This window comes from Methylobacterium gossipiicola (assembly GCF_900113485.1).
Lineage (GTDB): Bacteria > Pseudomonadota > Alphaproteobacteria > Rhizobiales > Beijerinckiaceae > Methylobacterium > Methylobacterium gossipiicola.
The window spans coordinates 1-56249 of the sequence record NZ_FOPM01000013.1 but is presented as its reverse complement, the minus strand read 5'-3'; the positions used below and the strand labels follow the sequence as shown (position 1 = coordinate 56249).

The 56249-nt window shown below is 70.1% G+C and carries 54 protein-coding genes and 2 tRNA genes (1 of these 56 running past the window's edge); 44 read left to right on the top strand and 12 right to left on the bottom strand.

The features are described 5' to 3' along the window. The 11 genes from puhC to BM249_RS21715 form a co-directional block, all read left to right on the top strand. Nucleotides 1–374, top strand: partial view of a photosynthetic complex assembly protein PuhC gene (puhC, locus tag BM249_RS12705; RefSeq protein WP_091972350.1) — the 3' portion only. The gene continues 91 nt to the left of window position 1, outside the view; only the last 374 of its 465 coding nucleotides appear in the window; the start codon falls outside the window, past its left edge; the stop codon is at nt 372–374. After that, complete coding sequence (locus BM249_RS12700; protein ID WP_091972348.1) at nt 371–673, top strand: hypothetical protein; 303 nt, start codon at nt 371–373, stop codon at nt 671–673. The genes puhC and BM249_RS12700 overlap by 4 nt, the downstream gene beginning before the upstream one ends. 23 nt (nt 674–696) lie before the next feature. Then, the gene (acsF, locus tag BM249_RS12695) at nt 697–1752 is read left to right on the top strand and encodes a magnesium-protoporphyrin IX monomethyl ester (oxidative) cyclase (RefSeq protein WP_280142673.1); all 1056 of its coding nucleotides are present in this window, start codon (nt 697–699) and stop codon (nt 1750–1752) included. A gap of 1 nt (nt 1753) precedes the next feature. Further along, a complete protein-coding gene (puhE, locus tag BM249_RS12690) occupies nt 1754–2620 on the top strand; it encodes a putative photosynthetic complex assembly protein PuhE (protein ID WP_091972343.1) in 867 nt (288 codons plus the stop codon). Between the two features lie 65 nt (nt 2621–2685). After that, nucleotides 2686–3903 carry a 5-aminolevulinate synthase gene (hemA, locus tag BM249_RS12685; RefSeq protein ID WP_091972341.1) on the top strand — a complete coding sequence of 406 codons (1218 nt, stop codon included), beginning with the start codon at nt 2686–2688 and terminating at the stop codon, nt 3901–3903. 247 nt (nt 3904–4150) lie between these two features. Beyond that, nucleotides 4151–5125 (top strand): magnesium chelatase ATPase subunit I, encoded by a 975-nt coding sequence (gene bchI / locus BM249_RS12680; protein ID WP_244528736.1) that lies wholly within the window; start codon nt 4151–4153, stop codon nt 5123–5125. Then, nucleotides 5122–6828, top strand: coding sequence for a magnesium chelatase subunit D (locus BM249_RS12675; RefSeq protein WP_091972339.1), 1707 nt, complete (start codon nt 5122–5124; stop codon nt 6826–6828). The genes bchI and BM249_RS12675 overlap by 4 nt, the downstream gene beginning before the upstream one ends. A gap of 8 nt (nt 6829–6836) precedes the next feature. Next, the gene (bchO, locus tag BM249_RS12670; protein WP_091972337.1) at nt 6837–7730 is read left to right on the top strand and encodes an alpha/beta fold hydrolase BchO; all 894 of its coding nucleotides are present in this window, start codon (nt 6837–6839) and stop codon (nt 7728–7730) included. A 50-nt stretch (nt 7731–7780) separates the two neighbouring features. Next, nucleotides 7781–9307, top strand: coding sequence for a phytoene desaturase (locus BM249_RS12665; protein ID WP_091972335.1), 1527 nt, complete (start codon nt 7781–7783; stop codon nt 9305–9307). Between the two features lie 4 nt (nt 9308–9311). Then, the gene (locus BM249_RS12660; RefSeq protein ID WP_091972334.1) at nt 9312–10433 is read left to right on the top strand and encodes a phytoene/squalene synthase family protein; all 1122 of its coding nucleotides are present in this window, start codon (nt 9312–9314) and stop codon (nt 10431–10433) included. Beyond that, a complete protein-coding gene (locus BM249_RS21715; RefSeq protein WP_177232405.1) occupies nt 10430–10594 on the top strand; it encodes a hypothetical protein in 165 nt (54 codons plus the stop codon). Before BM249_RS12660 ends, BM249_RS21715 begins: the two co-directional genes overlap by 4 nt. Nucleotides 10595–10612: 18 nt before the next feature. Here BM249_RS21715 and BM249_RS12655 read toward each other — a convergent pair whose 3' ends face one another. After that, nucleotides 10613–11473 carry a carotenoid 1,2-hydratase gene (locus tag BM249_RS12655; protein ID WP_091972474.1) on the bottom strand — a complete coding sequence of 287 codons (861 nt, stop codon included), beginning with the start codon at nt 11471–11473 and terminating at the stop codon, nt 10613–10615. Beyond that, the gene (gene crtD, locus BM249_RS12650) at nt 11470–12984 is read right to left on the bottom strand and encodes a 1-hydroxycarotenoid 3,4-desaturase CrtD (RefSeq protein WP_091972472.1); all 1515 of its coding nucleotides are present in this window, start codon (nt 12982–12984) and stop codon (nt 11470–11472) included. Before crtD ends, BM249_RS12655 begins: the two co-directional genes overlap by 4 nt. A gap of 120 nt (nt 12985–13104) precedes the next feature. Between crtD and BM249_RS12645 the strand changes: the two genes are divergently transcribed. From BM249_RS12645 to BM249_RS12575, 15 genes are all read left to right on the top strand, one after another. Next, nucleotides 13105–13974, top strand: coding sequence for a polyprenyl synthetase family protein (locus BM249_RS12645; RefSeq protein ID WP_091972332.1), 870 nt, complete (start codon nt 13105–13107; stop codon nt 13972–13974). Between the two features lie 13 nt (nt 13975–13987). Beyond that, on the top strand, nt 13988–15187 hold the full coding sequence (locus BM249_RS12640) for a methyltransferase (protein ID WP_091972330.1): 1200 nt from the start codon (nt 13988–13990) through the stop codon (nt 15185–15187). 81 nt (nt 15188–15268) lie between these two features. Then, nucleotides 15269–16201, top strand: coding sequence for a chlorophyll synthesis pathway protein BchC (gene bchC / locus BM249_RS12635; protein ID WP_091972328.1), 933 nt, complete (start codon nt 15269–15271; stop codon nt 16199–16201). Further along, the gene (locus tag BM249_RS12630) at nt 16198–17199 is read left to right on the top strand and encodes a chlorophyllide a reductase iron protein subunit X (RefSeq protein ID WP_091972326.1); all 1002 of its coding nucleotides are present in this window, start codon (nt 16198–16200) and stop codon (nt 17197–17199) included. The genes bchC and BM249_RS12630 overlap by 4 nt, the downstream gene beginning before the upstream one ends. Nucleotides 17200–17203: 4 nt before the next feature. Continuing rightward, on the top strand, nt 17204–18775 hold the full coding sequence (bchY, locus tag BM249_RS12625) for a chlorophyllide a reductase subunit Y (protein ID WP_091972325.1): 1572 nt from the start codon (nt 17204–17206) through the stop codon (nt 18773–18775). Further along, nucleotides 18775–20241, top strand: coding sequence for a chlorophyllide a reductase subunit Z (gene bchZ, locus BM249_RS12620; RefSeq protein WP_091972324.1), 1467 nt, complete (start codon nt 18775–18777; stop codon nt 20239–20241). The genes bchY and bchZ overlap by 1 nt, the downstream gene beginning before the upstream one ends. A gap of 97 nt (nt 20242–20338) precedes the next feature. Beyond that, nucleotides 20339–20554, top strand: a complete 216-nt coding sequence (locus BM249_RS12615; protein WP_091972322.1) for a hypothetical protein — start codon at nt 20339–20341, stop codon at nt 20552–20554. A 160-nt stretch (nt 20555–20714) separates the two neighbouring features. Then, nucleotides 20715–20936 (top strand): light-harvesting antenna LH1, beta subunit, encoded by a 222-nt coding sequence (pufB, locus tag BM249_RS12610; RefSeq protein WP_091972321.1) that lies wholly within the window; start codon nt 20715–20717, stop codon nt 20934–20936. A gap of 12 nt (nt 20937–20948) precedes the next feature. Continuing rightward, nucleotides 20949–21137, top strand: coding sequence for a light-harvesting antenna LH1, alpha subunit (gene pufA, locus BM249_RS12605; RefSeq protein WP_091972319.1), 189 nt, complete (start codon nt 20949–20951; stop codon nt 21135–21137). Nucleotides 21138–21248: 111 nt separating this feature from the next. Then, nucleotides 21249–22073, top strand: coding sequence for a photosynthetic reaction center subunit L (gene pufL, locus BM249_RS12600; RefSeq protein ID WP_091972317.1), 825 nt, complete (start codon nt 21249–21251; stop codon nt 22071–22073). 16 nt (nt 22074–22089) lie between these two features. Beyond that, complete coding sequence (pufM, locus tag BM249_RS12595; protein WP_091972315.1) at nt 22090–23070, top strand: photosynthetic reaction center subunit M; 981 nt, start codon at nt 22090–22092, stop codon at nt 23068–23070. Further along, entirely contained in the window at nt 23067–24191 is a 1125-nt protein-coding gene (gene pufC / locus BM249_RS12590) for a photosynthetic reaction center cytochrome PufC (RefSeq protein WP_091972313.1), read from the top strand. Before pufM ends, pufC begins: the two co-directional genes overlap by 4 nt. A 345-nt stretch (nt 24192–24536) precedes the next feature. After that, nucleotides 24537–24662: a type B 50S ribosomal protein L36 gene (gene ykgO / locus BM249_RS12585; RefSeq protein ID WP_091972311.1), complete on the top strand. Its 126-nt coding sequence runs from the start codon at nt 24537–24539 to the stop codon at nt 24660–24662. A 110-nt stretch (nt 24663–24772) separates the two neighbouring features. Then, nucleotides 24773–25357: a tetratricopeptide repeat protein gene (locus tag BM249_RS12580; protein ID WP_091972309.1), complete on the top strand. Its 585-nt coding sequence runs from the start codon at nt 24773–24775 to the stop codon at nt 25355–25357. A 5-nt stretch (nt 25358–25362) separates the two neighbouring features. Continuing rightward, the gene (locus BM249_RS12575) at nt 25363–26361 is read left to right on the top strand and encodes an alpha/beta fold hydrolase (protein WP_091972308.1); all 999 of its coding nucleotides are present in this window, start codon (nt 25363–25365) and stop codon (nt 26359–26361) included. Nucleotides 26362–26482: 121 nt separating this feature from the next. Here the strand turns inward: BM249_RS12575 and pyk are convergent, their stop codons facing one another. Beyond that, nucleotides 26483–27919, bottom strand: a complete 1437-nt coding sequence (pyk, locus tag BM249_RS12570) for a pyruvate kinase (RefSeq protein WP_091972471.1) — start codon at nt 27917–27919, stop codon at nt 26483–26485. 349 nt (nt 27920–28268) lie between these two features. Here pyk and BM249_RS12565 point away from each other — a divergent pair, with 349 nt between their 5' ends. Both BM249_RS12565 and BM249_RS12560 read left to right on the top strand, forming a co-directional pair. Further along, a complete protein-coding gene (locus BM249_RS12565) occupies nt 28269–28643 on the top strand; it encodes a hypothetical protein (RefSeq protein ID WP_091972307.1) in 375 nt (124 codons plus the stop codon). A 14-nt stretch (nt 28644–28657) separates the two neighbouring features. After that, nucleotides 28658–29647 carry an Ldh family oxidoreductase gene (locus BM249_RS12560; RefSeq protein WP_091972469.1) on the top strand — a complete coding sequence of 330 codons (990 nt, stop codon included), beginning with the start codon at nt 28658–28660 and terminating at the stop codon, nt 29645–29647. 6 nt (nt 29648–29653) lie between these two features. Here the strand turns inward: BM249_RS12560 and BM249_RS12555 are convergent, their stop codons facing one another. Continuing rightward, nucleotides 29654–30091 carry a DUF1036 domain-containing protein gene (locus BM249_RS12555; protein WP_091972305.1) on the bottom strand — a complete coding sequence of 146 codons (438 nt, stop codon included), beginning with the start codon at nt 30089–30091 and terminating at the stop codon, nt 29654–29656. A 256-nt stretch (nt 30092–30347) separates the two neighbouring features. Beyond that, nucleotides 30348–31646 carry a glycerate kinase type-2 family protein gene (locus BM249_RS12550; RefSeq protein WP_091972303.1) on the bottom strand — a complete coding sequence of 433 codons (1299 nt, stop codon included), beginning with the start codon at nt 31644–31646 and terminating at the stop codon, nt 30348–30350. A gap of 236 nt (nt 31647–31882) precedes the next feature. Between BM249_RS12550 and BM249_RS12545 the strand changes: the two genes are divergently transcribed. Next, a complete protein-coding gene (locus tag BM249_RS12545) occupies nt 31883–32620 on the top strand; it encodes an N-formylglutamate amidohydrolase (RefSeq protein WP_091972301.1) in 738 nt (245 codons plus the stop codon). Nucleotides 32621–32661: 41 nt separating this feature from the next. On the opposite strand, the gene BM249_RS12540 is transcribed toward BM249_RS12545, so the two are convergent. Then, a complete protein-coding gene (locus BM249_RS12540) occupies nt 32662–33252 on the bottom strand; it encodes a PAS domain-containing protein (RefSeq protein WP_091972298.1) in 591 nt (196 codons plus the stop codon). A 479-nt stretch (nt 33253–33731) separates the two neighbouring features. Between BM249_RS12540 and BM249_RS12535 the strand changes: the two genes are divergently transcribed. Continuing rightward, complete coding sequence (locus tag BM249_RS12535) at nt 33732–34082, top strand: DUF1244 domain-containing protein (protein ID WP_091972296.1); 351 nt, start codon at nt 33732–33734, stop codon at nt 34080–34082. Between the two features lie 155 nt (nt 34083–34237). Then, nucleotides 34238–34504, top strand: coding sequence for a DUF2312 domain-containing protein (locus BM249_RS12530; RefSeq protein ID WP_091972294.1), 267 nt, complete (start codon nt 34238–34240; stop codon nt 34502–34504). Nucleotides 34505–34590: 86 nt separating this feature from the next. Here BM249_RS12530 and BM249_RS12525 read toward each other — a convergent pair whose 3' ends face one another. The 5 genes from BM249_RS12525 to BM249_RS12505 all read right to left on the bottom strand — a co-directional run bounded on the left by BM249_RS12525 (nt 34591) and on the right by BM249_RS12505 (nt 41213). Further along, nucleotides 34591–34965 carry a VOC family protein gene (locus tag BM249_RS12525; RefSeq protein ID WP_091972292.1) on the bottom strand — a complete coding sequence of 125 codons (375 nt, stop codon included), beginning with the start codon at nt 34963–34965 and terminating at the stop codon, nt 34591–34593. Between the two features lie 77 nt (nt 34966–35042). Further along, a complete protein-coding gene (locus BM249_RS12520) occupies nt 35043–35738 on the bottom strand; it encodes a helix-turn-helix transcriptional regulator (RefSeq protein WP_091972290.1) in 696 nt (231 codons plus the stop codon). A gap of 93 nt (nt 35739–35831) precedes the next feature. Beyond that, entirely contained in the window at nt 35832–37331 is a 1500-nt protein-coding gene (locus BM249_RS12515) for a peptidoglycan L,D-endopeptidase MepK (RefSeq protein ID WP_244528729.1), read from the bottom strand. 218 nt (nt 37332–37549) lie between these two features. Continuing rightward, complete coding sequence (locus tag BM249_RS12510) at nt 37550–39598, bottom strand: L,D-transpeptidase family protein (RefSeq protein ID WP_091972288.1); 2049 nt, start codon at nt 39596–39598, stop codon at nt 37550–37552. A gap of 124 nt (nt 39599–39722) precedes the next feature. Beyond that, nucleotides 39723–41213: a sigma-54-dependent transcriptional regulator gene (locus BM249_RS12505; RefSeq protein WP_091972286.1), complete on the bottom strand. Its 1491-nt coding sequence runs from the start codon at nt 41211–41213 to the stop codon at nt 39723–39725. A 301-nt stretch (nt 41214–41514) separates the two neighbouring features. On the opposite strand from BM249_RS12505, the gene BM249_RS12500 reads away from it, so the two are divergent. The 10 genes from BM249_RS12500 to BM249_RS12455 all read left to right on the top strand — a co-directional run bounded on the left by BM249_RS12500 (nt 41515) and on the right by BM249_RS12455 (nt 52969). Continuing rightward, complete coding sequence (locus BM249_RS12500) at nt 41515–43389, top strand: M3 family oligoendopeptidase (RefSeq protein ID WP_091972285.1); 1875 nt, start codon at nt 41515–41517, stop codon at nt 43387–43389. A 155-nt stretch (nt 43390–43544) separates the two neighbouring features. Then, complete coding sequence (locus BM249_RS12495; protein WP_091972283.1) at nt 43545–44909, top strand: ABC1 kinase family protein; 1365 nt, start codon at nt 43545–43547, stop codon at nt 44907–44909. 157 nt (nt 44910–45066) lie between these two features. Beyond that, on the top strand, nt 45067–45360 hold the full coding sequence (locus BM249_RS12490) for an aa3-type cytochrome c oxidase subunit IV (protein ID WP_091972281.1): 294 nt from the start codon (nt 45067–45069) through the stop codon (nt 45358–45360). 117 nt (nt 45361–45477) lie between these two features. Next, a complete protein-coding gene (locus BM249_RS12485) occupies nt 45478–46617 on the top strand; it encodes a Re/Si-specific NAD(P)(+) transhydrogenase subunit alpha (RefSeq protein WP_091972279.1) in 1140 nt (379 codons plus the stop codon). A 17-nt stretch (nt 46618–46634) separates the two neighbouring features. Then, a complete protein-coding gene (locus BM249_RS12480; protein ID WP_091972277.1) occupies nt 46635–47084 on the top strand; it encodes a proton-translocating transhydrogenase family protein in 450 nt (149 codons plus the stop codon). Between the two features lie 3 nt (nt 47085–47087). Beyond that, nucleotides 47088–48485: an NAD(P)(+) transhydrogenase (Re/Si-specific) subunit beta gene (locus BM249_RS12475; protein ID WP_091972275.1), complete on the top strand. Its 1398-nt coding sequence runs from the start codon at nt 47088–47090 to the stop codon at nt 48483–48485. Nucleotides 48486–48731: 246 nt separating this feature from the next. Next, nucleotides 48732–50420, top strand: coding sequence for a single-stranded-DNA-specific exonuclease RecJ (recJ, locus tag BM249_RS12470; protein WP_244528734.1), 1689 nt, complete (start codon nt 48732–48734; stop codon nt 50418–50420). Nucleotides 50421–50535: 115 nt separating this feature from the next. Further along, nucleotides 50536–50619 (top strand) — tRNA-Tyr (locus BM249_RS12465). Between the two features lie 68 nt (nt 50620–50687). Then, a tRNA-Gly gene (locus BM249_RS12460) sits at nt 50688–50761 on the top strand. 534 nt (nt 50762–51295) lie between these two features. Beyond that, nucleotides 51296–52969: a methyl-accepting chemotaxis protein gene (locus BM249_RS12455; RefSeq protein WP_091972271.1), complete on the top strand. Its 1674-nt coding sequence runs from the start codon at nt 51296–51298 to the stop codon at nt 52967–52969. A gap of 182 nt (nt 52970–53151) precedes the next feature. On the opposite strand, the gene BM249_RS12450 is transcribed toward BM249_RS12455, so the two are convergent. Continuing rightward, nucleotides 53152–53745, bottom strand: a complete 594-nt coding sequence (locus BM249_RS12450) for a biliverdin-producing heme oxygenase (RefSeq protein WP_143103757.1) — start codon at nt 53743–53745, stop codon at nt 53152–53154. Between the two features lie 114 nt (nt 53746–53859). Between BM249_RS12450 and BM249_RS12445 the strand changes: the two genes are divergently transcribed. From BM249_RS12445 to tuf, 3 genes are all read left to right on the top strand, one after another. Continuing rightward, nucleotides 53860–54303 carry a DMT family transporter gene (locus tag BM249_RS12445; protein WP_091972267.1) on the top strand — a complete coding sequence of 148 codons (444 nt, stop codon included), beginning with the start codon at nt 53860–53862 and terminating at the stop codon, nt 54301–54303. Between the two features lie 123 nt (nt 54304–54426). Further along, nucleotides 54427–54888 (top strand): tellurite resistance TerB family protein, encoded by a 462-nt coding sequence (locus BM249_RS12440; RefSeq protein WP_091972265.1) that lies wholly within the window; start codon nt 54427–54429, stop codon nt 54886–54888. A gap of 168 nt (nt 54889–55056) precedes the next feature. Beyond that, entirely contained in the window at nt 55057–56247 is a 1191-nt protein-coding gene (tuf, locus tag BM249_RS12435) for an elongation factor Tu (protein ID WP_091972263.1), read from the top strand. Nucleotides 56248–56249 lie beyond the last annotated feature (2 nt).

Here is a 56249-nt window from a genome sequence, read left to right as displayed (position 1 = left end):
TCGGGTTCGCCCGACACGAGGGCATCGGCCTTACCCGAATGCCCCCGGCGCAAGCCATCCGGACCCTGCGCTTTTCCGCCGAGGACCGTCCGGACGGTGCCATCCTCCTGCGCGATGCCGAGCGGGGCACCCTCATCGCCACCCTGGAGCCGGGCCAGGAGAACTTCATGCGCGCGACCCTTCGCGGGTTCGGGCAAGCCCGCCTGCGGGCCGGGCTCGGCCGCGAGGCCCCGTTCCGTCTCACGCATTTCGACGACGGCAGCCTGCAGCTCGACGACGCACTCACGGGCCGCGCCGTCAATCTCGGGGCCTTCGGGCCTTCGAACTTCACCGCGTTCGCCCGCCTGCTGCCCGAACCCGGAGCCGCCCGATGATCGCCTGGCTGAACGGCCGCACCACCGTCGAGGTGCCCTGCACCGTGGAGATCGAGCAGACGCCCGAGAGCCTCCACGCCCACGTCACCCTGGATGCCGCGTTCGAGATCGAACCCGGCGACGAGGTCCAGGTCCACGATTCCCCCGTGAGCGTGCCCTACGGCGAGCGTCTCGTCGTCCGCCGCACGGCCACGGTGATCCGGGCGGGGCGCCTGGAGCGGCTCTGGACCAAGCTCGCCGGACACCTCGAACTCACCGAGCTCTACGAAGTCAGCTTTTCCGAGAGGAGGCGCCTGTGACCGTCTCGACCCAGACTCCCGCCGTGCAGCCCCGATTCCCCATGAACGAGGGCACCAAGGCCGCGCAGGAGACCACCTTCCTGTCGCCGCGCTTCTACACCACGGATTTCGAGGAACTCGACCGCACGGATGTCGAGCCCGTACGGGCGGATTGGGACAAGCTCATCGCGGAACTCCGCGCCGATCCGAACAAGCGCCACTTCACCCGCAACGCCGATTTCGACGCCGACATGTCCGGCCTCGACCCGGAACTCCGCAAGGAGTTCATGGACTTCCTCGTCTCGTCCATCACCGCCGAGTTCTCGGGCTGCGTGCTCTACGCCGAGATGCGCAAGCGGGCGAAGAACCCCGATATCCGCGAGCTGTTCGGCTTCATGAGCCGCGACGAAGCCCGGCACGCCGGCTTCATCAACGACGTGTTGAAGGATTTCGGCATCGGGGTGGATCTCGGCTTCCTGACGAAATCGAAGAAATATACCTTCTTCCGGCCGAAATTCATCTTCTACGCCACCTATTTGTCGGAGAAGATCGGCTACGCCCGCTACATCACCATCTTCCGTGAACTGGAGCGCAACCCAGAACGGCGCTTTCACCCGATCTTCAAGTGGTTCGAGAAGTGGTGCAACGACGAGTTCCGCCACGGCGAGGCCTTCGCGCTGCTCATGCGCGCGAACCCGAAGCTCACGACGGGCGTGAACCGCTACTGGATCAAGTTCTTCCTGCTTGCGGTCTTCGCCACCATGTATGTCCGCGACCATTGCCGCCCGGCCTTCCACAAGGCGCTGGGGGTCGATCCCACCGACTACGACTTCAAGGTGTTCCGCATCACCTCGGAGATCTCGAAGCAGACCTTCCCCCTCACCCTCGACCTCGAGAACCCGAAGTTTCGCCAGGCCCTGGACCGGCTGCTCGCCTGCTCCAACGGCATCGCCGACGCCAAGGCGCGGGGCGGGCTCGTGGGTAAGCTCAAGCACGGGGCCTGGATCGCGGCGTCTGCCGTGAACTTCGCCCGGCTCTATGCGCTCCCCACCCTCGACAACCCGATGCCGGCCGAAATCCGCCTCGAGCCGGTCTGGTAGCATGGCCGCCTACGCCGTCCCGATCCTCTACGCGGTGGTGATCTGGTGGTTTTCCACCGGACTCATCATCCTGCTCGATCACCGGCCGCGCTCCACCCATCCCTGGAGCATGGCGGCCGGAACCCTTGTTCTCGCCGCCGCCCTCTGGGCCATCGGCGCCAGCGCCTCCGACACCAGCGAGGCGGGCGCCTACACCGCCTTCACCGGCGCGCTCCTCGTCTGGGGCTGGCAGGAGATGAGCTACTACATGGGCTTCGTCTCGGGGCCCTCCGCCAAGGCGTGCCCGCCGGGGGCGCGGGGCTTCGCCCGCTTCCGCGCGGCGCTCGCCACCAGCCTGTGGCACGAAGCGGCGATCCTCCTCGGGGGCCTCGCCATCCTGGGCCTGACCTGGGGCGGCCCCAACCGGTTCGCCCTGTGGACCTACCTGATCCTCGCCGGCATGAATCTCTCGGCCCGGCTGAACATGTTCCTCGGGGTCCGCAACCTCAACGCCGAGTTCCTGCCGGAGCATCTCGGCTACCTCGCGGGTTTCCTGCGCAACCGGCCCATGAACCCCCTGTTCCCGGTCTCCGTCGTTCTCGCCGGGCTCGGGACCGTGTGGCTGGCCCAGGCCGCCTTGGGCGAGGGGATCGACGCCCACGAGCGCGTCGGCTTCACCGTCGTCACCGCCCTGATGGCCCTCGCCACCCTGGAACACGGCTTCCTCATGCTGCCGCTGCCCTCGGCCGCCCTGTGGCAGTGGAGCCTGCCGGGGAAGGGGGCCGAGGCCGTCGCCGCGCCCGTGCAGGGGGGCGTCGCGTACGGCACGCCGCCCTCGGCCCCAGTCCTCGCGACGCGGAGCCGGGACGCCCAGGAAACCGCCGGTTGAGCAACGCAGCGCGAAGACGAGCACCGGACCGCGACCGCACACAACGAACGGGAAGGGGACAGGCCATGAACTACGAAGACTTCTTCGCCGCCGAGCTCCACGGTCTCCATCGGGAGGGCCGCTACCGGGTGTTCACGGACCTCGAGCGCCACAACGGCCGCTTTCCCCACGCCACCCACCACACGCCCACGGGCACCCGGCCCGTGACGGTGTGGTGCTCCAACGATTACCTCGGCATGGGCCAGCACCCGGCGGTGCTCGCCGCCATGCACGGGGCCCTCGACCGCTGCGGCGCCGGAGCCGGCGGCACCCGCAACATCTCGGGCACCAACCATTATCACGTGCTGCTGGAGCGGGAACTCGCCGACCTCCACGGCAAGGAGGCAGCCCTCCTGTTCACCTCGGGCTATGTCTCGAACTGGGCGGCCCTGGGCACGCTGGCGGGCAAGCTGCCGAACTGCGCCGTGTTCTCGGATTCCGAGAATCACGCCTCGATGATCGAGGGCATCAAGGCGAGCCGGGCCGAGCGCCACATCTTCCGCCACAACGATCCGGAGGACCTCGACCGCAAGCTGCGCCTCGTCGATCCGGCCCGGCCGAAGCTCGTGGCCTTCGAGTCGGTCTATTCCATGGATGGCGACATCGCCCCCATCGCCGAGATCTGCGACGTCGCCGAGGCCCACGGCGCGCTCACCTACCTCGACGAGGTCCACGCCGTCGGCCTCTACGGCGCGCGCGGCGGCGGCATCTCGGAGCGGGAGGGCCTCGCCCACCGCCTCGACGTCATCGAGGGGACGCTCGGCAAGGCGTTCGCCGTGCATGGCGGCTACATCACCGCCTCGGTCAAGCTCTGCGACTTCGTGCGCAGCTTCGCCTCGGGCTTCATCTTCACCACCTCGCTCCCCCCCGCCGTGGCGGCCGGGGCGGCGGCCAGCATCCGTCACCTTAAGGCGAGCGGCAGCGAGCGGGCGCGGCACCAGGAGCGGGTCGCCACCGTCCGCGCACGGCTCGACGCGGCCGGCATTCCTTGCCTGCCCAACGACAGCCACATCGTGCCCGTGATGGTCTGCGATCCGGTGCTGTGCAAGGCGATCAGCGACACCCTGCTCGACGAGTTCGGCATCTACGTCCAGCCGATCAACTATCCCACGGTTCCCCGCGGCACCGAGCGCCTGCGGATCACCCCGTCGCCCCTGCATTCCGATGCCGATATCGACCACCTCGTGGGCGCTTTGAGCACGATCTGGGGGCGGATGGGCGTCGAGCGCGTCGCCGCCGAATAGAACCCCGCCCGCTCGGGCCCTGCGGGGCCGGAGCGCCCACCACGCGTCGAGGCAAAGGGGACTCAAGACCATGATCGTCAACGGATCGACCCGAGCGATGTCCCGTGAACCGGCCTCCCTTCCGCATCTGACCGCGCAGATCGGCACGATCCGCGTGTCCGACCGCGCGAAATCCCCCCGGCCGGACACGGTCCCGCATTCGGCGCCTTCCGTATTTCCATTCTCGGCCATCGTCGGCCAGGACGAGATGCGACAGGCGCTCCTCATCGCGGCCGTGGACCCGTCCGTCGGCGGCGTGCTGGTGTTCGGCGACCGGGGAACGGGCAAGTCGACGGCGATCCGGGGGCTCGCCGCCCTGCTGCCGCCGATGCGGGCCGTGGTCGGGTGCCCCTATGCCTGCGATCCCGCCCGGCCGGGCGACCTGTGCCCCCGCTGCCGCGACCATGCCGGCGCCCTCGAAACCCACGCCGTACCCGTCCCCGTGGTGGATCTGCCGCTCGGCGCCACGGAGGACCGGGTTGTGGGCGCCCTCGACCTCGAACGCGCCCTGGCCCACGGGCAGAAGGCGTTCGAGCCGGGCCTGCTGGCGCGGGCCAACCGGGGCTTCCTCTACATCGACGAGGTCAATCTGCTTGACGATCACCTCGTGGACCTCCTCCTCGACGTGGCGGCCTCCGGGGTGAACACCGTCGAGCGCGAGGGCCTGAGCCTCCGTCACCCCGCCCGTTTCGTGCTGGTGGGCAGCGGCAACCCGGAGGAGGGGGAGTTGCGGCCCCAGCTCCTCGACCGCTTCGGCCTCGCCGTCGAGGTGACGACGCCGACGGATCTGCCGACCCGGATCGACGTGGTGCGCCGGCGCGACGCCTACGAGCACGATTCCACGGCCTTCCGTGCCGCCTATGCCGCGGCGGACGAGGCCATCCGCGAAAACCTGACCCGGGCTCGCGCGCATCTGCCGTCCCTCACCGTGCCCGACGCGACCCTGGAGGCGGCGGCCCGCCTCTGCCTCGCCCTCGGCACCGACGGCCTGCGCGGCGAGCTCACCCTCATGCGCACGGCCCGGGCGCTGGCCGCCCTGGAGGGGGCCGAGACCGTCGGCCGCGACCACCTCGCCCGCATCGCGCCGGCCGCCCTGCGCCATCGCCTGCGCCGCAATCCCCTCGACGAATCCGGCTCCACGGCGCGCGTGGCCCGCGCCGTGGCGGAGGTTCTCGCCCCGTGACCGCCTGGGCCGATGCGCTCCGCGTCGCGCGGCTCGCGGCGGCGGATCCGCACGGGCTCGGCGGCGTCGTGGTCCATGCCGGGGCCGGCCCCGTGCGCGATGCCTGGCTCGCGGCCCTGCGGGACGCCCTGACGGCGGCGCGGCCCCTGCGGCGGATGCCCGGCAGCATCACCGATGCCCGCCTCCTCGGCGGCCTCGACCTGCCCGCCACCCTGGCGGCCGGGCGTCCCGTGGCCGAAGCGGGGCTTCTCGCCGAGACCGATGGCGGCCTCCTCGTGGTGCCCATGGCCGAACGCCTGTCGCCCGGCCTCGCCGCCCGTCTCGCCGCGACCCTCGACGACGGCATCGTGCGGGTGGAGCGCGACGGGCTCGGCGAGAGCCGCCCGGCCCGCCTCGGCGTGATTCTTCTCGACGAGGGGCAGGGCGACGACGCCCCCGTGTCACCGGCGCTCGCCGACCGTCTCGCCTTCCACATCGACCTCTCTGACATCGCCCTGGGCGACCTCACGCCCCCCGAGGCAGCGTCCCTGGGGGAGGATGAATCCGGAAAGCCCGTCGCGGATGCGGCGGCGGTCCTGTGTCAGGCGGCGCAAGCCCTCGGCATCGCCTCCCTGCGCGGCCCCCTCCTGGCGATGCGGGTCGCCCGCCTCCTCACCGGCGGCCGCGATCCGACCGAGGCAGCGAGCATCCTCGCCGCCCGCCTCGTCCTCGCCCCCCGGGCGACGCAGACGCCGACCCTCGACGAAACGGACGCGGCGTCGGACGATTCCTCGCCCGAGACACCGGCTCCGGACGAGCGGGCGCCCGAAACCGAGGCGGCCCCGGGGGAAGGTCCCTCCCTCGAACAACGCCTCGTCGAGGCCGTCCGCGCCGTCCTGCCGCCCGGCCTCCTGGCGCAAGGTCTCGAAGCGGGAAGCCGTCCCCGCCAGCCCCGGCCGGGCAAGGCGGGGATCGCCGCCGCCTCGCGAACGGGGCGGCCCACGGGCGCGCGGGCCGGCGCCCCCCGCCACGGACGCCTCGATCTCATCGAGACCCTGCGGGCCGCCGCCCCCTGGCAGCGCCTGCGCCGAGGGGAGGGTGCGACCCCCGATTCGCGGCGCATCCGGATCCGCCCGGAGGACCTTCGGATCACCCGTTTCGCGCAGCGTAGCGAGACCACGACGATCTTCGCCGTCGACGCCTCGGGCTCGGCCGCCCTCGAACGCCTCGCCGAAGCGAAGGGCGCCGTCGAGCTGCTCCTGGCCGAGGCCTATACCCGCCGCGACCGGGTCGCCGTGCTGGCGTTTCGCGGGACGGGGGCCGAGTTGATCCTCCCCCCCACCCGAGCCCTGGCCCGGGCCCGCCGCAGCCTCGGCGCCCTGCCGGGCGGCGGCGGCACGCCGCTCGCCGCCGGCCTCGACGCGGCGGCGGACCTCGCCCGCACCGTGCGGCGGGGCGGGGGAGCGCCCCTGGTGGTGGTGCTCACCGATGGACGCGCCAACGTCACCCGCACCGGCACCGCCGGCCGGGCCCAGGCCGGGGCGGAGGCGCTGGCGGCGGCGGCTTCCTTGCGCGGGGAGGGCGTGCGGACGCTCCTCATCGACACCGCGGCCCGGCCGCAGGAGTCCGCCCGCCGCCTCGCCGAGGCCATGGGCGGGCGCTACCTGCCCTTGCCCTATGCCGATGCCGGGGCGATGCGCGACGCCGTCCGGACGGCGCGCTAGGAAGCGCCATGGCGACGCCGAGCGACAGACCCCTCTGGGCGCGAGACGGCGCGGACTGGCCGCATCGGGAGGCGAGCCGGTTCGTCGCGGCATCCAACCTCACCTGGCACGTCCAGACCTTCGGTCGGGCGGGGGCGCCCGCGCTCCTGCTCCTCCACGGCACCGGCGCGGCGACCCATTCCTGGCGCGGTCTCGCGCCGCTGCTCGCCGAACACGTCTTCGTCGTGGCCCCGGACCTGCCCGGCCACGGCTTCAGCGATCCGCTTCCCCCCGCGCGCCTGTCCCTCCCCGGCATGGCGGCGGCCATCGGCGATCTCCTCGACCATCTGGAGATCGCGCCCGAGATCGCCGTCGGCCATTCGGCGGGTGCCGCCCTCCTCGCGCGCCTATGCCTCGACGGGCGGATCTCACCACGCCACCTCGTCGCCCTCAACGGGGCGCTGACTCCGTTCCCCGGCCTCGCCGCGGTGCTGTTTCCGAGTCTCGCCCGGATGCTGTTCCTCAACCGGGTGACCCCAAAAATCTTCGCCTGGACCGCCGACCGCCCGGCGGTGGAGCGCCTGATCCGCGGCACCGGCTCGCGCCTCGACGCGGAGGGGCTCGACCTCTACCGCCGCCTGTTCCGCTGCCCCGGCCATGTCGCCGGCGCCCTTGGCATGATGGCAAATTGGGATCTGGCGGCCCTCGACCGCGCCTTGCCCCGCCTCACCGTGCCCACCACCCTGGTGGTGGGCGGGAACGACCGGGCGATCGCCCCCGAAACCGCCTTCGCGCTGCAAAACCGTCTGCCTCGGGCACGGGTGGATCTGCTGCGCAATCTCGGCCACCTCGCCCATGAGGAAGCGCCTGGAGCGGTGGCCGAAATCATCCGCCGACTCGTCCCGCCGCCGGTCGAGACCTGAGCGCAAAACAGCGCTTGCGCGTCCACGAAGACGCGGATTAGTGTCAGATTATGTTGACACTCGCTGACATCCCGGATGCCGTGACGCCCGCGAAGCCGCGCCCCCATGCGGTGGTGATCGGCTCCGGCTTTGGCGGTCTCGCGGCGGCGATCCGTCTGGGTGCCCGGGGCTACCGGGTCACGGTGCTGGAGCGCCTGGAGCAGTCCGGCGGCCGCGCCCGGGTCCACCGCCAGGACGGCTTCACGTTTGACGCCGGCCCGACCATCGTCACTGCGCCGTTCCTATTCGAGGAACTGTGGCGCCTGTGCGGACGACGCATGGCGGACGATGTCACCCTCGCGCCGATGCTGCCGTTCTACCGCATCCGCTTCGACGACGGCGCCACCTTCGACTACAGCGGCGACCCCGTCGCCATGCGGGCAGAGGTGGCGAAGTTTTCCCCCCGGGACGTCGCCGGCTACGAGGCTTTCATGGCCCGCTCGGAGGCGATCTGCCGGGTCGGGTTCGAGGAACTCGGCCACGTCCCGTTCTCCTCCGTCACCGACATGATCCGGATCATGCCGAGCCTGCTGCGCCTCGGCGGCCACCGCTCCGTCTACGACCTCGTGGCGAGCCATATTCGCGACGAACGCCTGCGGACGGTCTTCTCCTTCCACCCCCTCCTCATCGGCGGCAGCCCATTCCGGGCGAGCGCGATCTACTGCCTCATCGCCCATCTCGAACGGCGCTGGGGCGTGCATTTCGCCATGGGGGGCACCGGCCGGCTGGTGGCCGGCCTGTGCGACCTCATTCGGGGGCAGGGCGGAACCCTGCGCTGCCATGCCGACGTCGCCCGCATCACCGTCACAGCGGGCCGGGCGACGGGTGTCACCCTGGCCGATGGGGAAGCGATCCCCGCCGACATCGTCGTCTCGAACGCCGATTCGGCCTTCACCTACGGAACGCTGCTGGGCGGAAGCACCCGGCGCTGGAGCGCGAACCGGCTCAAGCGCGCCCATTCCTCCATGGGCCTGTTCGTCTGGTACTTCGGCACGGCGAAAAAATTCCCGGATGTCGCCCACCACACCATCCTGTTGGGGCCGCGCTATCGTGGGCTCATCGACGACATCTTTTCCAAGAAGCACTTGGCGAAGGATTTTAGCCTCTACCTGCACCGGCCCACCGCCACGGACCCGTTGCTGGCTCCGCCCGGCCACGATGCGTTCTACGTCCTGTCGCCGGTGCCGAACCTCGACGGCGGCCAGGACTGGGCCACCCTGGCCGAGCCGTATCGGCGCGCCATCGCGCAGCACCTCGAAGCCACGGTGATGCCCGGCCTGTCGGAATCCCTCGTGACCTCGCGGGTGACGACGCCCCGCGACTTCGCCGACGATTTCCTCAGCTTCCGGGGATCGGGCTTCGGCCTGGAGCCGGTGCTGACGCAATCGGCGTGGTTCCGGCCGCACAACGCGTCCGAGAACGTCCGCAACCTCTTCCTCGTCGGAGCCGGCACCCATCCGGGGGCCGGGCTTCCGGGCGTCCTCTCCTCTGCCCGAGTCCTCGATTCCGTGGTGCCGGATGCGCGTGTCTTCGCCTGAGGCCATGAGGCCGTCCTTCTGGGCCATCCCGACCCCCGAGCGGGCACCCCTGTGGCGGCTGCCCCACGCCGATGCCGACGACCGGGCCGCCTGCCGGGCCGCGATCCGGACGGGCTCGCGGAGCTTCTTCGCCGCCTCGGCCCTGCTGCCGGGGCGGGTGCGGCGCCCGGCCTACGGGCTCTACGCCTTCTGCCGCCTGTCCGACGACGCCGTCGATGGCGTGGCGCCCGGTGCCCGGGGGGCGGCCGTGGCCCGCCTCGCCGCGCGCCTGTCGCGGGCCTATGAGGGGCGCCCGGCCGACGCACCGGCCGACCGGGCGCTCGCCGACCTCGTCGTCGCCCACGCCATCCCGCGTGCCCTGCCGATGGCGCTCATCGAAGGGCTCGCCTGGGACGCGGAAGGCCGCCGCTACGCGACCCTGTCCGACCTCACGGCCTACGCCGCGCGGGTGGCGGCCAGCGTCGGCGCGACCATGACCCTCATCATGGGGGCGCGCGATCCGGCCGTCCTCGCCCGGGCCTGCGACCTCGGCGTCGCCATGCAGTTCACCAACATCGCCCGAGACGTCGGCGAGGATGCCCGCGCCGGTCGGCTCTATCTGCCCCTCGACTGGCTGAGAGAGGCAGGAATCGATCCGGACGCCTTCCTGGCCGATCCGCGCCCGAGCCCGGCCCTGGCGGGCGTCGTCGCCCGCCTGCTCAGCGTCGCCGACGACCTCTATATCCGCGCGGAAGCCGGCCTGTCCGGCCTGCCGCGCGGCTGCCGCCCGGCGATCCGCGCGGCCCGGCTGATCTACGCCGAGATCGGCCGCGAACTCGAACGCCAGGGCCTCGATCCGGTGAGCACCCGTGCCCGGGTCGAAGGTCGGCGCAAGGCCACGCTTCTCGCCCGGGCCGCCTTCACACCCGCTTGGACCGATCCAGCGCACCGGGATGCCCCGCCCCTCGCGGAGGTGACGTTCCTCGTCGCGGCCGTGACGGCCCAACCGGTCGCCACCGGCCCCGCCTGGTGGGATGTCCCCGGCCGGATGGCCTGGGTCCTCGATCTCGTCGAAACCCTGCGCGAGCGCGAGGCCTTCGCCGGCCCCGGCCTCGCCTGCGGGGAGACAGCGCGCATCGGCCCGTGAGCGATCCGTTCTTCGCCGCCCTCGATATCGGCCTCGTCTTCGCCCTGGCCCTCGGCCTCGCCCTCTGGCAGCTCGTATCCCTCAAGCGCGGGATACGACGGGATCGGGAGGCGGCGGCCCGGGCCGAAGCCTCCCCCGACCCGGACCGGGAGCGGGGGTGACCCGCTTCGTGCCCGCCCTCACGTCAGCGGGCGCGGCATCCGGAACGGCAGCATCCAGCGCACCAGGGGGTTCTTGAACCGGTCCAGGGACAGGCTCTCGTGGACCGGCCGCACGGCCTCCCCGCACAGCCGCGTCTCCAGCAGCGAACGGGAATAGAACGGTGTATCCTCGAAGGTCCGGACCACCCGCGCCCGTCCGTCGTCGCTGCGGGTCGCGCGCGGCATCCGCCACAGGCGCGTCGCCGGCAGGGCGGCGGGATGAGGCGGGTCGATGTCCCGGGGTGCACCCGTACCGTCGAAGCGCAGGGACAGGTTCTGGGTGGTGCCGTCGCGGCGGCGCACATCGTAGAGGATCGCCGCACCGTCGGTCAGGTCGGCCCGGCACCAGGTCCAATCCGAAAAGGCGTCCTCCAGGGGGGTGTCGCCGTGGTTGGTGTCGAAATAGGCGGTGCCGGTCCAGGCGAGCGCCGGCTCCGTGAGTTGCACCGTGACGGGCGAGGACGGCGCCATCGGCCACCAGCGATGCTGGCCCCGCGCATCGAGGGTGAACGGGCCGGGGGTGAGGCCCGTGGGCCGCACCCGCACGGTGCCGCGCACCCCCGTCGGAATCGGCGCCGTGACCTCGTCGAGGGTGATGGTGAGCGTGGTGCCGTCCCATGCGAGGTCGCTCGGCCCGATGGCGAGATGCGTCGCGTCCCGTGAGACGGCGCCGCGCCCGCGCTCGGTCATGCAGAACCGGTTCGCACGCTCGCCATAGAGCACGACGTTGACGGCGCAGTGCCGGAACGGGTCGCGGCTGAGATCCCAGGCATAATAGGGCGAGAACACCGATCCGATGAAGGCGATGATGGTCAGCCCCTGTCGACCGTCGTCGCTCAGGGCGTCGACGTACCACCAGACGTAGCCGCCCCGGCCGACCGGCGTGTCGAAGCGCGGGCGGTGGCCCGATCCGCCAGCAGGCTGTCCGCCGCCAGCCGCCCCGACTGGGCCGCCATCGGCACCCCCGGCCCCGGATGGACGCTGCCCCCCGCCAGGTACAGGCCCGGGATCGCCGTGCGCGCGCCCGGCCGCCGGAACGACGCCATCCACCCGTGCGAGGCCCGGCCGTAGAGGGCGCCCCCCGTCCCCGGAAACAACGCCCCGAACTCCGCCGGTCCCGTCGTCACCGTGGCGGGCGTCTCGCTCAGCGTCAGACCACAGGCTCCCAGGCGACGATGCAGGTCGGTCTTGCATTGGGCGATCTCCGAAGGCGTGACGGCGCCGCCCGCCGGCGCATTGACGAGGCAGAGCAGGCGCTCAGAACCGGGATCCTCCGGCGCCCCGTCGCCCCGGTCGTGGGCGCAGACATAGACGGTGGGATCGGCGGGCAGCCGCCCGCTGGCGAGGGCGTCGAACTCGGCGGCGTAATCGCCCGAAAAGAACACCGTGTGGCGCAGGAGCGGGAAGCCCTCGGCGCGGGCGTTCATGCACAGGGTCACGGCCGAGAGCGAGCGCTCGGCCGGCGGAACCCGCTCGGCCGCCTTCGTGACCGGGGCGCCGAACAAGCCGTCCGCCAGGGCCGCGGCGTCGGCGTTGCAGATCACGGCGTCCGCCGGGATGCGCTCGCCATCGGCGAGGTCGACGCCGACGACACCCGTGCGGTCGGTGACGATGCGGGCCACGGGCGCCTCGGTCCGAAGGTGGGCGCCGTTCGCGACGGCGAGGTCCGAGACCGCCCGCGCCAGGGCGCTCAGGCCCCCCGCCACGTGCCAGACCCCTTGCGATTCGACATGGGCCACGAGCATCAGGGTCGCGGGCGCCCGGAAGGGCGAGGCGCCGCAATAGGTGGCGTAGCGCCCGAACAGCTGCCGCAGACGCGGATCGGAGAAATATTCGCCCAGGGCCGACCACAGGGTGGTGAAGGGCTGGATGCGCCAGAGGTCGCCGAGGCCCGTCAATCCGGCCCGGCGGGTGAGGCCGACGGGGCTCGGCCGCTGCCCCCGGATGAACGGCTCTTCCAGGGTTCGGTAGACCGCCGCGGCCCGAGCCCGGAACCGGTCGTAACCCTCGGCCTCCCGGGCACCCGCGAAGGTCCCGATGGCGTCGCGGGAGGCGTTCGGGTCGGCGAACAGGTCGAGGTGCCCGTCCGGCCCCCAGGCGTGCCGGGCGAGGATCGCCGCCGGCGCGAGGGCCACCCGGTCGTCGAGACAGGCGCCGCATTCCGAAAAGATCTCGTCGAACACCCAGCGCATGGTGAACACCGTCGGGCCCGCCTCCACGGGCAGCCCGTCGACGGACACGCTGCGCATCTTGCCGCCGGGGCGGGACGCGCGCTCCAGCACGGTGACGTCGAGGCCCGCATGGGCGAGCCGCAGGGCCGCCACGAGTCCGCCGATGCCTGCTCCGATCACGACAACCCGCACACGCGGCCCCTTCCAGCCCAAAACCGTCTCTTGCGAGTGTCAATATTATCTGACACTTTTTCACGACAAGTCAAAGCACCAAACATCGACAATCGGGAGAGACGTGGGATGGACACCAGCCGTCGCATCGAGAGCGCCCTCGACACCGCCGTCGCCCACGCGGAAGCGCCCGGCGCTCCGCCGCGCCTCGCCGAGGCGATCCGCTACGCGGTGTTCCCAGGCGGCCATCGCATTCGCCCCCGCCTCTGCCTGTCCGTCGCCCGGGCCTGTGGCGACGACGATCCGGCGGCCTCCGACGCGGCGGCGGCGGCCATCGAGTTGCTGCACTGCGCGTCCCTGGTCCATGACGATCTGCCGTGCTTCGACGACGCGCCCCTGCGCCGGGGACAGCCCTCCGTCCACGCGGCCTTCGGGGCACCCCTGGCGGTTCTTACCGGGGATGCCCTCATCGTCCTGGCTTTCGAGACCCTGGCCCGGGGCGCGTCGCGCTCGTCCGGGCGCCTCGCCGCCCTGGTCGGCCTCCTCGCCCGAGCCGCCGGGGCCCCCAACGGCATCGTGGCGGGCCAGGCGTGGGAATCGGAGCCCACGGTAGCCCTTTCCGAGTACCAGCAGGCCAAGACCGGCGCCCTGTTCGCCGCCGCCACGGTCACGGGCGCGGCCGCCGCCGGCGCGTCGGCCCTGCCGTGGCGCCTCCTCGGCGAATGCCTCGGCGAGGCCTATCAGGTGGCCGACGACCTGCGCGACGTGGCCTGCCGCCAGGAGGAGGTGGGCAAGCCCGTCGGTCGGGATGCGACCCTCGGCCGTCCCAACGCCGCCGCCCTTCTGGGCATGGGTGGGGCGTTTGCCCGCCTGAAGCGCCTCGCCCGCGAGGCCGTGGAGGTGATCCCGGCCTGTCCCGGCGCCGACGTGCTCCGGGCCGAGATCGAGGCCCAGACCCGGCTGTTCCTGCCGGCGAGCCTCGCGCGGGAACTGGCCTGACGGCGGCCCCGCCATGGCTCACGCGGAAGCGACAGCCCAGACCGTCAGCGCGAACGAGCACCACGCGGCCGCGCCGGTGAAGGCGTCGTGGCGGGCCCGGTGGCGGGCCTTCCGTAGCCGCACCATCGCCAGGCCCGGCTTCCAGCGCTGGGCGGCCGGCTTCCCCCTCACGCGCAGGATCGCCCAGGCCAACACCCGTGCCCTGTTCGACCTGTGCGCCGGGTTCGTCTATTCGCAAACCCTGTTCGCCTGCATCCGCCTCGACCTGTTCCACCTCCTGACCGACGCCCCCCTGACGGCGGACGCCGTGGCCGCGCGGACCGGCCTCGGACCGGCACAAGCCGAACGCCTCCTCAAGGCTGCGACCGCCCTCGACCTCCTGGGCCGCCTGCCCGACGGCCGGTTCACCCTGGCCGACCTCGGTGCGGCCCTCGTCGGCAACCCGTCCGTCGCGGCGATGATCGAGCATCACGCCCTGCTCTATGCCGACCTCGCCGACCCCGTCGCCCTCCTGCGGGGGGAGGCCGGCGCCACCCGTCTGTCGCGATACTGGGCCTATGCCGATGCCGCCCGGGGCGACCCCGCGAATGCCGCCCCCGTGGCGGCCTACGGCGCCCTCATGGGCGCCTCGCAGGACCTGATCGCGGACGACATTCTCGAGGCTTATCCCCTGCGGGGTCATCGCCGCCTCCTCGATGTCGGTGGCGGGGAGGGGGCGTTCCTGAAGCGGGCGGCCGCCCACGCGCCCGATCTCCGCCTCATGCTGTTCGACCTTCCCGCCGTGGCGGCACGGGCGGCGGCGGGCTTCACCGAAGCGGGTCTCGGAACCCGGGCCGAGACCTTCGGCGGCGCCTTCCCTGACGATCCCTTGCCGCGCGGGGCCGATGCCGTCTCCCTCGTGCGGGTGGTCCACGACCACGACGACGACAAGGTTCTCGCCCTCCTGCGCGCGGCCCATGCGGCCCTTGCCCCCGGCGGCACCCTGCTCATCGCCGAACCCATGGCCGGCACGCCGGGCGCCGAGGCGATGGCGGACGCTTATTTCGGCTTCTACCTCCTCGCCATGGGCAGCGGCCGTTGCCGCACGGCGATGGAGCTGACGCATCTCCTGTCCAAGGCCGGCTTCGGACGCATCCGCGAAATTCCCACCCGCCGCCCCTTCCTCGTTCGCCTCATCGCGTCAAACAGGTTGGACGGCGACGCATGTAAGTAATGCTTGACGATCCTTTGTGTCTATCTAGGATGACACATCCGAGCCGTGCTTCGGCGGCTTCAAGACAGGGAGGGTCGGACCATGCAGGCGCGTGCCATCGTCCTCCATGAGCCGGGACGGATCGCCCTCAACACCCTCGCCCTCGACGCCCCCGGCCCGGCCGATGCCGTCATCGCCGTGCGCTGGAGCGGCATCAGCACCGGCACGGAGCGCCTGCTCTGGTCGGGCCGGATGCCGTCCTTCCCCGGCATGGGATACCCCCTGGTGCCCGGCTACGAATCCGTCGGCACGGTCGTCGCGGCCGGGGCGGATTCGGGCGTCAGCCCGGGACAAACCGTGTTCGTGCCGGGCGCCCGCTGCTTCGGCCCCGTGCGCGGTCTGTTCGGGGGCGCCGCCTCGCACCTCGTCAGCGCCGGCGCCCGCCTCGTGCCCCTCGATCCCGCCCTGGGGGAGCGCGGCATCCTCATGGCCCTGGCGGCGACGGCCCGGCACGCCCTCGGGTCCGTCGCGTCCGGCCCCTCGCTCATCGTCGGCCACGGGGTGCTCGGGCGCCTCCTCGCCCGCCTCACCGTAGCGGCTGGCGGCACGCCGGTGGTGTGGGAGACCGACGCTCTTCGGGCTCAAGGTGGAGAGGGCTACGCCGTCCTCCACCCGGAAGCCGATCCACGGCGCGATTACGCCACGATCACGGATGCCAGCGGCGATGCCGGGCTCCTCGACACACTGATCGGGCACCTCGCTCCCGGGGGCGAGATCGTGCTCGCCGGCTTCTACGAGGCCCCGCTGGCCTTCACCTTTCCCCCCGCCTTCCTGCGCGAGGCCCGGATTCGGGTCGCGGCGCAGTGGAAGCCGGAGGATCTGGCCACCGTCGTGACCCTCGTCGCGTCGGGGTGTCTGTCCCTCGACGGCCTCGTCACTCATCGCCAGCCCGCTGCCAACGCGGCGCAAGCCTATCGCACGGCCTTCGGCGAGCCCGCCTGCCTCAAGATGATCCTCGATTGGAGTGCCGCATGAACATGCACCTGAACGGCGCCGCCCTGAAGGCATCCGAGGCCCTGCGGGCGGAGGCCGGCGTCGAGCCCGATCCCGTGCCTGTGACCGCCACCAAGGCGACGCAGATCATCGCGATCTACGGCAAGGGCGGCATCGGCAAATCGTTCACGCTCGCCAATCTCAGCTACATGATGGCCCAGCAGGGCAAGAAGGTGCTGCTCATCGGCTGCGATCCGAAGAGCGACACGACGTCTCTTCTCTTCGGCGGCCGGGCCTGCCCGACGATCATCGAGACGTCCACCAAGAAAAAGCTCGCGGGTGAAGCCGTCGCCATCGGCGACGTCTGCTTCAAGCGCGACGGCGTCTACGCCATGGAGCTCGGCGGACCGGAGGTCGGGCGCGGCTGCGGCGGACGCGGCATCATCCACGGCTTCGAGTTGCTGGAAAAGCTCGGCTTCCACGAATGGGGCTTCGACTACGTGCTGCTGGACTTCCTCGGCGACGTGGTCTGCGGCGGCTTCGGCCTGCCGATCGCCCGCGACATGTGCCAGAAGGTCATCGTCGTCGGCTCCAACGATCTGCAATCCCTCTACGTCGCCAACAACGTCTGCTCGGCGGTGGAGTATTTCCGCAAGCTCGGCGGCAATGTCGGCGTCGGCGGCCTCGTCATCAACAAGGACGACGGCACCGGCGAGGCCCAGGCCTTCGCCGCCGCCGTCGGCATCCCGATCCTGGCCTCGATCCCGGCCGACGATGACATCCGCAAGAAGAGCGCGAATTACGAGATCATCGGTCGCCCCGAGAGCCCGTGGGGAGGCCTCTTCGCCGACTTGGCGCAGAACGTCCACGAGGCTGCGCCCAACCATCCGACGCCACTCACCCAGGACGGGCTGCTCGGTTTGTTCAAGGGCGAGGCGGTCGGCCGGGGCGTCACCCTGGTGCCGGCCACCTTCGAGGACATGTGCGGCACGGCCGAGGTCGTGAAGCCGTCCCTCGAAGTCATCTACGACGAGGTCTGACCGCATGGCCGTCACCCTCGACATCGCGGACCTTCGCGCCAGGGCGACGCGCCCTGTCTCCACCCTGCCGCCCGCCGCCCCGGAGGGCGTGAATCTCGCCGCCACGCAGGGCGACGGCCTCGGCTGTCACTCCGGAAAGGCGACGATGCGGGCGGCGGCAGAAGTCAACGGCCTGTCGGAAACCCTCGAGCAGCTCCGGCAGGATTATCCGGCCGGCCCGCACGACCAACCCCAGAGCATGTGCCCGGCCTTCGGGTCCCTGCGCGTCGGCCTGCGGATGCGCCGGACGGCGACGATCCTCTCAGGGTCTGCCTGCTGCGTCTACGGTCTCACCTTCACGGCGCATTTCTACGGAGCGAAGCGGACGGTCGGCTACGTGCCGTTCAATTCCGAGACCCTGGTGACGGGAAAGCTGTTCGAAGACATCCGCGCGGCGGTGTTCGATGTGGCGAAACCCGCCGATTACGACGCCGTCGTGGTGATCAACCTGTGCGTCCCCACCGCCTCCGGCGTGCCCCTGCGGCTCCTGCCGAAGCAGATCGACGGGGTCCGTATCATCGGCATCGACGTGCCCGGTTTCGGCGTTCCGACCCACGCCGAGGCCAAGGACGTGCTCGCCGGGGCCATGCTGAAATTCGCCCGGACGGAGGCCGAGCAGGGGCCGGTGCAGGCCCCCCGGACGGGTCGCGCCGAACGCCCCACGGTGACGCTGCTCGGCGAGATGTTCCCGGCCGACCCCGTGGTGATCGGCGGCCTCCTCGAACCGCTCGGCCTCGCCGCCGGCCCCGTCATTCCCACCCGCGAATGGCGCGAACTCTATGCCGCCCTCGACGGCGCGGCGGTGGCGGCGATCCATCCGTTCTACACCGCGTCGATCCGCGAGTTCGAACTGGCCGGCCGGCCCATCGTCGGCTCCGCCCCCGTGGGACACGACGGCACCGCCGACTGGCTCGACCGCATCGGCGAAGCCTGCGCCGTGCCCCGCGCCACGGTGGAAACCACGAAGAACCGGATGCTGCCGATGATCCGGGGGGCGCTCGCCGCGACTCCCATCAAAGGCCGCATCACCCTCTCGGGCTACGAGGGGTCGGAACTCCTCGTGGGGCGCCTCCTCGTCGAGAGCGGCGCGGATCTGCGCTACGTCGGCACCGCCTGCCCGCGGACGCCCCATTCGGACGCCGACCGCGAATGGCTCGAAGCGCGCGGCGTCACCGTTCGGTTCCGCGCCTCCCTCGAGGACGATCTCGCCGCCCTCATGGAGTTCCGGCCGGATCTCGCCATCGGCACCACCCCGGTGGTGCAGAAGGCGAAAGCCCTCGCGATCCCGGCGCTCTACTTCACCAACCTCATCTCGGCCCGCCCGCTCATGGGCGTCGCCGGGGCCGGGTCCCTCGCCAAGGTCATCAACGCGGCCATCGGCAACCGCCACCGCTTCGACACCATGCGGGACTTCTTCGCCGGCGTCGGCGAGGGCCATGCCGCCGGCATCTGGGAAGAGGTGCCGCAGCTGCGCACGGCCGTGGCCAGCGCCCCCCGGGGCAAGCCCGCTCACGATCCCATCGGGGAGATGGCCTGATGCTCGTCCTCGATCACGACCGGGCCGGCGGCTACTGGGGTGCCGTCTACGTCTTCACCGCCATCAAGGGCCTGCAGGTGGTCATCGACGGCCCCGTGGGCTGCGAGAACCTGCCCGTCACCTCGGTGCTGCACTACACCGACGCCCTGCCGCCGCACGAACTGCCCATCGTGGTCACGGGCCTGGCGGAAGAGGAACTCGGCCGGCACGGCACCGAAGCGGCGATGAAGCGGGCGCACGCCACCCTCGATCCGGGCCAGCCCAGCGTCGTCGTCACCGGCTCCATCGCCGAGATGATTGGCGGCGGCGTGACGCCCGAAGGCACCAATCTCCAGCGCTTCCTGCCGCGCACCATCGACGAGGACCAGTGGCAGGCCGCCGACCGGGCCATGGCCTGGCTCTGGCAGGAATACGGCGCGCGCAAATTCGCCAAGAAGGGCATCCCGGCCCGGCCGGCACGCAAGGACGGTGAGAAGCCCCGCGTCAACCTCATCGGCCCGGCCTACGGCACCTTCAACATGCCGTCCGACCTCGCCGAGATCCGCCGCCTCGTCGAGGGCATCGGCGCCGAGGTCAACCTCGTGTTTCCGTTGGGCTCGCACCTCGCCGACGTGCCCAAGCTCGTCAACGCCGACGCCAACATCTGCCTCTACCGCGAGTTCGGCCGCCTCCTCTGCGAGGCCCTGGGGCGGCCCTACCTCCAGGCCCCCATCGGCCTCCACGCCACGACGAAGTTCCTGCGCGCCCTGGGCGACATCCTCGGCCTCGATCCCGAGCCGTTCATCGAGCGCGAGAAGCACACCACCATCAAGCCGGTCTGGGACCTGTGGCGCTCCGTGACGCAGGACTTCTTCGGTACGGCGAGCTTCGGCATCGTGGCCAGCGAGACCTACGCACGGGGCGTGCGGCACTTCCTCGAAGACGAAATGGGGCTGCCCTGCCATTTCTCGGTGTCCCGGAGAGCCGGCGAGAAAACCGACAATGGAACGATCCGCGACCTGATCGCGAAACATCCGCCCCTCGTGCTGTTCGGATCGTTCAACGAGCGGATGTACGCGGCGGAAGCCGGAGCCCGGGCGGTCTTCGTCCCGGCCTCGTTCCCCGGCGCCATCATCCGCCGCCACACCGGCACGCCGTTCATGGGGTTCTCGGGCGCGACCTACCTCGTCCAGGAGGTCTGCAACGCCCTGTTCGACATGCTCTTCCACATCCTGCCGCTCGCCCGCGACATGGATGCCGTCGAGGCGACCCCGGCGCGGTTCCACCGAGAGCTGCCCTGGGACGAGGCGGCCCGGGCCGACCTCGACACCCTCGTGGACGCGCATCCTGTGCTCGTGCGGATCTCGGCGGCCAAGCGCCTGCGCGACGCCGCCGAGCGCGCCGCGCGCCGCGAGGACGCGCCCCGCGTCACCCCCGACCACGTCGCGCGGGCCCGCGCCGACACCGCCCTCGGAGCCGCCGCGTGAGCGCGCGCCTCTTCAGCCCTCCGACCCCGACGGCGCGGCGCCGCCCGGTCGGCTCCCACGCCCGCGCCGCGCGATTTGCCACGAGGAGACGTGCCCCATGCAACGTTCGCTGAACCCGGTCTCCCGCCTGCATCAGGACGCGGTCCAGTTCCGCCTCATCCTGGCGGCGACCTACCCGTTCTTCCTCGTCGCCGCCTGCGTCCACCGCCTGATGCCCGCGCCCGCCATCGGGATCGCGCCGCAGCGGCGCTCGGTCTTCGCCGAGGCCCGCAGCATGGCGGTCTCGGCCATCCCGTTCGTGTTCATGGGCTGACGACCGTCAGCCTGCGCCGCATTCCCGTTCCGGGCGGGCCTTCGGGCAAGCCCCTGACCGACCTCCCATCCGCATTGGTGGGAAGGACCGCCGGGATCCGTGACGGTTCCGGCGACAGCCGCCGCGCAGTCGCGTGGCCAGACCCACGGAGGTTCAACCGATGGCCAACGGCATAGTCGAGAAACCGAGCAGCCTGTCCGGGCTGACGGAACCCGAAGCCAAGGAGTTCCACGCGATCTTCCTCACGAGCTTCATCATCTTCACGGCCATCGCCGTGGTCGCCCACATCCTCGTGTGGATGTGGCGCCCGTGGCTGCCGGGACCCAAGGGCTACGCCGCCCTCGAGACGACCGTCCAGGCCGTCACGTCGCTGATTTCCTGAGGAGGACGCACCATGCACAAGGTCTGGCTCCTGTTCGATCCGCGCCGCACCCTGGTGGCTTTGTTCACCTTCCTGTTCGTCCTGGCCCTGCTGATCCACTTCATCCTGCTCAGCACCGATCGGTTCAACTGGCTGGAAGGTCCCAAGGCTCCGCGCGCCGCCAATGCGCAGAGCCTCGTCCTGCCGACGATGCCCGCCTGACGGGAACACCCGAGCCAAGGTCGGCGGGCGGGCGGCCGAGTCCCTCGGCCCCCGCCCGCGCCACTCTCCAGAAGAACCCGACACGAACCGTGACGCCGGGAGGGTTTCGCGATGGCGATGCTGAGCTTTGAACGAAAATACCGGGTCCGCGGCGGAACGCTCGTCGGCGGGGACCTGTTCGATTTCTGGGTGGGACCGTTCTACGTCGGTTTCTTCGGCGTCACGACTCTGTTCTTCTCCGTGCTCGGCACGGCGCTGATCATCTACGGCGCGGCGCTCGGGCCGACGTGGAACATCTGGCAGATCAACATCGCGCCGCCGGACATCAAGTACGGCCTGGCGCTCGCCCCCCTGAAGGAGGGCGGTCTCTGGCAGATCATCACCTTCTGCGCCGTCGGGGCGTTCTCGTCCTGGGCCCTGCGCGAGGTCGAGATCTGCCGCAAGCTCGGCATCGGCTATCATGTGCCCTTCGCCTTCTCGGTGGCGATCTTCGCCTATGTCGCCCTCGTGGTGATCCGCCCGTTCCTCATGGGCGCCTGGGGCTACGGCTTTCCGTACGGGATCCTGAGCCACCTCGATTGGGTCTCGAACACCGGCTACCAGTATCTGCACTTCCACTACAATCCGGCCCACATGCTGGCGGTGACGTTCTTCTTCACCACGACATTGGCTCTCTCGCTCCACGGCGCCTTGATCCTGTCCTCGACCAATCCGGGCAAGGGCGAGGTCGTCAAAACGCCCGAGCACGAGGACACCTTCTTCCGCGACACCATCGGCTACTCCATCGGCACGCTCGGCATCCACCGCCTCGGCCTGTTCCTCGCCCTGTCGGCGGGCTTCTGGAGCGCCGTCTGCATCGTCATCAGCGGCCCGTTCTGGACCCGTGGCTGGCCGGAATGGTGGGGCTGGTGGCTCAATCTCCCGGTCTGGCGCTGAGAGGGAGGCACGAACAATGGCCTATTATCAGAACATCTTCACGGAAGTGCAGGTTCGCCCCGTCGTTCCGGAACTCGGCATTCCCCTGGCCTCCGGCAGCTCTCGCTGGGGCAAGCCGTTCAATTCCTACCTGTTCGGCCTCATCGGCAATTCCCAGGTCGGCCCGATCTATATCGGCTATCTCGGCGCGCTCTCCTTCGCCTGCGGCCTCATCGCCTTCGAGATCATCGGCCTCAACATGTGGGCCTCGGTGAACTGGGACCCCGTCCAGTTCGTGCGCCAACTGCCCTGGCTCGCCCTCGAACCGCCGCGCCCGCAATACGGCCTGCGGGTCCTGCCGCCGCTCGCCGAGGGCGGCTGGTGGCTGATCGCCGGCTTCTTCCTCACGGCCTCGGTGCTGCTGTGGTGGCTCAGACTGTTCCGTCGGGCCAAGGCGCTGGGCCTCGGCTATCACGTGCCCTGGGCCTTCGCCTCGGCCATCTGGCTGTTCCTCGTCCTCGGCTTCATCCGGCCGGTGCTCATGGGCTCCTGGAGCGAGGCGGTGCCGTTCGGCATCTTTCCGCACCTCGATTGGACCGCCGCGTTCTCCCTGCGCTACGGCAACCTGTTCTACAACCCGTTCCACATGCTCTCCATCGTCTTCCTCTACGGGTCGACGCTGCTGTTCGCCATGCACGGCGGGACCATCCTGGCGGTGAGCCGTTTCGGCGGCGAGCGTGAGATCGACCAGATCGTCGACCGCGGTACGGCCACGGAGCGCGCCGCCCTGTTCTGGCGCTGGACCATGGGGTTCAACGCCACGATGGAATCGATCCATCGCTGGGCCTGGTGGTTCGCCGTCCTCACCACGCTCACGGGCGGGATCGGCATCCTGCTCACCGGCACGGTCGTCGACAACTGGTACCTCTGGGCGGTCAAGCACGGCGTCGCCCCGTCCTACCCGCAGGTCTTCGGCCCCATCGTCGATCCCTTGAGCCAACCCGGAGGGACCCCATGAAGACCTTCTTCGTCGTCCTCGGGGCCTCCATCGCCTTCTTCCTCACGGTGGCGATGTTCGGCACGGCGGGCTGGGAACGGCCACCGCTCGCCACCACGCAGAACGGTTTTCGCGGCACGGGCATGGACCAGATCCACACCCGCGAGGCGGTGGCCGAGGCCCGGGCCGCCAACGCCGCGCCCGCCCCCGCCGAACCGGCGGAGGAGGGGGGCGACCTCGCCGGGCAGACCTACGAGAACGTCAAGGTTCTGAGCGGTCTGACCACCAACGAGTTCAACCGCCTCATGGTCTCGATGACGGAGTGGGTCGCACCGGAGCAGGGCTGTACCTACTGCCACAACACCGAGAACATGGCCGACGACAGCCTCTACCAGAAGCGCGTCGCCCGCCGGATGCTGCAGATGACCCAGCACATCAACAGCGACTGGAAAGCGAACCACGTCGGCGGCACGGGCGTCACCTGCTACACCTGCCATCGCGGGCAGCCGGTGCCGGCCAACATCTGGTTCACCGATCCGGGTCCGGCCCGGCCCGGCGGGTTCATCGCCCGCAACAACGGTCAGAACCTCGCCAAGCCGTCCGTCGGTCTCGCGTCGCTCCCCTACGACACCCTGACCGAGTATCTCGCCGACAAGTCCATCGACAACAGCGCCATCCGGGTGAACGCCACCACGGCGCTGCCGACCTCCAAGGGCAAGCCGATCCAGGACGCCGAGAAGACCTTCGGCCTCATGATCCACATGGCGGAGGGTTTGGGCGTCAACTGCACCTTCTGCCACAACACCCGGGCCGTGGCGGACTGGTCACAGAGCACGCCCCAGCGCACCACCGCCTGGCACGGCATCCGCATGGTGCGGGACATCAACGGCAACTTCATGGAGCCGCTGACCTCGACCTTCCCACGCAACCGCCTCGGCACCCTCGGGGATGTGCCGAAGGTGAACTGCACCACCTGCCACAACGGCCAGAGCAAGCCCCTCAACGGTGTCCCTGTGGTGGACGCCTATCCGGCCCTGACGAAGGTCACGGTGGCGGACGGGGCCAAGGCACCCGAGGCGGCGCCGGCACAGGTGCCGGCCGTGCCGGGAACGCCCGCGGCACCGTCGGCGCCCCAGCCCTGAGGACCGGAACGTCGCCGCCCCCATCGGCCGCCGGGATCACCCGGCGGTCGTTTTCGTGGTCCGGGTGCTGGAGATCCGTATCACGGGTGCCCTCTGCCGATTTATGGTCTTGTCTTCGCGGGCCGAGTCCGGGACACCGGCTCACCCGGCCCCAACCCTCCGGATCGCCGACGCATCGGGACGGATTCGCATCGCGGCATCTTGCCTTGGGCTTGCGAATCCTGATAAGGCAACCGCCTTTCCGCGATGCGTCCACACACATCGCCGAGGTCGCCGTTCGAGGTGCCTCGTTCCCGAGACCCTATGGACAGGCGGCGGGTGCAAAGCCCGGCCGACGTGAGACCGATGAAGATTCGCAACTCCCTCAAGTCCCTCCGTGGCCGTCACCGCGACAACCAGCTCGTGCGTCGCAAGGGCCGCGTCTACATCATCAACAAGACCCAGAAGCGCTTCAAGGCGCGCCAGGGCTGAGGCCCAGCCGTCCGATCCTGCGGGAGGCGGGCGCGGCAAGGCGGCGGGTTGACGGCACCGGGCGGGGCGAGGAAGCTCTCCCCATGCCGCACTTCCCGAAACATGCTTCGATGTTGCTGAAAGCCGCGCTCGTCGCGGCTTTTTGCGTTGGGGGTCCCCCCATCGCCCTCGCTCGACCGACGCCGGACGAGAAGCCCCCCGAGAAGGTCCGCACGCCTCCCAGCCTCGATGATCTGTACGCCCGCCTCAAGGCGGCGGAGGACGATGCGGAGGCCAAGGGCATCGCCCGCCTCATCGAACAGCGCCTGGGGCGTTCGGGCAGCGCGACGGCCGACCTGCTCACGGAGCGGGCGCGCCAAGCCATGAGCGGCCAGGATTTCCCCCTGGCCATCGAACTCCTCGACCGGGCCACCACCCTGGAGCCCCGCTGGTCCGAAGGCTGGAACCGGCGCGCCACGGTGTTCTGGCTCCTGAAGGATCAGGACGGGGCCATCGCGGACCTCAAGCGCACCCTGGTGATCGAACCCCGGCACTTCGAAGCCTGGGCGGCCCTGGGGCGGATCTACCTCTCGATGGATGAGAAGGTCCGTGCCCTCGAGGCGTTCCGCCGGGCCGCCGCCCTGTATCCGCGCATGGACAAGCTGCAGGGCGCCATCGACCGTCTCGCCCCGGATGTCGAGGGGCGCGACCTGTAGCCCCGATGATCCTCTTCAAGCTGATCGCGGGGCTCCTCGGCCTCGTCGCCGTGGGGCTCGGCGCGGGCGCCCTGGCGACGTTTCTCATCACCCTGCGGATCGAGGCGCGCCACCCGCCGCAGGGGCCGTTCGTGCCGGTGCCGGGTGGACGCCTTGCCAGCATCGTGGCGGGACCGGAGCAACCGCCGCGCGGCACCGTCGTGCTCCTGCACGGCGCCTCGGCCAACGCCGCCGACCCCCTGGAGGGCATCGGTCGCCGCCTCGCGGCGAAAGGGTTCCGGGTCATCGCCTTCGACCGGCCGGGCTCGGGCTGGAGCGACCGCCTCGGCGGCGAGGAGATGGCGTCGCCCGCCGCGCAGGGACACGCCATCGCGGCGGCCCTGGCGGAGATGGGCGTCGGCCCGGCCATCGTCCTCGGGCATTCCTGGTCGGGGGCGCTCGCGACAGCCATCGCCCTCGACCACCCCGAGCGGGTGGCGGGCCTCGTGCTGGCCGCCCCCGTGGCGATGCCGTATCCGCGCATGGGCACGGTCCCCTGGACCTACCGCCTCGCCCTGTGGCCGCCGATGACCTGGGTCCTCAGCCACACGGTGGCGACGCCCATCGGCCTGTACTACCTGCCCCGCATCGGCGGCGCGGTGTTCCGGCCCCAGGCCGCGCCGGCCGATTACCTCGACCGCAGCCGCGCCGCCCTGGTGCTACGGCCCGGCTCCATCACGGCGAACCTGCAGGACTTGGCCGGCCTACCCGCCGCCCTCGCGGCCCAGGCCCCGCGCTATGCCGGCCTGCGGGTGCCGACGGTGGTGATTTCGGGTGATTCCGACGCGGCGGTGCCGGCCGAGCGCCAGGCGGTGCCCCTGGCCGCGGCGATTCCGGACGCCCGCCTCGTCCTGCTGCCGGGCATCGGCCACATGCTCCAGTACGTCGCCGTGGACGCCCTGGCGGCGGAGGTGGTGCGGCTGGCCGACCGGATCGCCGCGAAGCGAGACCCGGTCGCGCCTTGAAAGCATGGCGCTGTCTTCGATCGATCCATTCGGTCCCTGGCGAGCGCGGGCTCCCCCTCCCGTACGGAGAGGGGACCCGTCGCGCCCCTTCGATCCGAAGGCGATCGGGCCGGAGACAAGGTTACGCCTTCGCGGCGTGCTCGCGGGTGACGAAGGCGATGCGCACGAGGTTGGTGGCGCCCGGCGTCCCGAACGGCACGCCCGCCACCACGATCACCCGGTCGCCGATATCGGCGAAGCGCTCGCGCACGGCGAACTTCGCCGCCCGGAACGCCATGTCGTCGACGTCGCTGGCGTCGTTGGTGACGATGGGGTGGGTGCCCCAGCACAGGGCGAGGCGCCGGGCCGTCTCGCGGCGCGGCGTGAGGGCGATGATCGTGGCGTTGGGCCGCGAGCGGGCCAGCCGCAGGGCGGTGGAGCCCGAATGGGTCCAGGCCATGATCGCCGTGAGGTTGAGGGCGTCCACCATCTGGTGGGCGGCGGCCGCGATGGCGTCGGAGGCCGTGGCGTCGGGCTCCGAGCGTTGGGCCGTGAGGATGGTCCAGTAGAGGGCGTCGCGCTCCACCTGCTCGGCGATGCGGCTCATCATCGAAATCGCCTCGATGGGGAAAGCGCCCGACGCGCTCTCGGCCGAGAGCATCACGGCATCCGCCCCCTCGTAGACGGCCGTGGCGACGTCCGAGACCTCGGCGCGGGTCGGAACCGGCGCGGTGATCATGGATTCGAGCATCTGGGTCGCCACCACGACGGGCTTGCCCATGCGGCGGGACGCGCGGGTGATGCGCTTCTGAACGCCCGGCACCTGCTCGAGGGGCATCTCGACGCCGAGATCGCCCCGCGCCACCATGAGGCCATCGGAGACTTCGATGATCTCCTCGAGGCGGGTGAGCGCCTGCGGCTTCTCGATCTTGGCCATGACGAGGGCACGGCCAGCCGCCACCTTCTTCACCTCGGCGACGTCCTCCGGCCGCTGCACGAAGGAGACGGCGATCCAATCGGCCCCGGCATTGAGGCCGGCTTCGAGGTCGCCCCGGTCCTTCTCCGTCATGGCGGCGACGGGGATGACGGTGTCGGGCAGGGACACGCCCTTGCGGTTGGAGATGCGGCCGCCGACGACCACCTTCGTCACGGCGCGGCCCTCGGACACCTCGGTCACCACGAGGCGCAGCTTGCCGTCATCGATGATGACGACGTGGCCGGGCTCCAGGGCCGAGAGGATCTCGGGGTGGGGCAGGTACACGCGGGTGGCGTCGCCCGGCGTCGGGTCGCTGTCGAGGACGAAGCTGGCGCCGTTCTCGATGATGGCGGCGCCCTCCGCGAAGGCGGCGACGCGCAGCTTCGGCCCCTGGAGATCGACGAGGACAGCGATGGGCCGGCGCAGCTCCCGCTCGATGGTGCGGATCACCTCGATCTTCTCGGGCAGCTTTTCGCGGGGGAGGTGGCTCATGTTCAGGCGGAACACGTCGGCGCCGGCGCGGAACAGTTTTTCGATCATCTCCGGCGTATCGGAGGCCGGCCCCAGGGTTGCGATGATCTTGGTGCGGCGCGAACGTTTCAAGGCGGTCTCCATCCCGAATGAGGCCCCGCCGGTTTCGAGCGACCGGGCATTGAGCGAAGGGCCACAAGCACCGATGGGGCCAGCGCGTCAAGAACGTGGCGCCTTGCTTAACCGCCGTTCGTGACGGTGCGATGCGTGGCGGGCATGGACATGCAGCCCCGCCGCCGGGCCAGGGGCGGGAGAGGGCGGACGAAACGGGAGAGGCGGGACGCAGCGAAACCAGGCCGGACCGCACGAGGAGAGAATTTTTCTTCTACGGGTTGAGTTTGGGGCGAAGACTTAAGCGGCCCTTAACGGATCGACACCGATCCTGATTCCATCCGGCCGGTCAAGTTAGGATCATGGTCCCATGGACTCCTCCGATGCCGCCTTTTCGTCGACGGACGTCGCCGCGATCCGCCGGTCGCTTCAGGCGAACGTCGCCCGGCTGATCGATGTCAACGATCACCTCGCCCGACAGGTCGCGGCCCTCGACGCGGTGGAGCGGCACGTGCGGGGCCTCGCCCTGCGGGAGACGAGCCGCGCCCTGGAGGCACCGCACGATCCGGACGAACCGACACAGCTGGGCGAACTCCAGGCCCGAACCAACGCCGATTTCCGGCGGATGCGCGAGATCCACGCCCTCCTGAGCACCCGCATCGACGCCCTGTTGCGGCAGCACGCGGCGCTCTACGATGCCACCTTCGCGCCGGATCGGGGCGCCTCCTTCCGATCCCGAGACTGAGGATGTTCCGAGACATGCCGACCCTGACCCTCACCGAGGCCCACGCCCTCGCGGTGCGCACGCTCCTGCGCTGCGGCACCGGGCGGGCGGCGGCGGAGAGCACGGCCCGCGCCCTCGTGGGGGCTGAGGCGGACGGCCTCGCATCGCATGGACTCGTGCGCCTCATCGCCTACGGGGCGCAGATCCGCGCCGCCAAGCTGGTGGGCGACGTCGCCGTCACCGTCACTCGGCCCCGGCCGGGCCTCCTCGCCGTGGATGCCGGACACGGCTTCGCCTATCCGGCCCTCGACGCGGCGGTGGCGGCATTGCCCGACCTCGCCCGAAGCCAGGGCGTGGCGGCGGCGGCCATCCGGCGCTCGCACCATTGCGGTGCCGCCGGGCGCCCGGCCGAGGCCCTGGCGGCGCAGGGGCTGGTGGCCCTGCTGTTCGCCAACGCACCGGCCGCCATGGCGCCCTGGGGCGGCAACCGGGCGGTGTTCGGCACCAATCCCATCGCCTTCGCCTGCCCCCTGCCGGGGCGCTCGCCCCTCGTGGTCGACCTCTCCCTCTCGAAGGTGGCGCGGGGCAACATCGTCGCCGCCCGGCAGCGGGGCGAGGCGATTCCCGAGGGCTGGGCGGTGGACGCGGCGGGCCGGCCCACCACCGATCCGGCAGCGGCGCTCGCCGGGACCATGATCCCGCTCGGCGACGCCAAGGGGACGGCGCTGGCCCTCATGGTCGAACTCCTCGCGGCCGGGCTCGTGGGTGCGCGCTTTGCCGGAGAGGCGACCTCCTTCCTCGACGCCGTCGGCGAGCCGCCCGGCACGGGCCAGCTCATCCTCGCCCTCGACGCCACAGCCTTCGCGACCGATGCCTGCGAACGCTTCGCCGCCCTGGCGGCCATGATCGAGGATCAGGACGGCGCCCGCCTGCCGGGCACCCGTCGCCTCGCCGCCCGGGCGCGCGCGGCGGAATCGGGACTCACCCTGTCGGACGCCCTGCTGGCCGAGATCGAGGCCGTGTGACCTTCGTCAGGGCGCCGGCGGCTGGTTCGGATCGGTGAGCTGGATCGTCCAGCTCTTCTGTTCGCCGGTATCGACCTCGTAGAAGCCGTTGCGGTCGAAGCCCCGCGCCAGGCAATCCTCGACGCCCCGGATCGTGAATTCCCGGTCCTTGGTGCACATGAGCGAGCGACCGGCCCACTCGCCGCCCCGCGTGTAGTCCACGGCGTAGACGTAATAGAACCGCGCCGCGAGCGCGCCCTTCAGCAGGGTCTCGCAGCCCTTGGGCGCCACCTCCCACCACCCCTCCGTCACCCAGCCCTGGGGGTCGCGGTAGCCGAGGGCGATGCCGACCTTGCTGGTGGTGAGGTTGCACATGCGCAGGTCCGCGTGGGCGGGACTCGCGAAAAGAAAGAGGGCCGGAACGGTCGTGGCGACGAACCGCTGGCAAGCACGGACCGCGCGCATCGTGCTGGATTTCCTCTGCTGCCGATCAGACCGATCCATACGATCCTTAAAGACGGCTTGCCCCCCCGACGCCGGCACGGGACGTAACGGGCTCCCTCGGAAGGAGAGACTTACGGCGAGGTGTGTCACCTGTCCGGACAGGGACCGCACCTCGCCCCGTCCCTCTCCTTTCAGAAGCGGGGACCCGCGCCGGAACGAGGCCAAGGAGAGCCGACGCCCGGCCACGGGCGCCGGTCTTTCGACCGCCGTGGATCGCTTACCCGACAAGGATGACCCGGCAATCGTTGACGTTGGTGCGGGTCGGACCCGGCTGGACGAGGTCGCCGATGGTGGCGAAGAACCGGGTCGAGTCGTTGTCGGCCAGCATGGCGGCGGGGTCGAGGCCGGCGGCGCGGGCACGGGCGAGGGTGGTGGGATCGACGAGGCCGCCGGCCGGGTCGGTCGCCTCGCCGCGTCCGCCGTCCGTGCCGTCCGTGTCGGCGGCGATGCCGAGGATGCCGGGGGCGCCGTCCAGCGCCAGGGCGAGCGCCAGGGCGTATTCCTGATTGGGCCCGCCATGGCCCTCGCCCTTGATGGTGACGGTGAGTTCACCGCCCGAGATGATGGCGACCTTGGCGCCGTCCGCCTGATACTTGAGGGCGAGCGTCGCGTGCTCGGCGGCGACCTCGCGGGCCTCGCCCTCGACGTCGGGGCCGAGCATCACCGGCTCGTAGCCGGCGCGGCGCGCAGCCTCGGCCGCCGCCTCCAGGGCGTCGATGGGCCGGGCGATGATGCGGTACTCGGCGCGGGCGAAGGCGGCGTCCCCGGCCTTCGGGGTCTCGTTGACGGGGTCGGCCAGGAGGGCTTTGGCCGTCTCCGGCAGCGGGATGCCCCGGCGCTCGCAGATGGCGCGGGCGTCCGCCAGGGTCGAGGGGTCCGGCACCGTGGGGCCGGAGGCGATCACCGCCGGATCGTCATGGGGCACGTCGGAGATGGCCAGCGTCAGGATCGAGCGGGCATTGCGGGCCATGAGGGCGAGGCGGCCGCCCTTGATCCGCGACAGGTGCTTGCGCACGCAGTTGATCTCGTTGATGGGCGCGCCCGAGCGCAGGAGCGCCTTGGTGATGGCCTGCTTCTCCGTGAGGGTCAGGTCCCCGGCCGGCGCGATCCAGTTGGCCGAGCCGCCGCCCGAGAGCAGCACCAGCACGTCGTCGTCCGGGCCGGCATCGGCGGCGATCTTCAGGGCATCGGCGGTGGCGTCGATGCCGGCCTGGTCGGGCACGGGATGCCCGGCCTCGACCATGCGGATCATCGGCGCCTCCTCGCCGTAGCCGTGGCGGGCCACCGCCAGACCGACGATGCGGCTCTCGTCGACGCCGTGCTCTTCCCGGTAGAACCGGCTCGCCACGGCCGCCATGGAGCCACCGGCCTTGCCCGCGCCCAGGATGATGAGCCGGCCGGGGCCGGGGGCCGGCAGGTGCGGCACGAGGCAACGGGCCGGATGGGCAGCCGCGATGGCCTCGTCGAGGATGCCGAGGAGGAGGGCGCGGGGATCGGCGGGGGAGGGCGCGGTCATGGCGTGTCCGTGTATCGCGGAAAAGAGGTCGTGAGGGAGGCCGCCCGGCGTTCCGCGCCGGATCGTGATTGTTCGCGGGATCAGTTCGGGCAGGCCCGCGTGTTGCCGTGCCCGCGCTTGTCCGCGATACGTGCTGTGCCCGACGCTCGCCGTCGCGGCAAGCGCGCGATGGCATGGCCGGAAACTTGCCCGGCCCCGCCCGAGCCCCAGGACCAGCGCCCAGGACCCCGCCGCCCATGCTGCCACCGCATCCCGTCGAGACCATTCCAGGCGATTCCAGCCGCGGCCTGCTTCTGGTCTGCGACCATGCCTCGAACCACGTGCCCGAGGATCTCGACCAGCTCGGCGTGCCGGAGCACGAATTCGCCCGGCACATCGCCTACGACATCGGCGCGGCGGCGGTGACCCGGCATCTCGCGGCCCTGCTCGGCGCGCCCGCGATCCTCACCCGGTTCTCGCGACTCATCATCGACCCGAACCGGGGCCGGGCTGACCCGACCCTGGTGATGCGCCTCTCCGACGGCGCCATCGTGCCGGGCAACGCCCGCATCGACGAGGCGGGCAAGGCCGAGCGCATCCGCCGGTTCTACGCACCCTTCGACGCGGCCATCGACGCGCATGTGGCGGCGGCCGAGGCGACGGGCGTGCCGCCGGCGATTCTCACCATGCACAGCTTCACGCCCTATTGGCGCACGGTGGCGCGCCCGTGGCACGTCGGCATCCTGTGGGACCGGGACGACCGCCTGAGCGCGCCACTCATCGCGGGTTTGCGCGCCGACCCAGCCGGCCTCACCGTGGGCGACAACGAGCCCTATGGCGGCGGCCTGCCGGGCGATACCATCGACCGCCACGCCATCGCGCGCGGCCTGCGCAACGCCCTGGTGGAGATCCGCCAGGATCTCATCGCGGCGGAACCCGGCCAGATCGAATGGGCGGAGCGCTTCGCCCGCCTGCTGCGGCCCCTGTTGCCCTGAAACCGGATCCCCGCCCGACGAAATCTCCCGGACCGCCCCCCTCAATGGGCGTAGCGCTCGGTCCTGCGGGCGATGGCACGGCCGAGGCTCAGGAGAAGCCGGTCGGCCGCGGCGCTCACCTCCGGGGGAACGTCTGCTCCGAGGAGGCCCTTCAGGGTGAGGGCCAAGTCGGCCGCGCGCATGAGCCTGTTCTCGGCCATCGGTTCGGTGCCGAGTATGTAGCGCTCGCCACCGTCACGCATCTCGGTGATGTCAATGAGGATGCCGTGGGAGCGCTCCGGCCGGCCCGCCGCGTCGTGGTAGGTCCGTCCCCGACTGAGCAACCAGCGCACCGCCCCGTCCGCCTCGAAGACGCGGTATTCCGCCAGAACCAGACCGCCGTTCTGCACGGTCCGGAGCATATGCTCCATGAGCCAGGTCAGGTCGCTGGGGTGCACGGCGGCGAGGGCGGCGGGGCCGCGAAGGTGGCGGCCGGCGAGTTCGGGCTGACCGGTCAGGAACCGCGCCGCGCCCTCGTCGTAGATCACCGCCCCGACGACGTGGTCCCAATCCCAGGTGCCGACGACGCAGGAGGCATCGAGGGCGGCGCGGAGGCGCTCGAGATCGGTGAAGCCGTAGGCCGCTGCATCCATCGCCAGAGTCTCGATCCCCCCCACGCGACCGGACGAGAACCGGCCGCCACACAACTCCAAACCCAGGACACCACAACACTATTCTGCAATTCAGGTTAGGGCGAGAACAGACCGAAGCAAGCGTAACGATGCGAACAAATGCGCGCACCGCCCCCGACCGTGATTCGGACACCAGCCCCTTTCGAAATCGTCAACTGAAAACAATCCGATTTCAGCAGAACGACTTTTACCTAGATCAAGATCGGGAACGATTTCAGCCCTATTTCTTTCCCGACACCATCGGATCTGGTTCGCACCTGTAGCGCCGCAGCCCCTCGCCGCAGACATGCTCCGCTTGACGGGCGGGACTGCGACCCGACCTGACCCATAGGCCCCGATCGATCCATCCGGCTCGGCCGGGTGCGACGGGCTCCGGCACCTTCCAGGCGCGGGACCGACGCCGTATCACGTGACGCCAACGACACCGCGAGGACATCGCCATGACCCATCCCGCACCGACCGAAGCGGCCTCGGAAGACGCCCTGGACGGGATCGACGCCGCCACCCGCACGGAACTCGAGTCGGCGGTGTTCCGCCGCCTCGTCTCGCACCTGCGCAACCGGACGGACGTGCAGAACATCGACCTCATGAATCTGGCCGGGTTCTGCCGCAACTGCCTGTCGAATTGGCTCAAGGACGCGGCCGACGAAAAGGGCGTGGCGCTGACCAAGGATGCGAGTCGTGAAGCGGTCTACGGCATGCCCTACGAATCGTGGAAGCGCCTGCACCAGGCCGAGGCGACGCCGGAGCAGCAGGCGGCCTTCGCCGCCAAGGCCCCCGAGGCGCACTGAGCTCGCTAGAGCGAAAGCGCAGCGCAACCAGAGACTTGGCCCCGGTCTGCGTGTCGGGGCCCAGGCCGTAACAACCCGGTAAGCTTGAACGCTTAGTGAAGCGGTTCCGGTGCATTCGACAGAATGCGCCTCGCCAGTCAGGGATTGTCACGACCATGGCCGCTTCCGCCGAACCCGCCGTCGATGCTTCCTCCGTCGCCGCCGACCAGCTGAAAAGCTTCATCGAGCGCATCGAGCGCTTGGAGGAGGAGAAGGCCGGCCTCGCCTCGGACATCAAGGACGTCTACGCGGAGGCCAAGGGCACGGGCTTCGACGTGAAGGCCCTGCGCAAGATCATCTCCCTGCGCAAGAAGGACCACGCCGAGCGCCAGGAGGAGGAAGCCATCCTGGAACTCTACATGCAGGCGCTCGGCATGGTGTGAGGGCGAAGGGGCCGCGCGCAGCGAACGCTCGGCCGGAACGCCCCGCAAGTCCGGAAAGCGCAAGTCCGGGGGGAAAGCCGCTCGCCTCACCGATCTCCGACAACGGCATAGACGCGCAATCGGTGCCCATCCGGATCGAGGGCAACGAAGCTTCGGCCGAAGTCGAGGTCGGTGGGGGGAAACGGAGTCGACGCGCCCTTCGCCACCCACGCCTCGTGGATACGATCGACCTCCGATACGTGGGCCACCTTGAAGCCGAGTTCGCCGCCGCCTCCCCCCGTCAAAGGGGCTGGCTGGACGTCCGCTTTCTCCCACAAGCCGAGCGTGAGCCCCTGTGACAGGACGAAGAGCACGAAGGTCGCGCTTACCTCGGTCGGCTCGAGATCGAGGAGACGGGCGTAGAACGTCGCGCTCGCCGAAACGTCCGTGACATACAGGAAATGGGTGCTGGTGCTGGTCATGCCGATCCTCCGATCCGCCCGGTGAACGAAGGGGAGGTTAGGGTGTGTGGCTGTCAGTTTCCGGCAGCAGCGGCGAATCAATCCCCGCTTGGCGGACGGCCTTCGGCGATGCGCCACTCCTTCAGGAGGGCGTGCCGCCGTCTCGGATAACGATCCTCCATAAGGCCGGTCGAGACGATCCGATCCGTACGGAAATGACGAAACCCCTCGCGCAGCTCACACCATCCGATCAGCACGCGAACCGATTCGAAGTAGGCGAGGGCGAAGGGCCAGACGATCCCATCCGACGTCCTCCCGACCTTGTCACGATAGGTGAGCGTGATCTTGCGTTCGGTCCGAACGGCTTCGCGCAGCACGGTCAGGTCGACATGATCGGCCGGGATCGTTGCGCCGGGGCCAATCAGGAGCGGTGATGTTTCGATGTCGTCCCGACGCGCGTCGGGCAACACCGCCGCGATCCGACGCATTGCGCTCCGCGCGGCGTCGCGAAGCCGATCGTCCGCGCGCTCGGCGACCCACCGTGAACCGAGAACCAGGGCTTCGATCTCCTCCGCCGTGAACATCAGAGGGGGCAGCAGAAAGCCGGGCCTCAGGACATACCCAAGACCGGGCGCTCCCCTGATATCCGCGCCGAGCGCCTGAAGACTGACGATATCGCGGTAGAGCGTCCGCAGACTCACGCCGGTCTCATCGGCCAGCGTTCGTCCGCGAACGGGGTTTCGGTGACGGCGCAGGATCTGCAGCAGGTCGAAGAGGCGTTCGGAGCGCGACATCCGTTACCCGAAGTACCCCTCGGCCAGGGAGAGGGCCGCCAGGCAGGTCCAGAGGGTCCTCCTGCCTTCGAGCCCCCGTCGAGGCCGGGCTCGTCAGCGCGCGCCCGGCACCGGGCGGGTGGCCGAGCCCGAGAAGCGGCCGGCGGCGAGATCGTCGCCCGGGGCGCGGGAGGAGAAGCGGGTGGCGACGGCCGCCGGCTGGGTGAGGCTGCCGGCGGGCGCACCGTCGAGCTTGGCCTTGGTGACGGCGACGCGCACGGGGGCGGCGCGGCTCGCCGGTTCAGAGGCGCCCTGCGCAGCGGTGGCGAACAGGGCGCGCAGCTGCAGCTTCGGATCGGCCCCGGCCGGGACCAACCGGGCGGCAACGGGAGCGGGGGCCACCGGGGCGGGCGCGGCGCCGAGATTCGCCATTCCGGCGGATCCCAGTCCCGCGACCTGGATCGCCGGGCGCGGCGGGGGCAGGGGCATGGTGAGGGCGGCGGTGATGGCCGCAAGATCGGACGGGCGACGCGGGGGCAGGGGGATCGCCAGCGATGGCAGGGCGTCCGACGCGGCGAGGTCCGCGGCTTTGCCGGTCTCGGAAGCGCCGGCGGGCTCGGCGGTCAGGAGGCTGCGGGCGTCACGTCCGTCGCGGCGCAGGAGGCCCGCGTTGAGGGTGTCGCTCGCGGCCGGGGCGGCGTAGGCGAGGGCTGCGCGGGTGCCGGTCGTGTCGTCGGGGTCGGCGCTCGCCACCACCACGGCGGGCTTGGCGCGGCCCCGCGCCACGGGAGCGGGCGCCGGGGCGGGCGTCTCGCTGCCGCCGCCGAACAGGCTGGCGAAGAAGCCCCGGATGCTCGGGCCGTCATCCTCGTCCACCTGCGCCACCTGGGTGATGCCCAGCACGGTGCCACCGCGGGCCAGCACCTCGGCGCGGGCGAGTTCGTAGCCGGGCAGGGGCCGGTTATCGGAGGGCAGGTGAACGGTCTTGCCGTCGGGGAACAGGCGTGCGAGCTGATCGTGGGTCATGCGCGGCCACGAGCGGACGGAGCCGACATCGAGGTGGACGAAGGGCGAACCGGCGCGGGGATACCAGCCGACACCTCCGCGCTGCATCCGCATGCCCACGGCGCGGATCTGATCGATGGACACGTCGGGCAGGTAGAAGTCCATCGCCTTGCCGAGCATGTGCTGGCTATACTCCGCCACCATCTTGGAGCGGCGGCGCAGCATGGCGTTGGTGCCGGGCGACCGATACGCCGAGACCACCGTGATGGGCTCCTGCGAGCCGACCGAGCGGTAGGCTTCCCACACGGTGTCGAACAAGCGCGGGTCCATCTTGGTCGGCTCGTCGACGCGCCAGTCGCGCAGGAGCCAGTTCAGTTGCTCCAGGGCGGCACGGTCGTAGCGACCGTCGCGCTTGAACGTGACGGTCAGGCTTTCCTTGGTATGGCTGTGATAGATCGAGAGCGTGCGGGTGTCGCCGTTGGCCACGGCGTCCTGGGTGCCGCGCGTGCCCGCGACCAGGGCGAGGGCGATGCCGGAGGCGATGGCGGCCCGCCGCAGGCGTGCATGGCGGGGCCCCGGCCGTGATCCGTGTCGCGGGAACTGACGCACGATGGCCTTACCCTCTCGCCAGATCCCGCATGACGCGCCGGATCGTGGTGAACGCAACCTTGTCGAAAACCGTAAACGCTCGGTTATCGCGGCCCCGGCCGTTCACCGATTGAGTCACCTTATGGCTAAGATCGAACCGTGGCGAAATCGTGCCCCGCCGTGTGCGAACGCACGGCGGGGGTTGTCCCCATCGAGGCGGCCCGATCAGCCTGGACCCTCTACCACCACCCGGCGGAGGGACGCGGCGCCACCGGCCCCCACAGGCCGGGCTCGCCGAACTCCTCCGGCGGCCGGGCGGCGGTGCGGGCGGGCCTCGGCTCCCCAGCCCGGACTTCACGCACGGGCTTGCGCCGCGGTTCGGGGGCGGTGGTGGTGACGCGCGGCTTCGGCGCCGCCTCGGGTGTAGCGAGCTTCGGCGCCGGCTTCCCGGCGGTGGCCTTGGGGGCCGGAGCCTTGGCCACCAGCAGGCTGCCGGGGGCGAGGCCGAGGGCGATCTTCATGCGGGCATCGTAGCCGTAGAGGTCCGGCAGGGTCCGGAAGGCCCCGGCATCGTCCACGAAGGCCGTGAAGTAGGCCAGATGCACCGGCAACTTCTCGGCCAGCCGCACGGTGCGCTCGCCCTTGCCGATGAGCTTCTTCAGGCGCTCGCCGGTCCAGGCCTCGGGCAACACCGCGTCGGCGAAGCGGAAGGGGTCGTCCACCCGCACGCAGCCGTGGCTGAGCGCCCGGCGCGATCCGGAGAACAACGAGCGGTTGGGCGTGTCGTGCAGGTAGACCGCGTGGTTGTTGGGGAACATGAACTTGATGAAGCCCAGCGCGTTGCGCTCCCCCGGCGGCTGGCGGACCGAGACGGTGCCGTTGCGGTAGACCACCTCGTAGCCGCGCCGGGCCGCATAGTTCGGGTCGCGGGCGAGGCCGGGTAGGAACTCGTTCTTGAGGATCGAGGGCGGCACGTTCCAGGACGGATTGACGACGGCGTATTCCATCAGCCCCGAAAAGATCGGCGTCGGGCTTTCGACCTTGCCGACGATGACGCGGGCCTCGTCGCGTTTGCGGCCGTCCTTGAACACCCGGACCTGGAATTCCGGGATGTTGACCATCACGTAGTCGCGCCCGAGATCGGCCGGCAGCCAGCGCCAGCGCTCCATGTTGACGATGAGGGCGGCCTCGTCGTCGGAGGCAGGCGCGGCGTCGGGGCGGCCGAGCGCCGCCACGGTCTGCTGAGTGAGGGTACCGGTCGCGGGCAGACCGCGGCGGCGCTGGAAACTCGCGACGGCGGCGGCGACGGCGGCATCGTAGGCATCCGCCTCGCCCGGCGCGTCGTCGAGGGTGCCGGGTGCGCGGCTGGCGAGGGCGAAGCGGGCGCGCAGGGCCGGCACCCGGGGGTCGCGCATGCCGAGTTTCAGCACCGGCCCGGCGGGCAGCTGTACCGTGGGCTCGGGGGCGCCGTGGCCGTTCCGGGCGGCGGCGAGGCGCGCCTTCAGGGCGAGGTAGCCGGGTTGCGACGGGTTGTAGGCTTGCAGCAGGGCGCCGGCCTGCGCCCCGGCCGTGGCGATCCGGCCGAGGACGGCGTCGGCGGCGGGCAGGTCGAGGGTCGGTGTGATGAGGCGGGACAGGCTCGGCAGATGGATGCGCCCGCCCCGCGCGTCGCGGGCGTAGAGAACCACCGCCGCCGAGAGTTTCAATTCGGCATCGGCCACCTGCGCCTCGGTCAGGGGCTGGGTGCCGAGCACGGGCACTGGATAGGCGGCAGCCTTGAGTCCGTCCTCGCCGGCGGCGGCGAGGCGGGCGCTGGCGGCCTTGGCGGCCGGCGTGTAGGCCCCGTCGACGATCCAGACGGGCTTGAAGGCGCCCAGCGCATAGAAGGCCTGGATCGCCTCGCGCTCCTTCGTGGTCAGGCGGGCGAGGAGGGGCGTGGACTCGGCGAGGCGCGCCGCCACGGCGGCGCTCAAGGGATCACTCGGAACCGGGGGCGGAGCAGGGGTCTCGGCGACGGGGGCGGAGGCCGCGTCGGGGGTCGGGGCGACGGCCGCGTCCGCCGGGGGCTTGGGCGCCTCCGGCGCCACGGAAGCGGGTTTCGCCGCGTCCGGCGTCACCGGACTGGGGGTCGCCGGATCGACGGACGCCTTCTGCACCACGGGGGCATCGGTCCGTTCCGAAGCCTCCGTCCGGGCCGGTGGCTCAGCGACCTCGGCCTGGGCGGCGTATCCGATGCAGCTGGCCACGAGGGCCGACAGGGCGACGGAGGCGGAGCGCGTGACGCCCATGGATGAGCTCCCTAGGATCGGCCAGCGCCGATCGGGTGAGTTAACGTTAGCCACTCGGGCGCCGGGTGCGCAACGGCACGCACCGCGAGGGGCGGGCCGCGATCGTCGGGTGGGCGGGGAGCGGCTACGCCGCGTCCTCGGCCTTGTCGTCGCCGTCGAGACCGAGGTCCTTGAGCTTGCGATAGAGGGTGGATCGGCCGATTCCGAGGCGGCGCGAGACTTCCGACATCCGGCCCCGGTAGAATTGCAGGGCGAAGCGGATGATCTCCGCCTCGAGGACATCCATGGTCTTCATCTCGCCGGTCTCCTCGGCGACGAGGCTCATCCCGTGGGGGTCGCGCACCTCGACCCGGACGATCTCGCGCACGGGCTCCAGCGCCCCGGCCTGAACCAGGGGCTGCACCGGGGCGGCGGGGATCCGCACGTCGAACCCCTCGACCTGGGCGGCGATCTGGGGAAATTCCGCCACGGTGAGCTCGTCGCCGTCGGCCAGCACCACGGCGCGGAACAGGGCGTTCTCGAGCTGACGCACGTTGCCGGGCCAGCCGTAGCGGGTGAGCAGGGCCATGGCCTCGGGGGTGATGGCCCGGACCCTCTTGCCCTCTTCCGCCGCGAACCGGGCGCAGAACGAGCGCACGAGATCGGGAATGTCTTCCCGGCGCGCGCGCAGGGGCGGCAGGGTCATGGGGAAGACGTTGAGGCGGTAATAGAGATCCTCGCGGAACCGGCCCTGCTTCACGAGGTCGAGGAGCGAGCGGTTCGTCGCCGAGATGAGGCGGATATCCACCCGGACGCTGCGCTTGGCGCCGACGGGATCAACCTCGCCCTCCTGCAGGGCGCGCAGAAGCTTCACCTGGGCGTCGAGGGGAAGCTCGCCGATCTCGTCGAGGAACAGCGTCCCGCCCGACGCCTCGACGAACTTGCCCATGTGCCGTTCGGTGGCACCCGTGAACGCCCCCTTCTCGTGGCCGAACAGGGTCGATTCCACGAGGTTGTCGGGGATTGCCCCGCAATTGACCGTGACGAACGGCTTGCCGCGCCGGTCGCCCGAGCCCTGGATGGCGCGGGCCAGCACCTCCTTGCCGACGCCCGACTCGCCCTCGATCAGCACCGGAATGTTGGAGCGGGCCGAGCGCTCGGCGAGCCGCGTCACCCGCTCCATGTCGGGGCTCTTCGAGGTGAGGTCCTTGAAGGAGAGGGAGCCGGAGGCGCGCCGACGCATGCGGCGGACCTCCTCCTCGAGGTGGTCGACCTTGAGGGCGTTCTTGATGGAGACCTGCAGACGCTCGGCGCCGGCGGGCTTCACCACGAAATCGACGGCGCCGGCCCGCATGGCCGTGACCACGGCATCGATGGAGCCGTTGGCCGTCTGGACGATGACGGGCACGTCGAGGCCGGATTTGCGCATCTCCGCCAGGACGCCGAGGCCGTCGAGGCCACCCGGCATGACGAGGTCGAGGAGCATCACGTCCACGGGCTCGCCCGAGCGCAGGACGCTGAGCCCATCGGTGCCGCTTTCCGCGACCTTCGCGTCGAAACCGAGCCGGCGCACCATCGCCTCGGCGAGGCGGCGCTGCACGGGATCGTCGTCGACGATGAGGACCGTTGTCGACATGGGGCTGAAGCCTGGGTCTCGGTGGGGGCGATCGCGCGGCGAGACGAACTCGGTTGCACGGCGCCAGACTGTTTCGTTTCGATCCGCAGAGTGCCGAAAGAGCGTAAAGCCGCGCTTAACGACGATCTCATTCTCCCGGGGGCTCGCGTCGCCGAGGTCGCACCCCTGTCTTTCATGTCCCGAGCGGCTGCCTTTCGCGCACCGACCGGTTGATCGCGGACGCCGGCCGCTCGATATCACCGGCTCACGAACCCGTGCGCCGTCCGGGATCGCGCCTCACGTCCGCCCCCAGGAAGCCGCCATGCCGAGCCGAGCCGTCGCCCCCGCCCTCCGCGTGGGCCTCGCCGCCACCCCCGAGGGAGCGAGCGCCGCAAGGGCCGCCGCCCATGCCGCAGACCTCGGCGTCCTGCCCGAGTGGGATTTGCGCGACCTCTATTCCGGCATCGACGCGCCCGATTTCCGGACCGACCTCGCCCGGGCCGAGACGGCCTGCCGCGACTTCTCCGAGCGTTTCGCCGGCCGCCTCGCCGACCTCGCCGCCGGGTCCGACGCTTCCGCCCGGCTCGCCGAGGCCGTGCGCGCCTACGAGGCGATCGAAGATCTTCTCGGCCGCCTGATGTCGTTCGCCGGCCTCGTCTATTCCGGGGACACCACCGACGAGACCCGCGAAAAGTTCTACGGCGACACCCAGGAGCGCCTCACCACGGCCTCCGCCCACCTCCTGTTCTTCGGCCTCGAACTCAACCGCATCGGCGACGCCGCCTTGAACGCCGCCATGGCGGAGGGACCGCTCGCCGCCTACGCGCCGTGGCTCGAGGATCTGCGCCGCGAGAAGCCGTTCCAGCTCGACGACCGCACGGAAAAGCTGTTCCTCGAGAAGTCGGTGACGGGCCGCTCGGCCTGGAACCGCCTGTTCGACGGCACCATCGCGGCCCTGCGGTTTCCCGTTCAGGGCGAGCAGCTCACCCTGGAGCCGACCCTCAACCGTCTGCAGGACCCGGACGGGGCCGTGCGCAAGGAAGCGGCGAGCGCCTTGAGCGAGGTGTTCCGCGCCAATCTGCGCACCTTCACACTCATCACCAACACGCTCGCCAAGGACAAGGAAATCAACGACCGCTGGCGGGGCTTCACCGATGTTGCCGAATCCCGCCACCTCTCGAACCGGGTCGAGCCCGAGGTGGTCGACGCCCTGGTGGCGGCCGTGCAGGCGGCCTATCCGCGCCTATCGCACCGCTATTACCGGTTGAAGGCCAAGTGGTTCGGGGTCGAGGCCCTGCCGTATTGGGACCGCAACGCGCCCCTGCCGAAGGTCGAGCAGCGCACGATTCCCTGGACGGAGGCCCGCGACACGGTGCTGGACGCCTACGGCGCGTTCTCGCCGCGCATGGCCGACATCGCCCGGACGTTCTTCGACCGCAACTGGATCGACGCGCCGACCCGCCCCGGCAAGGCACCGGGCGCCTTCGCCCACCCGACGGTGCCTTCCGCCCACCCCTATGTCCTGGTGAACTACCAGGGCAAGCCGCGCGATGTGATGACCCTCGCGCACGAACTCGGCCACGGCGTGCACCAAGTGCTCGCCGGCCCCAACGGCGCCCTGATGGCGCCCACCCCCCTGACGCTCGCCGAAACCGCGAGCGTGTTCGGCGAGATGCTGACCTTCCGCCGCCTGCTGGCCGCCACCACGAACACCACCCAACGCCGGGCGATGTTGGCGGCCAAGGTCGAGGACATGATCAACACGGTGGTGCGCCAGATCGCGTTCTACGCCTTCGAGCGTAAGGTCCACCTCGCGCGGGGCCAGGGCGAACTCACGGCCGAGGCCATCAACGCCCTCTGGATGTCGGTGCAGGCCGAGAGTCTCGGCCCGGCCATCGCGCTGGACGCGGGCTACGAGCCGTTCTGGGCCTACATCCCGCACTTCATCCATTCGCCGTTCTACGTCTACGCCTATGCCTTCGGCGATTGCCTCGTGAACTCCCTCTACGGGGTCTACGCCCGGGCCGAGGACGGCTTCGTCGAGCGCTACTTCGCCCTCCTCTCGGCCGGCGGCGCCAAGCCCTACGGCGAACTCCTCGCCCCCTTCGGCCTCGACGCCCGCGATCCGGGCTTCTGGCAGATCGGACTGACTATGATCGAGGGGATGATCGCGGAGTTGGAGGCGATGGAGGATTAGGGGCGGCTGGACGCCCGGCGCTGAACCGTCCCACCGCGCCGCAACGGCGCAGCGCCCTGGCAGGGGACGCGGACGGGCTTATCTCAAGGAGCATCATCGGTTGCAGACATGTCCGCAACCGGCTCCTGAAGCCCCGCGAGACCGCAAAGAGCCCGATGGCCGATCACGACAGCGAAGCCAACCGCTTCTCCGCGCGCGCCAGCCGCTATGCCCGCGTCGGCGTCAATGTCGGCGGGGTCGCGGCCCGCATGGCCGGCGCCCGGCTGTTCGGCGGCAAGGAGGCGCCGAACAACGCCGCCGCCCTGGCCCAGGCGCTGGGGGGCCTCAAGGGGCCCATCATGAAGGTGGCGCAACTCCTTGCCACCGTTCCGGATTTGCTGCCGCCCGAATACGCCGCCGAGTTGCAGAAGCTCCAGGCCGATGCGCCGCCCATGGGCGCAGCCTTCGTCAAGCGCCGGATGATGGCCGAACTCGGGGCCGACTGGCAGACGCGGTTCGGGTCCTTCGACCTCAAGCCGGCCGCCGCCGCCTCCCTGGGTCAAGTCCACCGGGCCACCGCCCGCGACGGCACGGCCCTCGCCTGCAAGCTCCAGTATCCCGACATGCAGTCGGCCGTGGAGGCAGACTTGAAGCAGTTGGAGGTCGCCTTCGCCCTCCACCGCCGCATGAGCTCCTGGCTCGATACCCGTGAGATCGCGAAGGAAATTGGCGCCCGGGTCCGCGAAGAGCTCGATTACGCACGCGAAGCGAAGCACGCCGCGCTCTACGGCAACGTCCTGCGCGACGTGCCCGAGGTGCGGGTGCCCGACATCCACGCCGACCTCTCGACCCAGCGCCTGCTCACCCTCGGCTGGCTCGACGGCGAGCGCATCCTGACCTTCGCGGACGCGCCCATCGAGATCCGCAACCGCCTCGCGCGGGCGATGTTCAAGGCGTGGTGGCATCCGTTCAGCCGCGCCGCCGTCATCCACGGCGACCCGCATCTCGGCAACTACACGGTGTTCTCGCAAGACGGGGAGGCGCGGGGGATCAACCTCCTCGATTACGGCTGCGTGCGCATCTTCCACCCCCGCTTCGTCGGCGGCGTGGTCGACCTCTATCGCGGGCTTCTGGAGAACGACGAGGCCCGCATCGTCCACGCCTACGAGGTCTGGGGCTTCAAGAACCTCAACAAGGACCTCATCGAGATCCTCAACATCTGGGCACGCTTCATCTACGGACCGATTCTGGAGGACCGTACCCGGACCGTGGCCGATGGCGTCAAGCCCGGCGAATACGGCCGGCGCCAGGCCTTCGAGGTGCACCAGGCCCTGAAGGCGCGTGGCCCCGTGACGGTGCCGCAGGAATTCGTGTTCATGGATCGCGCCGCCGTCGGCCTCGGGGCGGTGTTCCTGCACCTGCGCTCGGAGCTGAACTACCACCGCCTCTTCGAGGCCGAGATCGAGCGGTTTTCCCTGGCCGAACTCGAAGCCCGCCAGGGCGAGGCCCTGACTCGCGCGGGCCTTCCCTTGCCAGCGTGATTTGCCGGCCTGAGACGCCGCCGGCCCCATGTGTCGCCAGCGTGACAAATCACGCTTCGTGGCCTTTGCATGGCATGCATGCTGATTGCGGGGGCCGGGGGCATGCGCTAAATCCCCTTGGAACAAACCAAGATAAAACCACGGGGAAGCCCCTAAAATGGCTAGTTTGAAGACCGCGTCCGGCGTGCAGTACAGCCCCGCCATGGACGAGAAGACCCACGAGCAGACCTATCGCGGCTTCGTTCGTTTCGTTGAAATCGGTACCAGCGTCGTGATTTGTTGGGTGCTTGCCCTCGCCATCGGCGGCATCCACGAAGCTTGGCTGACCGCGATCCTCGCCGTCATCGTGTCCGGCGCCGCCGGAGCCGTGGGCGCCCTCGCGCCGGCCATCGGCTGGAAGGCCCCCGTGGCCGTCGCCGTGCTCCTACTGATGTATCTCTTCTTCGCCTGACAGGCGGCACCTCTTCTTCGCGTGACGTAGCCTGGAATCGCTGGCATACCAGACTTCAGGCTCTATATTCCTGTGATTTGCGGTGATCCCGGAGGATCGCCGAGGGGGACTTCCTGAATGCGCATCGCTGTCCTGACAGAGTCGGATCCGGCTGAACCGCGGGTCGCGGCGGTGCCTGAAACGATCAAGAAATTCGTCGGCCTCGGGGCCGGCGTCACGGTCCAGTCCGGGGCCGGCCTCAAAGCCGGCGTCCCCGACGCCGACTACGAAGCGGCCGGCGCCACCCTCGCGGGTTCGGCCGCCGAGGCCGCCGGGGATGCCGACCTCGTTCTCAAGGTTCGCCGCCCGACCGCCGACGAGATCGGCCTCCTGAAGCGCGGCGCCACCGTCGTGGCCATCATGGACCCTTACGGCAACCAAGAGGCCCTCGGTGCCCTGGCGCAGGCCGGTATCGACACCTTCGCCATGGAGCTGATGCCCCGCATCACCCGTGCGCAGGTGATGGACGTGCTCTCCTCCCAGGCCAACCTCGCCGGCTACCGCGCCGTGGTGGACGGCGCCGCCGAATACGGCCGCGCCATGCCGATGATGATGACCGCCGCCGGCACCGTTCCGGCCGCCCGCGTCTTCGTGATGGGCGTCGGCGTCGCCGGGCTCCAGGCCATCGCCACCGCCCGCCGCATGGGCGCCGTGGTCACGGCTACGGACGTGCGCCCCGCCACCAAGGAGCAGGTCGAGTCGCTGGGCGCCAAGTTCGTCGCCGTGGAGGACGACGAGTTCAAGCAAGCCGAGACCTCGGGCGGCTACGCCAAGGAGATGTCGGCCGAGTACAAGAAGAAGCAGGCCGACCTCGTGGCGGCCCACATCGCCAAGCAGGACATCGTCATCACCACGGCCCTCATCCCCGGCCGTCCAGCGCCGCAACTCGTCTCGCAGGCCATGGTGGCGAGCATGAAGCCTGGCTCGGTGCTCATCGATCTCGCGGTGGAGCGCGGCGGCAACGTCGAGGGCGCCAAGGCCGGCGAGATCGTCACCACGGATCACGGCGTGAAGATCGTCGGTCACCTCAACGTGGCCGGCCGCCTCGCCGCCACGGCGTCGAGCCTCTACGCGCGGAACCTCTACGCCTTCGTCGAGACGCTGATCGACAAGGAGACGAAGTCCCTGGCGGTGAAGCGGGACGACGAACTCGTCAAGGCGACGAACCTCACCCATGGCGGTGCGGTCGTCCACCCCGCCTTCCAGACCCAATCCTGATCCCGCCGGAGGATACGATGGCCACGCTTCCCCCCGATCAGGCCGCCGAGCAGGCGCGCGCCGCCGCCGCCGCGGCCCGAACCGCAGCCGAGGTCGCGCAGCAGAGCGCCGCCAAGGCGCAGAGTTACGCCGACGGCCTCTCCCACGGCCTCTCGGCCGTGACCCACGGCGCCGTCGACCCGACGGTGTTCCAACTCGCGATCTTCGTGCTGGCGATCTTCGTCGGCTACTACGTGGTCTGGTCGGTGACGCCGGCCCTCCACACCCCCCTCATGTCCGTGACCAACGCCATCTCGTCGGTGATCATCGTCGGCGCGCTCCTCGCCGCTGGCGTACCCTATGTCGAGCACGGCACCGGATGGGCCCGGTTCTTCGGGTTCGTCGGCATCATCCTCGCCAGCGTGAACATCTTCGGCGGCTTCCTCGTCACCCAGCGCATGCTCGGCATGTACAAGAAGAAGGCCTGAGACATGTCCCAGAACGTCTCATCCCTTCTCTACATCGTCTCCGGCGTCCTGTTCATCATGGCGCTGCGAGGGCTCTCGCACCCCACCACCTCGCGGCAGGGCAACCTGTACGGCATGGTCGGTATGGGGCTCGCCATGCTCACCACCCTGGTGGGACACCCGCCCGCCGGACTCGGCGCCTGGATGCTCGTGCTCCTCGGCCTCGCCATCGGCGGCGGTGCCGGCGCGGTCATCGCCAAGCGCGTGCCCATGACGGCGATGCCCCAGTTGGTCGCCGCCTTCCACTCCCTCGTGGGCTTGGCTGCCGTGATGGGCGCCGCCGCCACCCTCTACGCACCGCAGGCGGTGGGCATCCTCGAGAACGGCCACATCCACAAGGAGTCGCTGTTCGAGATGGCGCTGGGCGTCGCCATCGGCGCCATCACCTTCACGGGCTCCGTGATCGCCTTCGCCAAGCTCGACGGGCGCATGTCCGGCAAGCCGATCATGCTGCCGCAGCGCCACGCCATCAACATCGCCATGGGCATCGCCCTCGTCGCCCTCATCGCGATCTTCATCGGCACCGAGAGCAAGGCGATCTTCTGGCTCATCGTGCTGCTGTCCTTCGCCCTCGGCGGCCTGCTCATCATCCCCATCGGCGGCGCCGACATGCCCGTCGTGGTGTCGATGCTGAACTCCTACTCGGGCTGGGCGGCGGCCGGCATCGGCTTCACCCTGGGCAACCTCGCGCTCATCATCACCGGCGCGCTGGTCGGCTCCTCGGGCGCGATCCTGTCCTACATCATGTGCAAGGCGATGAACCGCTCGTTCATCTCCGTGATCCTCGGCGGCTTCGGCGGTGACACCGCGGCGGCCGGCGGCGGTCAGGTCGAGACGCGCCCCGTCAAGCAGGGCTCGGCCGACGACGCGGCCTACATCATGAAGAACGCCGAGCGCGTCATCATCGTGCCGGGCTACGGCATGGCGGTGGCCCAGGCTCAGCACTCGCTGCGCGAGATGGTGGACCTGCTCAAGAAGGACGGCGTCGAGGTGAAGTACGCCATCCACCCCGTCGCCGGCCGCATGCCGGGCCACATGAACGTGCTGCTGGCGGAAGCCAACGTGCCCTACGACGAGGTCCACGAGCTCGAGGACATCAACGGCGACTTCCCGCAGGCCGACGTCGCCTTCGTCATCGGCGCCAACGACGTCACCAACCCGGCCGCCAAGACCGACAAGACCTCGCCGATCTACGGCATGCCAATTCTCGACGTCGAGAAGGCCAAGACCGTGCTGTTCATCAAGCGCGGCATGGGCTCGGGCTATGCCGGTGTCGAGAACGAGGTGTTCTTCCGCGACAACACCATGATGCTGTTCGGCGACGCCAAGAAGGTCGTCGACTCCATCGTCAAGAACCTCTGAGACACCAGGAATCCAGCGCGGGCCTCGCCCGTGCCGGTCGGACGGGATACGGGGTCGGCGTCGAGCGCCGGCCCCGTCTTCGTTTCGAGTCCTAGGGTCACACGACCGGAGAAGAAGCACCGCGTGTCCGTCGAGTCTCCCACAACCGAGTTCCCCCGCGCCTTCCTCGACGTATCCCACTCAGTCTTGGGGCGGCCCTGGCGCGACCGCTGCGCCGATCCGGCGCTTCACGCCTACGCCGCGACCATGACGCAGGCCTACGGCCTGCCGGATCTGCTGGCGCGTGTGCTGTCGGGGCGCGGCATCCGGCCGCCGGAGGCGGACGCCCACCTCAACCCGCGCCTGCGCGACCTGATGCCCGACCCCGCCTGCCTCGTGGACATGGAGGCGGCGGCGGCCCGCCTCGCCCGTGCCGTCACGGCGGCCGAGACCGTGGCGATCTTCGGCGATTACGACGTGGACGGCGCCGCCTCCGCCGCCCTGCTCGCCGCCTATCTGCGGAGCTTCGGCCTCGATGTCCGCATCCACATTCCCGACCGCATCACCGAGGGCTACGGCCCGAATGTCGGGGCCGTGACGGAGCTGCGCGCGGCCGGCGCCAGCCTCCTCGTCTGCGTCGATTGCGGCACCAGCGGCCACGCCCCCCTGGAGGCGGCCCGAAACCTTGGTCTTGACGTCATCGTCCTCGATCATCACGGCGCCCCGGAGAGCCTGCCGCCCGCCGAGGCCCTGGTGAACCCCAACCGCCTCGACGACCTCTCCGGCCTCGGACATCTCTGCGCCGCGGGCGTGGTCTTCCTCACCCTGGTGGCCCTCAACCGCCGCCTGCGCCGGGACGGTATGGCGGAGACGCGGCTGCCCGATCTCACCGCCGCCCTCGATCTCGTGGCCCTCGCCACCGTCGCCGACGTGGTGCCGCTCACCGGCCTCAACCGCGCCTTCGTAGTCCAGGGCCTGAAGGTGATGCGCGGTCGGGGCCGCCCCGGCCTCGCGGCCCTGTTCGATGCGGCCTCGTTGAGCGAGGCTCCGGAAGCCTGGCACCTCGGCTACCTCGTCGGTCCGCGCATCAATGCCGGTGGACGCATCGGCGAAGCCGGCCTCGGCGCCCGGCTGCTCACCACGCCCGATGCGGCGGAGGCCGCCCGCATCGCCGCCGAACTCGACCGCCTCAATCGCGAGCGTCAGGCCATCGAGGCCGTGGCCGTGGCCGCCGCCGAAGCCGAGATGGATCATGCGCTCACGGGCGATCCCGACCGCCCCGTGCTGGTGACGGGCTCGGCCGACTGGCATCCGGGCGTCGTCGGCCTCATCGCCGCCCGCCTGAAGGAACGCTTCGGCCGCCCCGCCTTCGCGTTCGCGGTCAGGTCCGACGGCACCGCCACGGGCTCGGGCCGATCGATTCCCGGGGCCGACCTCGGCCGGGCCGTGCGGGCGGCGGTGGAAGCCGGCCTCGCCCTCAAGGGCGGTGGGCACGCCATGGCGGCGGGCGTCACCTTGAGCAGCCCCGACACGGACGCGTTCGCGGCCTTCCTCGCCCACGACCTCGCGCAGGCGGTGCGGGAGGCACGGGCCGTCGAGGCACTGCTGCTCGACGGCACCGTGAGCGCGGGCGGCGCCACGGCCGAGGTGGTGCGTCTGCTCCAGCGCGCCGGGCCATTCGGCTCGGGCGCCCCGGAGCCCGTCTTCGCCCTGCCGCGCCACCGCATCGTCGATGCCGGGGTCGTCGGCAACGGCCATGTCCGCGCCCGCCTGCGCAGCCGCGACGGCCAGACCGTGGGCGCCATCTGCTTCCGGGCGGCGCAAGGCCCCCTCGGCCAGGCCATCCTCAACGGCATCGGCCGGGAATTTCATGTGGCCGGAACCCTGGCGGTTGATAGCTGGCGCGGCGCCGACCGCGCCCAGGTCCGGATCTGCGACCTCGCCGCCTTCGATTGAGCAGACCTTCGGCCCTTCTTCGCGACGGGATGCAAACTCTGCCGCGACCCCCGTTGACTCCCGCGCGAGGCCTCATCATAAGGACCCGCGCGCTGCCCACGGGCAGCGGCGGTTTGGGGGAATGTCCCGAGCGGCAAAGGGGGCGGACTGTAAATCCGCTGCGTAAGCTTCGTAGGTTCGAGTCCTACTTCCCCCACCAAACCACTTTCGAGATCGCGGGCATACGGGTATGCTCCTTTCTCGACCCTCGGCGGCCATGGCCCCGATGCGGGTGTAGCTCAATGGTAGAGCAGCAGCCTTCCAAGCTGAATACCCGGGTTCGATTCCCGGTACCCGCTCCATTGCACTTTTCTGAATGCTGTTTTTAAGTCGGGAGTGTTCTGCCTGATCCTCGGATCACACAAAACACTCTGTTTCTTTGATAAATTTCATTTTCTTTCGCCGGACCGGCCTCCACTTCGGCGCCAAGTGTTTCTCACGAAACTCCCGCGGCACCGCCGACTTCAGGGCAAGAACCGTCCAGGGGCGGGAGTTTTGTCAGGCACTCGAAATGCTTCAGCGGCTCGCTTGGTCGCGGCTGTCTCCGCAACGGCGGCCGCGATGACGACCCGCGTCAGAAAATGGCGGATCTGACCGGGTTGCGCCCTCCCGGCCAAGCCGGGCGACCGCGCCACATCGAAATGAGACTGCCGCGACACGGGAGCGGTATCGCCCCTCAACGCAACACTTGCGGATAGGATCGCAACCGAATCGCGAATGCCTATCCCGTCCCGTCTCGACTAACGAAACCTGACACGAAAGCATGGAACTTACAAATTAACAGAATACAAACCAATTTATATCAGATTGCCCAACCGCAATCGAGGGTCAGAAAAATGCGGTCGATTCGATTCAAATTAACATTCTCAGTAATCATACTCATATCCGCACTTGCATTCAATATTATGATTGGCCTTTATGCCACATCTCGCGCATCCGGCAGCATGAACGAACTCTACAGTGATCGCATCGTGCCCCTGCGGGAACTCAAAATCGTCGCCGACATGTATGCCGTCAACGTTGTCGACACGACCCACAAAATCAACAACGGCAATCTCGAATGGGCTCAGGGTGCCCCGCTGATCGCCGAAGCTCAAAAGCGCATCAAAAAGGTCTGGGCCGCCTTTTTAGCTACCAAACTAACCCAAAAAGAGAAAGAACTCTCCACCGAAACCGAAAGAGCCATGGCAGTTGCGAACACGGCCGTGAGCGAACTGGCCGACATCCTGCATGGGAATGATAGGAATCAACTGGGGAACTTTGCGCGCACGAAACTGTACGAGACCATCGATCCAGTCAGCGCCGCCGTCCAGGCCTTGATCGATCTGCAACTCGATGAGAGCCGCAATGTCTATACAGATTTTTCTAACGTTTCGGAAACAGTGAGAATTTTAAATCTGGCGAACTTCGTGTTCGGCTTTGCTGCGGCCGGATTTGCTCTGTACATGGTCCTGCGCGGTGTCCTTGCCCCGCTCGGCTCCATCACGCAGATGATGCAGCGCTTGGCCACCGGCGACACGACCCAAACTGTCCCCGGAATCGATCGTCTCGACGAGATCGGCAGCATGGCCGCCTCCGTTCAGGTCTTCAAAGACAATCTGATCCAAACCCGCAAGCTTGAGGAGGAGAGCGCCCTTGCGCGCGCTTCGAGCGAAACGCAACGGCGAGCCATCATGGTCGAACTCGCCGATAGCTTCGAGCGAGCAGTCGGCGGGATCGTCGGAATGGTCTCCTCCTCGGCCACCGAACTCCAGGCCACCGCCCAGCAGATGACCGTCACCGCACGGGAGACCGCGGCGCAGTCCCTCACCGTGGCCGCCGCGGCCGAAGAGGCCGGCACCAACGTCAACACCGTGGCGGCGGCGGCCGAGCAACTCGGCTCGTCCGTTCAGGAGATTGGCCGACAGGTGTCGGACTCGGCTCACCTCGCCCAGGCGGCGGTGGGCGAGGCCGACGAGACCGCCAACCTGGTGCAGGCGCTGAGCCGGAACGCCGCCCGAATCGGCGACATGGTCGGCATGATCTCGAACATCGCCGGGCAGACCAACCTGCTGGCGCTCAACGCGACCATCGAGGCAGCGCGCGCCGGCGAGGCGGGGCGCGGCTTCGCCGTGGTGGCCTCGGAGGTGAAGGCCCTGGCCGAACAGACCGCCAAGGCCACCGAGGAGATTGCCCGGCAGATCGGGGAAGTGCAGGGCGTGACCGCACAAGCCGTGACGGCGATCGGCGACATCACCGGACGGATCCGCGAGATCGACGGCGTCGCGACCTCGATCACGGCGGCGGTGGAGCAGCAAGGGGCGGCCACGCAGGAGATCGTCCGCAACATCACCCAGGCTTCGGCGGGCGCCAACGAGGTGACGGGCAACATCGCCGGCGTGGCGCAGGCCTCGGAGGAGACGGGGGCGGCAGCCTCGCAGGTCCTCGCGGCGGCCTCCGAGCTTTCGCGGCAATCCGAGTATCTCGGCACCGAGGTCAACCGCTTCCTCGCCACGGTGCGGGCCGCCTGACCCAGCCCCACGGCGCCCGAGGGCGCGACGCCGAGAAGGGCGCGAGAATGGGTCGTGCCGCCCCGCCGCGCCCTTCGGAAGGCCATCCGGCATGCCCCGGCATGGCAACGCCCGAACATGGGACAGTACGTTCGAACGCGGGACTTGGGCGGCGGATGCCCCGCGCCGACCAGCCCCCGGGCTCAGGCTTGCGCGGCCTGGGCCGCCTCGAACAGTGCAAACGCCCGAAGGGCCCCCGCGACCGCGCCTTCCCTGTCCACCGGGGGACACGCGGCGAGCCAGGCGGTGAAACTCGGCCACAGGCGCTGCCCCTCGCCGTGCCGGAGGAACCGGGTGTTGTCGCGGACGCCGGAATCGGAACTCGCGAGGGCCTGACGCAGGAGAAGCTGGCCGCCGAGGCGCGAACCCTCGAGGACGTAGAGCAACCCCGCCGCCTCGGCCCGGCCCGGGGCTCGGGGCGAAACCGAAGCCGGCGGTGCAGGTCGGCCGAGGGCGTCGAGATCGGCGAGGATCGCGCCGCTGCGCCGCCGCTCCGGCCAATCGGGCGGCACCGCTCCCTGGGCCGCCCGATCCAGCTCCGCCTCGATGGGCACCAGAGCCGCCGCCATGGCGGCGAGAAAGACCGCATAGTCCCGGCGCTTCGCGAAATCGTGGCCGCCCCAGCCCGCGTCGAGGCGGCGATGCGCATCCGACGTCGCCCGTCGCAGGAGGCTGCGCAGGTCGGGCCCCGCCTCTGCGAAGCCCGCTGCGTCGCCGTGTCCCGTGTCATTCGTCATGTGCGACCGCCGCTGCCCTAACTGTTGGAGGAACGCGCGCCGCCCGAAGCGCATCGGCGGGGCCACAGGATCGAGAACGACCTCCCGCGCAGCATCACCCGAGCCAGGATTCCCATGTGGTACCTCTATGGCCTCGCGCTTCTGGCCGGCATCGCCAACGCCGTCCAGGGCGGTACCAACGCCACCCTCGCCAAGGCTCTCGGCCAGCCCTTCGCCGCCGGCCTCGTCGTGGCCCTCGGCACCGGTTCCACCCTGCTCCTGACCGGCCTCGCCCTCGGGCGCTTCCAGTGGCCGGGCCTCGTCCAGGCGGCGCAGGTGCCGGCCTGGGCGTGGTTCGGCGGCTGCCTCGGCGCCCTCGTGATCGTGTCGCAGTTCTTCGCCGCCCAGGCCATCGGCGCCGCGCCCTTCCTCGGACTCCTCGTCACCGCCGGGGTCGCCACTTCCATCGTCCTCGACCATTTCGGCTGGATCGGCTTTGCCGTCCATGCGGCGAGCCCGTGGCGAATCGTCGGTGGCCTCCTCATGGTCGTGGGCGTCACCCTCGTGGCCCTGTTCTGACGCATGGGCGCCTCCGCCCCTTCGCCGCGGCCGACGACCATCGGCCCCGGCGGCGGCCCCTTGCCTTCGCGGCGCGGACGGGCGACTTCCCGCAGCCTCCGCTTCCCGCATGACGGCCCGCCCATGAACATCTTTCAGGACATCGTCACCCGCTTCAGTCAAACCGTCACCGCCTATGCGGGCGACACGGTGCTGATGCAGGCCATGGTCTCGGCCGCCGCCAACGTCATCGTCGCCGATGGCGAAGTGGCCGGGGACGAGTTCGACACGGCACTCGCCGGCATCCAGGCCAACCCCATCGTCGAGAAGGGCTACGACCGTCTGATGCTGGAGAGCGAACTCTACGACGGCATCGCCCGGGCGCGGACGCGGGCGGGACGGGCGGAGAACCTGCGCCGCGTCGCCGGTCTCCACGAGCGGGACGAGGCGGAGCGCAACGCCACCTTCCTCGTCGCGGCCGACGTCGCCGACCTGGACGGCATCTCGCCCCTCGAAGCCACGGCCCTCGACGAGATCGCCGTGGCCCTGGGGGTCGACAAGGCGGCCCTGCTGGGCGCCTCTCCGGTCAAGCGCCCCCTCGTCTGAGGCGCGGTCCGGCCCGGCCGGCGCCGAGCGTGAATGACGATGGTCGGCAAAACCCTTGATCAAAGGACTTGAAGCCTCTAAGCGGACCGCGTCTTTCGCCCGGCTCGATGGATATTCGAGCGACTGCCCGGGCGTCCGCTCGTGTGAGCTTGCCGCAGGAAAGAGACGATGGCCAAAGAGAAATTTTCGCGTACGAAGCCGCACTGCAACATCGGCACGATCGGTCACGTCGATCACGGCAAGACGTCTCTGACGGCGGCGATCACGAAGGTTCTGGCCGAGACGGGCGGCGCGACGTTCACGGCGTACGACCAGATCGACAAGGCACCGGAGGAGAAGGCCCGCGGCATCACGATCTCGACGGCGCACGTTGAGTACGAGACCACGAACCGGCACTACGCCCACGTGGATTGCCCCGGCCACGCCGACTACGTGAAGAACATGATCACGGGTGCCGCCCAGATGGACGGCGCGATCCTGGTGGTGTCGGCGGCCGACGGCCCGATGCCGCAGACCCGCGAGCACATCCTGCTCGCCCGTCAGGTCGGCGTGCCGGCCCTGGTGGTGTTCCTCAACAAGGTCGACCTCGTCGACGACGAGGAGCTCCTCGAGCTCGTCGAGATGGAGGTGCGCGAGCTCCTGTCGAAGTACGACTTCCCCGGTGACGACATCCCGATCACCAAGGGTTCGGCCAAGGTGGCGCTCGACAACGGCGACAAGGCCGTGGGTCACGACGCCGTGCTGAAGCTCATGGAGTCGGTGGACGCCTACATCCCGCAGCCGGAGCGTCCCATCGACAAGCCGTTCCTGATGCCCATCGAGGACGTGTTCTCGATCTCGGGCCGCGGCACGGTGGTGACGGGTCGCGTCGAGCGCGGCATCGTCAAGGTCGGCGAGACCGTGGAGATCGTGGGCATCCGCGACACCCAGACCACGACGGTCACGGGCGTCGAGATGTTCCGCAAGCTCCTCGATCAGGGCCAGGCGGGCGACAACGTCGGCGTGCTCCTGCGCGGCACCAAGCGTGAGGACGTCGAGCGCGGTCAGGTCGTGTGCAAGCCCGGCTCGGTGAAGCCCCACACCAAGTTCAAGGCCGAAGCCTACATCCTCACCAAGGAGGAGGGCGGTCGCCACACGCCGTTCTTCACCAACTACCGCCCGCAATTCTACTTCCGCACCACGGACGTGACCGGCGTGTGCGTGCTCCCCGAGGGCACCGAGATGGTGATGCCCGGCGACAGCGTCACCATGGACGTCACCCTCATCGTCCCCGTCGCCATGGAAGAGAAGCTCCGCTTCGCCATCCGTGAAGGCGGCCGTACCGTCGGCGCCGGCGTCGTCGCCGCCATCAACGAGTAATC

Excerpts from the sequence above, each read along its gene's own strand:
- BM249_RS12455 (WP_091972271.1), top strand. The coding sequence starts at position 51,296 with ATGCGGTCGATTCGATTCAAATTAACATTCTCAGTAATCATACTCATA.
- BM249_RS12450 (WP_143103757.1), bottom strand. The coding sequence starts at position 53,745 with ATGACGAATGACACGGGACACGGCGACGCAGCGGGCTTCGCAGAGGCG.
- BM249_RS12505 (WP_091972286.1), bottom strand. The coding sequence starts at position 41,213 with ATGTCGACAACGGTCCTCATCGTCGACGACGATCCCGTGCAGCGCCGC.
- BM249_RS12540 (WP_091972298.1), bottom strand. The coding sequence starts at position 33,252 with ATGGATGCAGCGGCCTACGGCTTCACCGATCTCGAGCGCCTCCGCGCC.
- BM249_RS12580 (WP_091972309.1), top strand. The coding sequence starts at position 24,773 with ATGTTGCTGAAAGCCGCGCTCGTCGCGGCTTTTTGCGTTGGGGGTCCC.
- pufL (WP_091972317.1), top strand. The coding sequence starts at position 21,249 with ATGGCGATGCTGAGCTTTGAACGAAAATACCGGGTCCGCGGCGGAACG.
- BM249_RS12495 (WP_091972283.1), top strand. The coding sequence starts at position 43,545 with ATGGCCGATCACGACAGCGAAGCCAACCGCTTCTCCGCGCGCGCCAGC.
- bchI (WP_244528736.1), top strand. The coding sequence starts at position 4,151 with ATGCGACAGGCGCTCCTCATCGCGGCCGTGGACCCGTCCGTCGGCGGC.
- bchZ (WP_091972324.1), top strand. The coding sequence starts at position 18,775 with ATGCTCGTCCTCGATCACGACCGGGCCGGCGGCTACTGGGGTGCCGTC.
- BM249_RS12660 (WP_091972334.1), top strand. The coding sequence starts at position 9,312 with ATGAGGCCGTCCTTCTGGGCCATCCCGACCCCCGAGCGGGCACCCCTG.
- BM249_RS12445 (WP_091972267.1), top strand. The coding sequence starts at position 53,860 with ATGTGGTACCTCTATGGCCTCGCGCTTCTGGCCGGCATCGCCAACGCC.
- BM249_RS12520 (WP_091972290.1), bottom strand. The coding sequence starts at position 35,738 with ATGTCGCGCTCCGAACGCCTCTTCGACCTGCTGCAGATCCTGCGCCGT.
- bchY (WP_091972325.1), top strand. The coding sequence starts at position 17,204 with ATGGCCGTCACCCTCGACATCGCGGACCTTCGCGCCAGGGCGACGCGC.
- BM249_RS12665 (WP_091972335.1), top strand. The coding sequence starts at position 7,781 with ATGTTGACACTCGCTGACATCCCGGATGCCGTGACGCCCGCGAAGCCG.
- pufM (WP_091972315.1), top strand. The coding sequence starts at position 22,090 with ATGGCCTATTATCAGAACATCTTCACGGAAGTGCAGGTTCGCCCCGTC.
- BM249_RS12490 (WP_091972281.1), top strand. The coding sequence starts at position 45,067 with ATGGCTAGTTTGAAGACCGCGTCCGGCGTGCAGTACAGCCCCGCCATG.
- recJ (WP_244528734.1), top strand. The coding sequence starts at position 48,732 with ATGACGCAGGCCTACGGCCTGCCGGATCTGCTGGCGCGTGTGCTGTCG.
- BM249_RS12535 (WP_091972296.1), top strand. The coding sequence starts at position 33,732 with ATGACCCATCCCGCACCGACCGAAGCGGCCTCGGAAGACGCCCTGGAC.
- hemA (WP_091972341.1), top strand. The coding sequence starts at position 2,686 with ATGAACTACGAAGACTTCTTCGCCGCCGAGCTCCACGGTCTCCATCGG.
- BM249_RS12525 (WP_091972292.1), bottom strand. The coding sequence starts at position 34,965 with ATGACCAGCACCAGCACCCATTTCCTGTATGTCACGGACGTTTCGGCG.
- puhE (WP_091972343.1), top strand. The coding sequence starts at position 1,754 with ATGGCCGCCTACGCCGTCCCGATCCTCTACGCGGTGGTGATCTGGTGG.
- pufB (WP_091972321.1), top strand. The coding sequence starts at position 20,715 with ATGGCCAACGGCATAGTCGAGAAACCGAGCAGCCTGTCCGGGCTGACG.
- BM249_RS12630 (WP_091972326.1), top strand. The coding sequence starts at position 16,198 with ATGAACATGCACCTGAACGGCGCCGCCCTGAAGGCATCCGAGGCCCTG.
- BM249_RS12700 (WP_091972348.1), top strand. The coding sequence starts at position 371 with ATGATCGCCTGGCTGAACGGCCGCACCACCGTCGAGGTGCCCTGCACC.
- BM249_RS12480 (WP_091972277.1), top strand. The coding sequence starts at position 46,635 with ATGGCCACGCTTCCCCCCGATCAGGCCGCCGAGCAGGCGCGCGCCGCC.
- BM249_RS12545 (WP_091972301.1), top strand. The coding sequence starts at position 31,883 with ATGCTGCCACCGCATCCCGTCGAGACCATTCCAGGCGATTCCAGCCGC.
- BM249_RS12645 (WP_091972332.1), top strand. The coding sequence starts at position 13,105 with ATGGACACCAGCCGTCGCATCGAGAGCGCCCTCGACACCGCCGTCGCC.
- BM249_RS12575 (WP_091972308.1), top strand. The coding sequence starts at position 25,363 with ATGATCCTCTTCAAGCTGATCGCGGGGCTCCTCGGCCTCGTCGCCGTG.
- BM249_RS12550 (WP_091972303.1), bottom strand. The coding sequence starts at position 31,646 with ATGACCGCGCCCTCCCCCGCCGATCCCCGCGCCCTCCTCCTCGGCATC.
- BM249_RS12485 (WP_091972279.1), top strand. The coding sequence starts at position 45,478 with ATGCGCATCGCTGTCCTGACAGAGTCGGATCCGGCTGAACCGCGGGTC.
- tuf (WP_091972263.1), top strand. The coding sequence starts at position 55,057 with ATGGCCAAAGAGAAATTTTCGCGTACGAAGCCGCACTGCAACATCGGC.
- BM249_RS12510 (WP_091972288.1), bottom strand. The coding sequence starts at position 39,598 with ATGGGCGTCACGCGCTCCGCCTCCGTCGCCCTGTCGGCCCTCGTGGCC.
- BM249_RS12555 (WP_091972305.1), bottom strand. The coding sequence starts at position 30,091 with ATGCGCGCGGTCCGTGCTTGCCAGCGGTTCGTCGCCACGACCGTTCCG.
- BM249_RS12500 (WP_091972285.1), top strand. The coding sequence starts at position 41,515 with ATGCCGAGCCGAGCCGTCGCCCCCGCCCTCCGCGTGGGCCTCGCCGCC.
- BM249_RS12640 (WP_091972330.1), top strand. The coding sequence starts at position 13,988 with ATGGCTCACGCGGAAGCGACAGCCCAGACCGTCAGCGCGAACGAGCAC.
- BM249_RS12530 (WP_091972294.1), top strand. The coding sequence starts at position 34,238 with ATGGCCGCTTCCGCCGAACCCGCCGTCGATGCTTCCTCCGTCGCCGCC.
- bchO (WP_091972337.1), top strand. The coding sequence starts at position 6,837 with ATGGCGACGCCGAGCGACAGACCCCTCTGGGCGCGAGACGGCGCGGAC.
- BM249_RS12440 (WP_091972265.1), top strand. The coding sequence starts at position 54,427 with ATGAACATCTTTCAGGACATCGTCACCCGCTTCAGTCAAACCGTCACC.
- BM249_RS12615 (WP_091972322.1), top strand. The coding sequence starts at position 20,339 with ATGCAACGTTCGCTGAACCCGGTCTCCCGCCTGCATCAGGACGCGGTC.
- bchC (WP_091972328.1), top strand. The coding sequence starts at position 15,269 with ATGCAGGCGCGTGCCATCGTCCTCCATGAGCCGGGACGGATCGCCCTC.
- BM249_RS12565 (WP_091972307.1), top strand. The coding sequence starts at position 28,269 with ATGGACTCCTCCGATGCCGCCTTTTCGTCGACGGACGTCGCCGCGATC.
- ykgO (WP_091972311.1), top strand. The coding sequence starts at position 24,537 with ATGAAGATTCGCAACTCCCTCAAGTCCCTCCGTGGCCGTCACCGCGAC.
- BM249_RS12560 (WP_091972469.1), top strand. The coding sequence starts at position 28,658 with ATGCCGACCCTGACCCTCACCGAGGCCCACGCCCTCGCGGTGCGCACG.
- pufA (WP_091972319.1), top strand. The coding sequence starts at position 20,949 with ATGCACAAGGTCTGGCTCCTGTTCGATCCGCGCCGCACCCTGGTGGCT.
- BM249_RS12475 (WP_091972275.1), top strand. The coding sequence starts at position 47,088 with ATGTCCCAGAACGTCTCATCCCTTCTCTACATCGTCTCCGGCGTCCTG.
- pufC (WP_091972313.1), top strand. The coding sequence starts at position 23,067 with ATGAAGACCTTCTTCGTCGTCCTCGGGGCCTCCATCGCCTTCTTCCTC.